This window comes from Sphingomonas sp. GC_Shp_3 (genome assembly GCF_026540945.1).
GTDB lineage: Bacteria > Pseudomonadota > Alphaproteobacteria > Sphingomonadales > Sphingomonadaceae > Sphingomonas.
On record NZ_JALNUT010000009.1, the window covers coordinates 115,343 to 160,842 of the forward strand.

The following is a 45,500-nucleotide window of genomic DNA, read 5'->3' on the forward strand; positions in this document are numbered from 1 at the left end:
GGACAGCGACGTACTGCTCGACGCCGTCCGGCTCCGCCTCGATCCCCGCGTCGGCGAGCGTTCGCGCTGCGGCTGCGTAGCTCTGGCTGTACCGCCAGGCGTCCTCGGCACGGCCGGAGCGGCTCCCGCCCGTGGGAAAGTGCCGGTCGAGCGTCTCCAGGAGCAACATGGTGCCCCGGCGTAACGACGCGACAGGCGCCGAGCCGAGCAGTGAGCGAAAGCGCTTCCGATCTAGCCCGGTCTCGATCAGGCTCACTAAGTCCAGCAAGATGAACCCGAACCGAGACACCGAATAAAGCGGCTCCTTGAACCGGAAGTAGAACAGCAGAGGATAGAAATGATGCGCCTCCTTCGTCGCGGTGAGCGAGCGGACGAGGTTGCCGAGCTCGGCGGCGGCATCGCTGTCGTCACCGCCCGGCATGAGCCGGGCAAGCGCCTCGGCCGCATCTCCGGTGCCGTTGGTCATAAGATCGATCGTCAGCGCCAGCGCATTGCGCTCGCGGAGCGCCGAGTAGACCTGGACGAGATAGCTCAGCACCAGAGACAGCACGGACGCTCCGATCAGCGAGTTGATCAGGAACAGGATGCGCGTGCCGCTGCTATGCGGGCCATAGTCGCCGCCGCCGACGATCGAGAGGCTGTTGCCGGCGAGCAGGAGAGCGGTCACGAAATCTGTCGAGGCACTCCCGGTGGACGGATGGATCGCGGTGCCAAGCTCGGGCTGGATGATGAGCGCCGCACCCATTGTCAGCCCCAACGCCCAGAAGCCGATCAGCAGGACGACGATCAGCGGGCCGGCAAAGGACAGGACCGTTCCGCGCCGCCTGCCGAACAGCCCCGCTGCCGCCTTCACGGCCGCCCAGACGAGCCGGTTCCAGCGCGGTGCCAAAAGGCCGGTGCCTGCCCGCGCGTAGAGCACGGTGAGGAAGATGTCGGTGAGGAAGAGCAGCATCAGCGCCGCCCCGACGATCTGTTCGAGGGTCATGGCTTGAACACCGCGCGCACGCAGCCATCCTCCTTGTGCTTGAACATGCGGTAGCCCGTCGGGCTGTCCTCGAGCGAGAAGCGGTTGGTCGCCAACGCGGCGGGCGTCAGCTCGCCGCGCTGCGCGTATTCCAGCAGGCGCGGCACATAGGCCTGGCCATGCTGCTGGGCCGTACGGACGGTGACGCCCTTGTTCATGAGCAGGCCGAGCGGGAACTTGTCCATCACGCCGTAGACGCCGAGGATCGAGAGGATACCGCCCTTGCGGACCGCCAGCATGGCCTGGCGGAGCGCGTCGCCGCGATCGGTTTCCAGATAGAGCGCCTGCTTGACGCGATCATAGGCGTGCTGGAGCCCGGTGCCGCCCGCCTCCATGTCGACCGCGTCGATGCACCCGTCCGGGCCGCGCCCGCCGGTCAGCTCCTTCAACGCCTCGACCACGTCGACCTGCGTGTAGTCGAGCGTGGTAGCGCCGAACGCCGCGGCTTGGGCGAGCCGCTCGGGGTAGCGGTCGATCGCGATGACGCGTTCGGCGCCGAGGATCATCGCCCCTTGCTGCGCCATGAGGCCAACGCCGCCGCAGCCCCAGACCGCCACCACGTCACCGCGCTGGATGTCGCAGAAGTCCGCGCCCATGAAGCCGGTCGGCGCGGCATCCGAGATGAACAGCGCGGCCTCGTCCGGCACGCCGTCGGGCACGACGAAGCAGTCTGTGTCGGCGAACGGCACCCGGACGTACTCGGCGTGCGCGCCGGCATAGCCACCGAAGGCGTGTGAGTAGGCGTAGATGCCGGCGGTGGGATAGCCCAGCAGCGGCTCCTGCAACTCCGGCTTGGGGTGCGTGGTGTCGCACAGCGAGAAGAGGTCGTGCTGACAGTACCAGCATTGGCCGCAGGAGATGAAGGAAGGAACGACGACGCGGTCGCCTTTCTTCACATTGGTCACCTCACGCCCGACATCGACGATCTCACCCATGAACTCGTGACCGAGCACGTCGCCGGCCTTCATGGTCGGGATCAGGCCGTCGATCAGGTGCAGGTCCGACCCGCAGGTGGTCGACAGCCGGACCTTCAGGATCACGTCCTTGGGGTTCAGGATCTCAGGGTCGGCGACCGTCTCGACGCGGAGGTCGTTCACGCCGTTCCAGCAGAGTGCGCGCATCGGGCCTGCTCCTAACTGTCGGTGCCGCCGTTGCGGGCGGCCGGCTGGGGATCGGTGGTCGGGATCTCGCCGGTGAGGGCCAGGGCGCGAAAACGGTAAAGCGCCTTCAGCACGATCTCACGCGGCACGATGTGGAAAAGCTTGCTAACGGCCTTGCCGAGCGCGCGCGCCGGTGGATCGAAGCGCACGTCCAGGTGCAGCTCGGTACCGCGATCGCCGGGCGCGGGCAGGAAGGTGAGGGAGCCCGCGTTCGCCACGTCGGCGCCGTCGAGCGTTGACCAGCGCAGCTCGTCCGGCCGGCTGTCGTCCGTCTTGGTCTGCCACCGATACTCCCCGCCCGCGGGGCCGTAGGCCAGCCATTCAGCCGAGCGTGCGTCCGACGCCGTCACCTCCGCGAAATGCGCCCAGATGCGTGACTGGGTATCCGGTCGGAGCCACAAGGCACGCAGATCTTCGGCGGGCCTGCCGATCGTGACCGCAGCGCGGGCCGCCGCGTCCAGCGTTGTCTCGGATGCATCAGCGTCCATAGGATTACCTCATCTGCTAGGGGGCCGGAGGCTGGCTGCCGTCACGCGACCTGGGCGGGCAACGCGTCTGCGACCGTCCCTTCGGCCCGGTAGTCCGGCGGGATCTGGAAGTCCTCGCGGGCCAACCCACGTGACACCTGCGCTCCACGTGGCAGGCCGCTGCGGTCGGAATAGTCCTTGTCGCTGCCGGGCGGGCGGCGGTGCGCCGCCTTCACGCCGGAGTAGGCCGCGATGTCGAGCAGGGTAATGCCCGCGACCAGCATCGTTGCGATCGCCGCATTGTGCCGCTTGGGATTGTCGCGGCGCAGCGCGGTCGCCAGCGTGCCGAGATCGAGCGCGTCGCCACCGATCCGCGCGGCAAGGCCGATCGGCTTGTCCACCGACAGGGTCGGCACGGCGCTCGCCAGTTCGCGCGCGCCATAGGCCCGGATCAGGCCTTCCTTGTCCTCGAGGCCGAGCGATCGTGCGATCCGGCCGGGCGCGACCAGCTCGGCGATGCCGAGCCCGATCGAAAACCAGCCGAGCGCGCGCGCCAGCCGATCGGCACCGGTGAGCGAGCTTGGGCCCTTGCGCTCGATGGTCGGATCGCCCTCGGAGCGAGCGATGTGCGTGAGGTTGGTGAGTGGCATGGGTAGCACCTCGATTGCGGGGGAGTGATCAGGGGCGGAGCATGACCTTGACGCAGCCGTCCGCCTTGTCGCGGAAGGTGCGGTACATGTCGGGCCCCTGCGACAGGTCGACCTTGTGGGTGATCACGAAGGAAGGATCGATCCTGCCGTCCTCGATCATGCGTAGCAGGTCGCCCGTCCAGCGCGGCACATGCGCCTGCGCCATACGGAAGGTCAGGCCCTTGTTCATCGCCTGGCCCATGGGGATCTTGTCGACCAGGCCGGTATAGACCCCGATGATCGAGATGACGCCAGCGGGCCGGCAGACATAGATCATCTCGCGCAGCACGTGCGGGCGATCATTCTCCATCATCACCATCTGTTTGGCGCGGTCGAGGATCGTGTCTGGCTGACCGGAGGAGACGTGGCTCTCGGCGCCGACCGCATCGATGCACTTGTGCGGCCCTTTGCCGCCGGTCAGCTCGTTTAGCCGCTCGACGACGCTTTCCTTCTCGAAGTTGATCGTGATCGCGCCGGCAGCCGCCGCCATCGACAGCCGCTCGGGAAGGTGGTCGATCGCGATCACCTGTTCGGCGCCGAGCAGGATGGCCGAGCGGATCGTCATCTGGCCGACCGGACCGCAGCCCCACACCGCGGCGGTGTCGCCCGGCTGGATGTCGGCCTGGACGGCGGCCTGCCAGCCGGTCGGCAGGATGTCGGACAGGAACAGCAGCTTCTCGTCGTCGATTCCGTCGGGCACCTTGACGTGCGTGGTGTCCGCAAAGGGGACGCGCAGATACTCGGCTTGCCCACCCGGATAGCCGCCGGTCAGATGGGTATAGCCGAACAGGCCGGCCGTCCGGTGTCCGAACGCCTTGTCGCCCAGCTCCCCCTTGCGATTGGTCTGCTGACAGACCGAGAAGTTGCCGCGGCGGCACTGGTCGCACTCGCCGCAGACGATGGTGAAGGGGATGACCACGCGGTCGCCCTTTTTGAGCTTGCCCTTGGCGGCGCTGCCGACCTCGACGACTTCGCCCATCGACTCATGGCCGAGGATATCGCCCGGCAGCATCGCGGGGATGAGGTTGTGGAACAGATGAAGGTCTGAGCCGCAGATCGCGCAGCTCGTCACCTTGATGATGGCATCGCGGGGATGCTCGATCTCGGGATCGGACACCGTATCGTACCGGACGTCTTCCTTGCCGTGCCAGACCAAAGCTTTCATGTGGGGCTCCTCGAGTTAGCGGCCCCTCCCTCGCAGCCCTTCTTCTTGGCCGGCATGCGGACGATCCCTACGGAACTATCCGAGGGTCTCTGTCGTTGCCGGTGCGCCGGCATTTGATTGGGAGGGCCGGCACGATGCCGGACGTCACGCCACCATCGGTGGGGTCGAACCACAACGGAGCTGCTTTCGCCGCGCTCGCTGCGGCCGTGGTGGAACAAGCGACGACGTTCGTCGGCATCTGTGACACGAAAATGCGCCCGTGTTTTCTCAACGCAGCCGGACGCGCGATGGTCGGTCTGTCCGTCGAGGCAGAAATTACCGACTACGCCATCCCGGACTTCTTCACTCCGAAGGACCGCGTGATCATCGAAAATGTCGGACTGCCAGCGATGCTGCGCGACGGACATTGGGAGGGCGAGCTGTGCTTTCGCCATTTCACCGACCCTGCTCGGGAGACCGATGTGCGCTGGTCGGCTTTCGTGGTGCGCGATGGCGGCGGCAAGCTGATCGGTGCAGCCACCTTCACTACCGACATTTCGAACCGGAAACAGGCGGAGCGCGCGCTGCGCGACCAGCAGCAGCTGCTGACCTCGTTGCTGGAGAACCTGCCGCTCGGTGTCGGCGTTTATGACCGGAGCGGGAATCTTATCCACTCAAACCAGCGGATGCGCGACTATGTTGGCCTGACCCGCCTTCCGTCCGCGGCGCCGGCATCGTCGCGGCGGTGGCATGCCTTCGATGCCAATGGCGCGCCAATCCAACCGAGTGACTTTCCTGGTGCCCGTGCACTGCGCGGCGAGTCGGTAATGCCGGGGATCGACTTCCTCTACGAGGGAGAACTCGGCGCCGAGCGCTGGATGCGCGTCAGCGCCGTTCCCTTTCGGCGCGAAGACGAGGATGCCGACGAGGCGATCGTCGTCGTCCAGGACGTGGACGACCTCAAGCGGGCCACCGAGCGGATCGAGGCGGCGGGGGCCGAGCTTGCCAGCCAATCGCGCTTCCTCGAAGCGACGCTCTCGTCGATCCCCGACTTCGTCTACGCCTTCGATGCGCAGCGGCGCTTCGTCTACGCCAATTCAGCGATGCTGGCCTTATTCGGCCTGTCGGCGGACAAGATGCTGGGCAAGACCTTCGCAGACCTCAACTACCCTGCGGACTTGGCGGACCGGCTGAACAGACACATTGACCTGATCCTCCGGGACGGGGTCACTGTCGAGGACGAAGTGTTCTTTCGCAGCCCGACAGGCCGGGCCGCCTACTTCGCTTTTCTTTGGGGGCCCGTCAGGGCGGATGACGGCGCTGTCGAGCTGGTCGTCGGGGTATCGCGCGATACGAGCGAGCGGCGCGCGTTCGAGGAGGCCCTGCGCACCAGCGAGGCGCGCCTGCGCGCCGCGAGCGAGCTGGTCGGCCTCGGCGTCTATTCGTGGGATCCTGTCACCGGAACGCTCGATTGGGACGAGCGCCTGCGGGCCATGTGGGGATTGGCGCCCAATGCTGCCGTCGACATGACCGTCTACGAGAGTGGCATTCATCCCGACGACGTGCCCCGAGTCCGAAGTGCCATCGACGCCTGCGTCGATCCGTCCGGCGACGGGCGGTACGATATCGAGTACCGGGTGATCGGGCACGACGACGGGGTCCTGCGGCACATCGCCACATCGGGTCGCACGACCTTCTCGAATGGCGAGGCGACTGGCTTCATCGGTGCCGCGATCGACGTCACCGAGCAGCGCCGCAACGAAGCGGCGGTCCGCGCGAGCGAAGCGCAGTTCCGCAGCTTCGCGGCACACAGCAGCAACCTGATCTGGATCGTCGATACGGCGGCTGAGAAGATCATCTACCGCAGCGCCGCCTTCGAGCGGATATGGGGCGTGCCCTGCGAAGAGGGATCTATAGAAGTCGCCGAGTGGATAGAGGATGTTCATCCCGACGACCGGCAGCAGGTCGCTCACGCCCTTGCCAGCGTTCGATCCGGGGAGGTCGTTCAGTTCGAATACCGCATCGTCCGGCCTGCTGACGGCGCCGTCCGCTGGCTCCGCGATACGAGCTTCCCGATCCCCGACGAGAATGCCGCGGTGACGCGGATCGGCGGGATCACCGAAGATCTGACCCAGGAGGACGTGCGGCAGGTCTACATCGTCAGTGCCAGGCCGGCAGAGGGACGGAAGTTGGCTTCGCTCGTCCGCGGGTTCGGCCACCGCGCCCGGACATTCGACAGCAGCAACACCTTTCTCGACATGGCACCGGTGCTTACGCCGGGATGCGTGCTAGTCGATCTCCGCAGCGAAAGAAATGAGGGGCTCGCGGTCCCACGCGAACTGAAGGCGCGCTCCGTCACGTTGCCGACGATCGTTCTGGACGCGCCCGGCGCCGACGTCACCGCGGCCGTCGCGGCGATGAAGGCTGGTGCGATCGACTATGTCGTCCTCAACGACGAGGCGTCGCTTGGCCCCAAGCTCGCGAGCGCCGTTGCGGAATGCGTCGGCACGGTGCGGCCGACCACGCGCGACGAGAATGCGGGTGCTCGCGTGGCGCGGCTCACTCCGCGCGAACGCGAAGTGTTGGTCGGCCTCGTCGAAGGTGGGACAAACAAGTCGATCGGTCAAAAACTCGGCATCAGTCCGCGAACGGTAGAACTGCACCGCGCGCAGGTGATGAATCGGTTGAACGCCAGCAACCTGACGGAGCTGCTGCAGATCGCACTGAGCGCGGGCATCGCGCCAACTGCTGGCGGGCGGCGGAGCCCGCGCAAGCCTACCTAGGGATCGTCCGTATGCAGGTTGGAATGAGTCGGCCTCACTAACGTCGCATCTTCAAAAGCGGCGGAACAAGTGATGCAGACCCAGACCTTGGTGCAATCCGCACAGCGACGGCCCGGACTCGGCCCGGTACCAACAGGTCTCTCCGCAGCTCAGCGTAGTGAGACGGAAGAGGCGTGCCAGGTCTACTTCGCTCGGACCGCGACTGTTGGTCCGGCGAGTGAGGACGACCGCCGCGCCTTTCGCGGATCGGTTGTCGAGAAAGTTGTGTTGGGGAACGGTAGCAACCTTTACGCTCCTTCAAGATCATCTCCCGACCTCCGATTGATCCTCAACGGTTGGGTATCCCGGGCTCAGGTCCTGCCAGACGGCAGCCGCCAGATCACGGACCTGCTGCTGCCTGGCGAGTTCGTCGAGCCGCCGACGTCAGCCGACCGCATCGGCCACGAGTTCCGTGCGTGCGGACGTGTCCAGATGGCGGTGATGCGAAGAGAGATCGTGACCGGGCGGGACTCACCCTCGCTTCGGCATCGCTGGGAGTCGGTGCGGGAGGAACAGGCCCGCCTCCTTCGCTCTCGGCTCGTCAGCCTGGGTCGCCGCGATGCCTTCGGTCGCCTCGCCCATCTGATGACAGAGTTTCATGCCCGACTGGGTCAGGTTGGTATGGCTCAGGACGGGACGTTCGCCTGCCCACTGACGCAGGAGCAACTCGCCGACGTCCTGGGGCTGACCTCGGTTCACGTAAACCGGGTGCTTCAGCGCCTACGCCGCGAAAGTTTAGTCGTCTTCAGTAGGGGGCAGGTCGTGCTCCCGAGCCTTGCTCGCCTGCATGCAGCGGGTCTGTACGAAGGAGCATATGATGCTGATCTCGCAGGCTGACGACTTCCAGTTGGATCGAGACTATCACCGAGTGCGGACGAAACAGGAGCTCGATCGAGCTCGGTTCGCCGAAAGCACCTGCGCACGAAGCGCTCATCTGGAACTTGCAAAGCTTCATGCTGAGCGCGTCCGCTCGGGTACAGGCCATTACCGCCCAGCTGGCGTTCAGGCGCCATGCAGCAGGCTATTGTGATCACCACATAGGACAGCGGCCCCAGGAAGAAGGCTGGCCGTGCAGTTCATTGGCAGAACGCAAGGCAGAGCCACGGCCGACGATAGCAGCTTGGCTGAACGAGCGACCGCTTCTGGGTACCGCAACTTGGCTGTCGAGCGTCTGGTTCTGGGTCGTTGCATCTAAGGACAGGGAAGGGCAGCTATTCCACGTCGACCGACCAACACCGGACCTTCCGCAGGCGCCCAATTGTGGACGTTTCAATCAACGATCCAATGGCCGGGCCTACCTTGACCCAGGCTCGGCTTTCGGTTCCCACAATTCGATCTTCGTCCCGTCCGGATCAACGATCCACGCGAACTTGCCGCTGGCATCGTTGTCGTCGCGCCTAAGAATGGGAACACCCTTGGTTTTCAGCTGATCGAGGAACGCCGCAAGATCGTCGACGGCGAAGTTCAGCATGAACTCGCGCTTTGAGGGCTCCATATAGTCGGATCCTTCCTTGAACGCGTTTAGGGTCAACGCGGGTGGGTGCTTTGGGGCGTTATACGGCAGCAATGCCCCACCCCACGCCTCAACCTTGATCCCAAGGACATCGCGGTACCATGTCATGAGGCCTTTCGGGTCTTTGCTTTTGAAGAAAATGCCACCGACGCCGGTGATCCTGCCGAGCGGTTCCGCCGAGATCGACATGGGCATCAACGCTGCCACGACGACGACAGCATGCAGTAATATGCGACTGAACGACACAGCATTGATCCCCCCTATGTTGGTCTTCGGATGCTATGATCGGACCGAACGTATCGCAACCGCTCCTACGCATCGATGATCGAACGCAGGAACGTTGAATGTCCGCTTTCCACCACCTCGAGCCGTTCCGCGGCCGTTCTCGAACGCCTGAAACCGGACGTTCTAGCAACATGAACGGGTGACCGGAGTTGGGAAGCCGAAAACGAGCCGCGAACGACCGCATGTGGGTCCTTCTGTCATTCCGCTGGTAAAGATCGAGGCGGCGAGCATTGTTCATTTTCGGGGTAGGTGGACCGCAAACAGCTAAGCAAGATAGCACCACTCGGCCACCATGCCGCCGGCGCCATCTGTTCCTGCGAACCACGCGCTCGCTCGACAGGCTGGAGCCGAGTGTTCGCGTGAGGTTATCGTCGACCTCCCGCCGGTAATTGCGCTTCTGCCCGGCGAGGTCGATCTAATTGTCAGCGCGCTCGGCGAGGCCCTGATCAATCTGTTTAGCGGAGAGGATAAGATCGCTGCCGAGCAGCATGGACACCAATTGCAGGATGAAAGAACATGAGCCGCCCGCTGCGCGCCTATGGATATGTCCGGGTCAGCAACGACGACGAGGACGGTAACAACGCGAGCATCGCGGCGCAGATCGGCGCGATCAGGGAGCGGGCGAGACGTGACGGCGTCGAAATGATCGAGATGTTCGAGGAGCTGAACGTCTCCGGTCGCAAGCTCCAGCGTCGCCAGTTCGATGCCATGCTGGCCGACGCGATCAGCCCGGAGCGACCGGTGGACATCATCTATGTCTACGCCTTGTCACGCTTCGCCAGGCGGCTGCTGACGCAAGTCACCAGCGAGTACAAACTCGAGCAGGCTGGCGTTCGCCTCATTTCTCTGACCGAGGAATTTGGCGATGACGCCAACGGTCGGCTCATGCGCAGCATGATCGGCGTCATGAACGAAAAGTACGCCCTCGACGCATCCATCTTCACGCGTCGGGATAGGCGCGGAAATGCGCAGGCAGGGTATTTCAACGGCGGACCGGTGCCTTTCGGCTATCAGGCTCGCACCGTGGCGGTCGAGGGGCGCAAAGAGCGCCGCAAGCTCTTCATCGTGGAGGAGGAAGCCGCTGTCGTGCGGCTGATCTACGGCTTGGCGCGGAATGGCCTGCACGGCACCCCGATGGGCACTCGGGCAATTGCCGAGCACCTGAATGCGCTGGGATACCGGAACCGCGGCCGCGAATTCTTTTACAGCAGCGTCGACGGCATTCTTACGCGTCAGCATTATGGTGGCAAATATCTTGATCGGACGGCCGACAGCAAAGGTCGGACGCCCTCGATTGAGGAAAGTATTGTCATACCATGTCCGGAAATCGTCTCGCCCCAGATCATCGCGGAGGTCGCAGCTCGGCGTGCCAGGGCCGCTCCCAAGGTAACGCCGCCGCGGGTCACCAACGGCCCGACGCTGCTGACCGGTATCTTGAGGTGCAACGCACTTGGCTGCGGAGCCGGCATGACGATCCGTACCGGCAAGTCCGGACAATACATCTACTATGCATGCAATGCGAAGCTGACCGGTGGTGCCGGGCGCTGTGAGACGCGCGCGATCCGCCAGGATGAACTCGACAGCATCGTCTTGTCGGTTCTGACAGATCGTATCCTCGAGCGTGATCGGCTCCTCAAATTGCTGCAGGCCGTGCTTGAGAAATCCGATTTGGCGGATGCGCAGCGACACGAGGATCTCAATCGTGTCAGGCGGGAGAAAGTCGCAGCGGAAACGCGCATACGAAGATTGCTGGAGATGCTTGAGGAAGGCCTGATGTCGCCCAGGGATCCGCTGTTCGCCGAGCGGCTCGCCCAGCACCGTCAAAACGTCGTACAACTGGAAGCCAGCGAGCGCAGCCTGAACCTTCAGCTCGAACGAGGACCGCAACGCATCAGCGAGGAGACTATCGTCAAATTTGGCAAGCTGATCTGCGAGCAACTGAAGGGAGGGAATTCGGCGCTGCGAAAAGCCTATGTCAAGCTGCTGATCGACAGCATCAGCGTGGACAACCATGCCATCCACATTCAAGGCAGCACAGCGGCGCTTGAAAGCGCGGTCATACGGTCCGGCGATGCCGCTATGACCATGGTGCCCGGTTTTAACCGGAAGTGGTGCGCCACGCAGTCCTGAGCGAACCGGTCTCGCGTCAAATTTCCCTGTTCTGCAGGGACAATACAGGGATCATCCTCTTTTCCGGTCGAGGATGCGGGACCTGGCGGGCAAAGAACCGCACATTTTCGACACTTGGATAAGCAAATACGCTAGGGTGGGAACAGGGATTAGCTCAGCTGATATCAGGAGAGCGTCGTGGCCAGGATTGTCAAAGCTGAGCTGTTGCAGCCGTTTCTTACAGTCGTCTCCTTTGCGCCGACCGCCTCGCATAACTTCGACGTGCCTGTCGGGTTGGTCGCGTGCGCGATAGGTTCGCTGACCGCCGGCGCGCGTGAGCTGCCATCCGATACTGAGAAGCAGCTTAGTGCTATCGCGGAAGCGTTCGCGGCCGACCGCTCGACCCAGGCCTATTGGGGCGACCCCGGACGCCACAAACAGCTCCTCAAGCTGCTGCGCGACGGCGAAGACGTCCAAGTCGTTCTGGAGGCGATGGCGCCGGAGTTCATGGTCGAGCTTACGACCTATCTTGAGCCCGGCGATGCGGCTTGGGTACTCGATCCGGTAGGCGAGCCCGCCGACATCATCGCCCGTGTGCGCCAGGCAGCCGGGGCCTGCGCCCGGCATTATCAGCCGGCGCCTGGGCGCAGGACCGACATCGCGCTTGAAGCAGCGGTACGCGCCTTGGTAGGCTTGATCGAGCCGACGCTCGGCCTCCGGCTCACGATAGCGCGCAATAAGAACAATGGCGGCCGAGGCCCGACGCCTAACTGCGCGGGTACCCGCGCGATCGACCTGTTGTTGCGGGGCATCGACTCTCAACACACCACCACGACGGCGATCATGAACATGATCGACACGGTCAGGTGCAAGCCGGAGCCGGCCGAGGGTCACCTCATGGAGCTGTTCAGGTCCAGCCCGATCCATGCGCTCGACGCCTCGCTGTTGCCTGGTCGCGAGGAAAGTATTCGCCGCATTCGGGCCGACCCCAATTTTGGTTTCGCATAAGCGCTGATTGGTCGTCAGTAGGGATGTTCCCTTCGCAGGAGCACCCGAATGACCGAGCTTACGAACCATCCTCGCATTGAGATGGTGCCGCGCACTTCGCTGCACCCAAACCCGAAGAACCCGCGAAAGCACAGCGACAAGCAGCTGCATCAGATCGGCGGATCAATAAAGCGCTTCGGCTTCGTGGTTCCAATCATTGCTGACGATGCCTCGCTCATCGTCGCCGGGGCGGGGCGCTGGGCCGCCGCCGGCCTAATCGGGTTGACCGAGGTGCCGGTGATCCGCGCCCGGTTCATGACCGAGGCCGACCGCCGTGCCTTTGCGCTCGCCGAGAACCGGCTGGGCGACCTGTCCGAATGGGACGACGCGCTGCTCAGCGCAGAGCTCGAGTTCCTGTATGAGCAGGACTACGATCTTGGGCTGACCGGGTTCAGCCTCGGTGACTTCGACGTCCAGCTCGGCGCCGAGCCGGCGACCGCACAAGAGCCGGTCGAGCTGCCGGATCCGACCGGGGTTGCTGTGAGCCGCCCCGGCGATCTGTGGAGCGTCGGCCCGCACCGCCTGTACTGCGGCAACGCGCGCGATCGCGCCAGCTACGAGGCGCTGCTCGGGGCCGACCGTGCGACGATGGTGTTCGCGGATCCGCCCTACAACGTGCCCATCGCCGGCAACGTGTCCGGGCTGGGACAGGTGCAGCACCGCGAGTTTGCTGAGGCCTCGGGCGAGATGACCAGCCCTGAGTTCACCAGCTTCCTGCGCACGGTGTTTCGTCACTGCGTCGGCTTCTCGGGGAATGGCTCGATCCACTACCACTGCATGGACTGGCGGCACGTCCGCGAGATGATGGACGCGAGCGACGGCGTCTACACGACGTTCAAGCAGCTGGCGGTATGGGTGAAGGACAACGCCGGCATGGGTACGTTCTACCGCTCGCAGCACGAGCTCGTCTTCATCTTCAAGTCGGGCAACGAACGCCACATCAACAGCTTTGGGCTCGGTGAGAAGGGGCGCTATCGCACCAACGTCTGGAGCTTTGCCGGCGCCAACACCTTCCGCAAGGGCCGCGCTCAGGATTTGGCGGACCACCCGACGGTGAAACCGGTCGCAATGGTAGCGGACGCGATCCTCGACTGCTCGCATCGCGGCGACCTGATCCTCGATCCGTTCAGCGGGTCAGGTACGACCTTGATCGCGGCGCATCGGACAAAACGGGTGGGCGCCGGACTCGAGCTCGACCCGCTCTATGTCGATACGGCGCTTCGCCGGCTGGGCGAGGCGACCGGCCACACGCCCGTGCTCGGCGACGGGCGCAGCTGGAATGAGGTCGCGACCGAGCGTCGCGCTGAGGAGGTGAGCCGTGGCTGATAATAAGATCGAGCGCGCCGACAGCGAGCCTAGTGAAGTTGGTGAGAACGAGGAGCGCGTTGGCTATCGTCGGCCGCCTCGGCAGCACCAGTTTAAGCCGGGGCGCTCCGGCAACCCGCGTGGCCGCCCCCAAGGCGCTAAGGGACTGAAGAGCGAGCTGCTTGCCGTGATTAACGAGCAGCTGACGATCACGGTCAACGGCAAGCCTAGGCGGATGCGCACGCTTCGGGTCGTCCTGAAGTCGCTCGCGGCTCAGGCCGCCAAGGGCAAGATCGCCGCTGCCGACAAGCTGCTGACGCTTGTGATCGATGCGTTCGGCTTTGAGGACGAGCGCACCACAGCCAGGGAGCTGAGCGACACCGACCGGTTGATCATCCAGCACATGCTGGGCCAGACCACCGGGACGGGAGGTGCGGGCGATGAGTGACCTGTCGCGTGCGGACGATCCGCACGCCGTGATCGTCGAGCTGATCCGGTCGGATTTCGTGTCGTTCCTGATTAGCGCTTTTCCGCACATTAGTGGGGGCGCGGATCTCGAGCCCAACTGGCATCTCGACGCGATCGCGCATGAGCTGACCCGCGTGCGTGACGGCAGCTGCCGGCGGCTGCTGGTGACGCTGCCGCCACGCAATCTCAAATCGATCATGATCTCGGTTGCCTGGGTCGCCTGGTGCCTGGGACGGGATCCGCGGCTCAACTTCGTGTGCGTCAGCTATTCGAGCGAGCTCGCCGCCAAGCATGCGCGCGACTGCCGCTCGATAATGCAGTCCGGCTGGTACAGGGAATTGTTCCCGCACACGATCATCGCCTCGACTCGCTCGGCCGTGCACGATTTCGAGACGACGCGCGGCGGAGGGCGGCTCGCGACGTCGGTGGGCGGCACCCTGACCGGCCGCGGTGGCGACATCATCGTCATCGACGATCCAATCAAGCCGGACGATGCGATGTCCGATACCGTTCGCGACGGCGTCAACGAGTGGTTCTACGCCACGCTCGCGTCGCGGCTGAACGACAAAAAGCGCGGCGCGATCATTACCGTCATGCAGCGGCTGCACCAATATGACCTCGCAGGGATGCTGCTGGAGAGCGGAGAATGGCACGAGCTGAGCCTGCCCGCGATCGCAACAGACGAGGTCACGGTTCCGCTCACGCGCCAGCGTAGCTACACGCGCCTCACCGGTGAGGCGCTCCACGCCGCACGGCACTCGACGGAGGAGCTGCTGCGGGAGAAGCGCAGTATCGGTTCCGCGCTGTTCCAGGCTCAGTACCAGCAGGACCCTGTGCCCGCCCGGGGCAACATGATTCGCGCCGAATGGCTCAAGAGCTATGACAGCGTGCCGGACTGGGGTCGGGTTGTGCAGAGCTGGGATACGGCATCGAAAAACGGCCTGCTCAACGATTGGTCGGTCTGTATTACCGCCCGTCTCGTCAAGAACGAGGTGTTCGTGCTCAATGTCTGGCGGCGCAAGGTCGAGTTCCCGGACCTGCGTCGCGCCGCGATCAGCCTGGCGCAGCACCATAGCGCCAACATTATGCTGATTGAGGATCAGGCGAGCGGGACGCAGCTCTACCAGACGTTGCTCAACGAGAGCCCGCGCGGCGTGCCGCAGCCAATCGCGCGCAAGCCCGAGGCCGACAAGAAGACCCGCCTCGCCGGCGTTAGCGCGATGATCGAGGGCGGGCAGCTGCTCCTGCCTACCGAAGCCAGCTGGCTTGCCGAATTCAAGCAGGAGCTGCTGGCCTTCCCGTCCGGCCGCCATGACGACCAAGTCGATGCATTGTCCCAGCTTCTGATCTGGGCCGGCCAGCGCCAGCGATGGGATGATCAGCCAATCGGCGGTGCACCGATCCTGTTTGTCGATGGCGAAATGTGGGACGGAAACAGCAGTGCGAGCAGTAGCTGGTCCGACGGCGAGTACGGCTTCGTCTAATTGGCGGTGAAATCTTCACGCAAGCATCGCCGGCTTGACTGCAAATGGGCGTTTCTGGCCAGTTCGCTGTCCGGGCCGAAAACCGACGGCCCGGTTCGGGGCGGCAGGCGTCCGCTCCGTCGATCGTGAACTGCCGAAGTTGGGTGGAAGCCGTCGTTCCTATCCCTGCTACTAATGTCGGGTATGCGCCTCCTGCGGCGACACAGTCGCAAATACGTGAAACGTCCACAATCGGCTTTCCGGTCGCGGCACAATCAAGTCGACTTCGAGCGCGAACGGAGCATTGGTGCTCCTAGATAACGCAGCCAACAGTCGGTTGCCGCCTCGATCAGTATGACTGGCGAGGCTCTGGGCGGTGGGAGCGACGCGATGTCGATCCTGCTTGCAAGGACCTTTTCATGATAAAACTTAGTGATACACAACGTGTGCTGCTGTCGCACGCCGCACAGCGACCGGATGCGAACGTGCTGCCGCTTCCGACATCGATTACCGCGCCCCGCGCTGCGCTCGAGAAGTCGATCGGCGCCCTCCTTTCGCGCGGCCTAATCGAAAAGGTTGTTGTCAGTGACGTGAGCCGGGCATGGTCTCAGGACGGAGAACAGCGATACGGGCTCCGCATCTGCGATGCCGGTCTGGTAGCAATCGGCGTCGTGGCCGCACCTGGAGCGGTTGACGAAGTGCGGGCCGAACTTTCGACCGCGAAGAAGTTCAGCAAGCTTGGGGCCGTGCTTGAGCTGCTCATGCGGGGCGAGGGGGCTACTCTCGATGACCTCGTAGTCGCGACCGGCTGGCTTCCGCACACGACGCGAGCCGTCCTGACCGGCTTGCGCAAGAAGGGCTATGCGATCGCAAAGGCTAAGCGTGACGGGATCACCTGCTATTCGATTTCGGTGGTGGCTTGATCATGGCGGAAACGGCTGAGCTGCTGACGACGCTCCTCACGCTGCCCGCATCGGATCTGCCGGCTGAGTGGCGCCGGGTGTATCGCTCCGAGCCGCCCCGGATCGCCGCCGAATTGTTGCGCCGAGGTATAGCGTACCGGCTGCAGGAACAGGCATTCGGCAAGATGGCTGCACCGGTTGCGCGTGCCCTGGCCAGTGGCGGCAAAGTTGCTGCCGTGGTCGCGCCTGGAACCCGGTATGTTCGTGAGTGGAACGGCCGCACGATCGATGTTCAGGCGACCGGTGACGGCATGCTGTGGGATGGCCGCCTGTATCGCTCACTTTCCGCAATCGCACGTGAAGTGACTGGCGTGGCGTGGTCAGGCCCGCGATTCTTTGGGGTCGGCATCCATGGATGAAAAGAAGGTTGTCCGCTGTGCGGTGTACACTCGCAAGAGTACCGATGAGGGGCTCGAGCAGGAGTTCAATAGCCTGGATGCCCAACGCGAAGCCGGATCAGCCTATATTCTTAGCCAGCGGCACGAAGGCTGGATTGAGGTTTTAGACCGCTATGATGATGGCGGCTACTCCGGCGGAAATATGGAGCGGCCCGGCCTCAAGCGGCTGCTTGCTGATATTGCCGCGGGCAAAGTCGACACCATCGTCGTGTACAAGGTCGACCGTCTGACGCGCGCATTGACGGATTTCGCCCGCATCGTCGAAGTGCTCGATACAAAGGGTGCGTCTTTTGTTTCGGTAACCCAGTCGCTGAACAGCACCACCAGCATGGGTCGTTTGACACTCAACGTACTGCTGAGCTTCGCGCAGTTTGAGCGCGAGGTGACCGGCGAGCGGATCCGAGACAAGATTGCGGCTTCGAAGCGCAAAGGCATGTTCATGGGCGGCCCGGTGCCGATCGGGTACGATGTCAAAGATCGCAAGCTGATCATCAATGAAGCGGAGGCCAGATCGGTTCGGCACATATTTACGCGGTACGCAGAGCTTGGGTCGGGGCGCGAGGTCATCGAAGAACTTCGCGCCGCTGGATACCGCACAAAACAGCGCCAGGTCGGAGGGCGCGTCGTCGGCGGTATCCCGTTCGAGCGCGGCGTGCTGTTTCATCTGCTCGCCAATCCGATCTACATTGGCAAGGTCGTGCATAAGGATGTCGAGCATGCCGGCGAGCACGAGCCGATCATCAACGAGGAGCTGTGGACGCGCGTGCAGCAGCATATCGCCGATAATCGCGTAAACCGTAGGCGGGCGCGTAATAGCCAAAGCACGAGCCTGCTCGCTGGGATCCTGCGCGATGGTCACGGCCGGCGGATGACGCCAAGCCATGCCGTTAAAAACGGGCGGCGCTACCGCTATTATGTCACCCACGCCTCGGAGCTTCGACCGGGCGCGCCACAGGCGTGGCGAATGCCGGCGCAGGATGTCGAGGCAGCAGTGATCGATCGGTTAGTCGCCTACTTTCGTGACTATCGCGAGATAGCAAATCTCGCGGGCGTGGGTAACGCTGCCGCCACAATCGCCTCGCTGGTTCAGCGCGCAAGCGATGCTGCTCAACGTCTCGGTGATCCAGCGAGGAGGGGAGCGGTTTTTGCAAAGTTGATAACTTCGATTGCGATGACGCGGGAGGAAATCACGATTGAGATCGATCGAATAGCGGTGGCGCGAATACTGGAAGCCAGCAGACCAGATGACCCCAATCCGATCCTTTTATCTGCCAGCGCTACCAAAGTCCGGGAGGGCAAGGCTACCAAGCTTGTGCTCGCCGAAGCCGGACATTCGGCACCTCAGCGTGATGCGAAGCTGGTCGCCTTGCTCGCCGAAGCGCGTTCGGCCCGTGATTTGATACTGGATTCACCAGATCGCTCGATCCGAGTAATCGCTGCGGACCAGCAACGCTGTCGCCACCGCATCGCCAAACTCGTCAGGCTTTCGTGGCTTTCGCCTGAGATCGCTACCGCGATCGTCGAAGGACGACAGCCAAAGCTGCTAACGGTAAAAAAGCTTCTTGATATTGATTGGCCGCTCGATTGGAACGCGCAGGCTTCGCTATTATCGCAATATGTTTGAGATCGGGGGCCAGACTGCAAGCTCGCCGAGCCTCGGCTTAGCCCGACCGCCGCAAACGACGAGGTCGTTTTGATCGGCCGCACTCTCGAAAGCGCAAGGCCGCAAAATACACGCCGTTTGCACGCATCGGTTCCCAGTATACGCCCAATTTGGTGACTCCGTTTGCTATTGAAGAACATTGCAGGAACGCAGCCGGCGGTTTAATCGTGCCGTATGATGAGCCGGATGGCATGCAGTTTAAATCGCGTCCGCGTGATTGATTTAGAGACGTCTGGACCGTCCTCACATAATGTGTGCGAGATCGGTTGGCAGGACGTCGTGCTGGGCGAGGACGGTCTCTGGTCGTTAAACGACGAGCGGGGGGCGGCCTTCGTCAATCCTGGAGCGCCGATCTCCATCGACACGATGGCGGTCCACCACATCGTTGATGCGGACGTCGAGGGTGCGCCGTTCTGGAAGGACGTAGCGCCGCCGATACTCCGGCCCACTCGCGGGGTGCTCGCGCTCGCTGCCCACCGTGCGACGTTCGAGCAGCGCTTTTGTACGCCGATACTATCTGGCGGGGCACGGTGGATCTGCACCTGGAAATGCGCACTACGGACCTGGCCGCATCTCGCCGGCTTCTCCAACCAGCGCCGCGCTATCAGCGCATGCCAATTGGCCTCGATCGGGCGATTGGGCTTCCCGCACATCGCGCGCTGCCTGACGCCTATGTCACCGCGCACCATCTCCGTGACATGCTGAACGCCTTTTCGCTCGAGCAGCTGCTTGCGTGGAGCGAGCAGCCGGGTTTGCTGCCACGCGTGCCGGCTGGTCCCCATCGCAAGCGTCCCTGGAACGAGCTGAGTGACGATGCGCTGTCTGCGTTCGCGCGCGACCGCGATGTTGATGTACGGTATAGCGCGTCCGAAGAGATGCGCCGCCGTCTTGGAATGGGCGAAGTGGCTGCCCAAGTTGCGGTGCAGCGGTCGCTACTCTGACGGAAGTGCGTGCCGCGATTCTAATGGCAACTTTAACAATCGCTACGAGCATCAAGTGGATGAGGCAGCGGCACCGTATCGGTATAGGCCTGCCGATTTTATGCCGCTCACGTAGGCTATGCCGCCGATCTCTTGCGGACTGGCTACAACTTCCATCGATAGACTTCGACCAAGCTCACGCCACGCGCGTAGCCCATCTGATGTCATGGTATGTCTTTCACGTTTTCATCTGTGTTAGACGGCGCATGCTGAGTTGATACAGTGGAGTTCAAGAAGATGGGATATGAGGGCGTCCGATCGACTGGGGGCGGTTGGCCGGAAGGTCTGACGGACTTGGAGTCCGTGCAGCGCCTGCGCTCCTTAGGCCTTCGGGCATGCGACGGCGTTCAGGATCTAGCAGAAGACACCCAGTACGAGGCGTTGCGCCGAGCGTTGCTCAACCGCGCCGATCTACCGCCCTTGGCGCCAGCCTTCATCGCCGCGCAGCCAAACCTACAGGCCTTTGTCCGTCATGTTTTGAGAGACGAAAGACCGCAGTGAGCGCCGCGACCCTGTGCGTGCCCAATTCTCGGCATTGTTCGCCCACATCGGCGATCCTCACGTCATCCCGTCTTCTGGACGGGTATTGGGCTAGTCTATCTTCGTGATCGTCTCGTCCAGCACCGCAACCCGGAGTCCGAACTTGCGCGCCACCAGGTGATTGCGTGCGACGCGTCCGCCGGGTTCCAGCACAAGCCACTGCTCGACCCGAACGTCGCCCTTGGTCCTGAAGCGGATGTGCAGTCGCCCGCGGTCGGTCGCGACCAGTACAGGCCCAGTGGCGTCGCTCAGCATGCTCGAATAACCACCGGATCTGTTAGGTTTCAGCGACCAGGTGCGCGTTCGCGGCTGTTTCCCCTCTTGATCGATCCGCTGAACAAGGCTCAGCGCTCCATCAGGGCCCAAGCGGCCAGTGCCGGTGACGTGCACGGTGCGCGGCTTGGACGCGATCACGCGCAGCACTCCTCTTCCTTCCGTGTGCCCGTCGAAGAAGGCCAGTGGCGCAAATCCTGGCGCGAGTGCGTCGACCTGCGGCGGGGCCGATGTGGCTACACAGCCCGCCAGCCCGACGATCAGGAGGGGAGCGAACTTGCGGAACATGTGCGACGGCTTTGAACCGCGAGGATGCCTGGATGCAATCCGGACATCTCCAATGGTAAGATGCTCCGGCATCAGATCGGCAGCCTCTCGGTCAGGTATGGATCCTCGGGCACCTGCTCTGGCACCGACAGCTTCGGCGCGGCGCGTGCCGCCGCCTTTGCCAACCACTCGGGTCCTCCGGGACGCTCGCGAATCGAACGGTCCGTCCGGGTCTGTACCATCCCGAAGATCGGGTTGTCGCGGTAGCCTGGCGCGGCATCGCCCCATGCCCAGGCGAGATTGCGGTAGGTCGAGGGATCGCGTCCATCGAGGCTCAGGCGATCGTTGAGGTAGCAGGCGGTCGCCCAGCCGGTGCGTGGATCGGGCGTCATGGCGATGATGCGCTTGGCCCAGTACATCCGCAGGTTGTTGTGCATCCAGCCGTCGATCAGATATTGCTTCTGGCAGGCGTTCCAGGTCTCGTCGCGTGTGGTGCCGTGCACCAGCGCGTCGAGCGTCTCGAGGTCCGATCTGGGATCGCCCTCATGAGCCTCGAGCTGCGCCTTCGCCCAGTTCGGGATGCGGGCGTAGCTCTCGGGTACCCGCATGGTTCGCGCTTTGTAGTGGAACCATTCGCGCCAGGTCAGCAGCTCGTCGGCGAACTTCTCGCGCCTGTCGGCAGCGACCTCGCCTGTGTCGATCGCCGCCATCACCTCCCGCGGTCCGATCACGCCGAAATGCAGATATGGGGACAGCGTGCTAGCGCCTTCCGGCCGGGCGGCGTTGTTCCGCGCAGCCGCATAGGCGGGCAGCACCTCGCGTTTGAGACGGTCGAGCCGCAGCAGCGCCTCGTAACGGGACCCGGGCAGCAGTTCGCTCGGTGGCAGCGCGTGATCGATGTCGAGGGATGCGATCAGCGCGTCGAGCTCGTCGTCCCCCATGTCGGCGAGCCGATCAGGATCGAAGGGGACGGGGCTGTCGTACGGCGGCGACGCGGTCTGCTCGTCATGAATCGCAGACCAAGCCGAACGCGCCTTTTCGTGCCGGCGTCGGAAGGCGGATGTCGTACCGACGCCCTGGTCGAGCGCCGCGGGTGGAACCAGGCAGGCGGCGTTCACAGCGAAGACGGCGACGCCGCTGCGTTTGGCGACGCGTTCCGATTGCCACTGCGCCACAAACGCGGGTTGGTCCTCCAGCATCAATGCAGCGGCGTCGGCTGCGAGCCGGTAGACGAGGCCAGGTTCGCGCTTGCCCGCCCGATCGACGAATTGAACGCAGGCAAGGCCCCGGTCACGACATCCGATCCCCAGATCGCGGCTGGCGCCGAGCACGAAGCGGTGCAGGCGGTCCGATGCGAACGGATAGTCCTCGCGCAGGCCGTGATAGACCAGCACTGGCAGGCCGAGCTCGTTGCCGAGCCGAACGGCTGCGTCGATTACTGGATTGTCCACCGCACGGAGTGCCTGCTGCAGCCAGCACAACACGTAGCGCGCGTCACCTCGAACGGGCACGTCGTTCATGCGCCGAACGCGCGGGGCCTCGCTCCAGCTGGCGAGGGGACTGGGAAGATCGGATTGCATCGCGACTGAACACCTGCGTGCTCGCCATGGTTGCGGCAATGGCTCGTCAAATGGACGATCTCGGTCCTGTCGGCAGAGCTCGGGTGCGACGCAAATCGATCGGAGACTGAATGGGGGCTCGGCGGTAAAACAGATCGGGAGGATGTCTCGGTACGGATCGGCGTCAGAACGAGAAGCATTCCTGTACAAGCGCGCAGTGCGGCTGCGCCTTTTCGCGCGGCGACGCGTTGCACGCTTTAACATAGCGGGGGCCGGGTCATGTCCACGACGCGTCAGCCAATCATCGGAAGCGAACGTCTTGCCCCCCGCAACATGACGCGGACGGGTCCCACCGCTGTCGATGAGGCGATCGCGGTCAGCGTGTACCTGCGACCAGAGGTGGGCGATCCGCCGGCTGCAGCGGACGGGACCTTCCATACACGCGCCACGCTACGGCAGACGCGGGAAGCGACGCAGGCCTCAAACCTCGTGGCGGTTCGGGCGTTTGCTGAGCAGGCTGGTCTGGAGGTCGTCGCAGAGGATGCCGCGAGGCGTCTGGTGAAGCTGCGTGGTACGGCTGCGGTGATCGAGGCGGCGTTCGGCACGAAGCTGCACCTCTACGAGCACGAAGGCGTCACCTACCGCGAACGTGAGGGTGCGCTCAGCGCACCCGCCGACGTCGCGGACCGCGTCCTTGCCGTGCTCGGTCTCGACACGACGCCCGTCGCCACTCCAAAGTTCGTGCCTCATCGCGGCGCAAATCCGCCAAGCGGTTTCCTGCCGACCGAGGTCGCCGCACTTTACGGCCTGGGCGACTGGCAGGCTGCGGGTCAGTGCATCGGCATCATCGAGCTAGGCGGCGGCTACACCGATGCCGACAACACGGCGGCGTTCGGCGCCATGGGGAGATCGATCCCGTCCATCGTCTCCATCGGGGTCGACGGCGCGTCGAACACACCGGGCGACGGAAGCGGTGCGGATGGCGAGGTCGCGCTCGACATCCAGGTCGCGGGGGGCGTAGCGCCAGGTGCCCGGCTCGCGGTGTACTTCGCTCCCAACACGAGCCAGGGCTTCGCCGACGCGATCAGCCAAGCCGTCCACGACACTGAGAATAAACCGTCGGTGCTCTCGATCAGCTGGGGCGGCCCCGAAAGCGGCTGGACTGGTCAGGCGATCGCCGCCATGTCGGCTGTGTTCGCCGACGCAGCGGCGCTTGGCGTTACGGTCACGGCGGCGTCAGGCGATGCTCTCGCCACCGACGGCCAGAGCGACGGCCAGGCGCACGTCGACTATCCGGCATCCGATCCGCTGGTGCTCGGCTGTGGGGGAACACGATTGTCCGCGACGGGCGGCAGACGTGGAGACGAGGTCGTCTGGAACAGCAACGGCGGCGGTACCGGCGGGGGCGTCAGCGCCCTGTTTGCAAAACCCGACTGTTAAAAGGACGTCGAGGTGCCGCGGCCGGGCAGGGCGGTGGGCGGCCGAGGCGTTCCGGACGTCTCAGGCGACGCCGATCCCGACAGTGGCTACCGGATCGTCACGGGCGGGCAGACCGGCCTGATCGGTGGCACCAGCGCCGTGGCGCCGCTCTGGGCCGGGATCGTGGCAGGGCTCAACGCGGGCCGCAGCACACCGATCGGTGCGATCCAGGCTGCGCTCTATGGATCGCCCGACACTGCAACGACGTGACTGATGGCAACAACAAAGTGTCTGGCGTCGGGTATGCGGCGGCAGTTGAGTGGGATGCCTGCACTGGGCTGGGGTCACCCAACGGCGAGCAATTGAAGACGCTGTTTTCGCAGAGCGGAGCGACGAAGCGCGGCGCGGACGCATTGGCGGCGCCTCTGTTTCGGGTGACCGGTCTCGATGGCAGCGCGGTGTTGATCGCGGCAGCCTCGATTTACCGGATCCAGCCTTCAGCGCGCGGCGGAGAACCGGATGCCACCAAGCTGGAGTATGACGCCGGCTACTTGTTTACGCATGAAACGATCGAAAAGCTGCTCGCCCGGATCGGGGATGCCGCCAGCTTCGTACGGCTCACAACCCGCAGCGGCACGCCCGTTTACATCAACACAGGCGCGATCGCGTCGGTTCGACCAGCGCTGCCGCAGAACGCGCCGGGTACGGAGATAGTTGTCGCCGGTCAGTACCAGCACGTCATGGAGACGGTGGAGCAGGTTCAGGTATTGCTCGGCTAGCGCATCACCAGGAAGGGGCGGGCATGACCCATATCATCGTAGTCTTTTCACTGGTCCTAAGCGCAGCCAACTGGCTTGTGTTCCTGGCTGCCGCTGTACTGGAAAACTTGCCGGCGATCCGTCTCGCGCTCGAGCCGCGGTCAGGCCGCGTGCCGAGTGAGACCGTGGGAGCTGCGGGAAGGAGCCTGCAGGCGGACAAGGTGATCGACGCCACTGGGACGTTGGCGACGTCGCTGCGCCGCGCCGGTCCGGCTGCCTCGGCGGCGGCAATGTCGCTGGCCTGCCTGCTCGTGGCACTGACGGCGGGCGCTCTCGACAAGCTCTGAGCGGCCTAATTTGAAACTCGATTGATTTGGTAAGGCCTCGCCACTCTGCCAGTGAAGCCCGGCCGTCCCGGCGGGGAACATCGGGCCTAGAAGGTCGGCTTATCACACGGTGTAATTGCGCCGGGGAACCTTCGCTACTTTCGCGCGCCCACCCCATGAATGTCTGTGAATGCGGTCGTGGATCGTCTTCGCCGGAATCGGCCGGGGCGCGGGCATAGGCATTACGCGTGTGACCGACGCGCTTGCAACGAATTCTCAACAACATCTCGCTACAGATACGCAACGATGAGGCGGGTGGCGATGATGTGTCGGGCGGCTGAGCGGACCCTGAAGACGATGGTTCTCGCCGTTTCGTTCTTTCTGCTGGCCAGCGCCAGCATCAAGCTGACCCGCTTCACGGGCGGAGCCGCCTTTCTCTGGCCTGCCACCGCGCCGCTCTTCGCGTTCCTAGCCGTGAGACCCGTCCGCACCTGGCTCTGGCCTATGCTGGCAACGGGCGCGGCGTCCTGGGCTGCGTCTTCGATCTTCGGCATCGGCCCGCTTGCAGGCATCTCCCTCTCCATCGCGATCGTCGCAGAGGGCGCGCTCGGCGCACTGATCCTGCGCGGAACCGGCGATGATCAGACGTTGTTGGACGAGCTGCGATCCCTGGCCGTCTTCGTGTTGGCTGCAGGCCTGATTGCACCCGCGTTGTCGGGTCTGCTCGGCGCGGGCGTGATTGCGTTGCACACTCATCAGGCGTTCTGGCCGAACTGGCAGGCGTGGTTCGCGGCTCACGGGCTTGGCACCATCAGCGTGGCGCCGCTGCTGCTGCTGGTCCTGCGCGGAGAAGGGGCGGATTGGTACCGCGCGACCTCCCCGCGACACAAGCTCGAGGCTCTCGTCCTTCTGGCGATTGTGATGGTCACGGTGTTCTGCGTCTTCGGTCAGGAGCGCTACCCGCTTCTCTTCCTGCCGATACTGCCGCTGATCATCGCGACGTTCCGTCTCGGCCGTCTCGGAGCGACAAGCTCGGTTCTGATCCTGACGGTCGTCGGCGGTCTGCTAACACTGCATGGCCACGGGCCCATAGCGCTGATGCACAATACCGTTGGGGCGCGAGCGCAGTTCTTCCAGCTCTACCTGGCGGTGGCCGTCGTGGCGGTTCTCCCGGCAGCCACCGAGCTACGTCGTCGGGAGGCGCTCGCCAAGCGCCTGCGGCAGAGCGAAGCCAGTTATCGTTTGCTGACCGAGAACCTCGGCGACACGCTTATTCACACGAATCTTGATGGCGACGTCCTGTACTGCTCGCCCGCGATACTGTCGTTGACGGGGTTCTGTGCGGAGGAAGTCATCGGGCGGAACTCGCAAGACTTCGTGCTCGCCGATGACTTCGCGATGTTCAGCACGTCACGGGATGCCGCGATCTCTGAGCCTGAGACGACGATCGCGTTGGAATACCGCGCGAGGGTTCGGGAAGACCGGGTTATCTGGTGTGAGACCCGCATACGCAGCTATACGGACGAGGGAGGCGCGCCGGCCGGTTTGATCCTGGTAGTGCGCGACGTTACCGCCAGGAAGGCTGCGGAGGCCGAGCTCGTGCAAGAGGCGATCACGGACGAGCTGACCGGCATCCCCAACAGAAAGGCGTTTTTCAGTCGACTCGACTACTTGCAGAGCGAAGTCGTGGCAGGGCAGGGGATCGGGTGCGTAGCGGTCTTCGACGTCGACTTCTTTAAGGCGGTGAACGACACGCACGGACATGCGACCGGCGACCGGGTTCTCAAGGCGGTGGTGGGCGCGGCCAAGCGCACGACCCGGAGCGGCGACATGGTCGCGCGGATTGGCGGCGAGGAGTTTGCGATCGTCCTCTGGGGCGCGGCCTTGGATACGGCCGTGCAGACGTGCGAGCGCGTGCGGCGAGCCATAGAGGCCTGTGTCGTCGATGCATTCTCCGGCCAGAAGGTTCGGGTGACCGCGAGCTTCGGTGTCGCGGCGATCTCGCCCGACGCGGACAGCGGTTCGGTATACCGTGCGGCTGACGAGGCCCTGTACGAGGCCAAGTCCGCCGGGCGGAACAGACTGCGCCTCGCTGCCTGACGAGATCGCCGCCGCTTACATCTCCTGCGGCGACGCCGGTCGGCTAGGCCGGTCGGCTAGGCCGGACTCGCAAGACGAGCTAACCGGAGCGTCGAATCTTCGAACAAAACGAGACGCTGCATGGAACCTGCCGACGCCAAGGATCTCATCGACAAGGCCATCGAACGGGCCGAGGAGGCGCAAGGGCGGCATGACGCGGCGGAGCGCACATCGGAGAAGCGCTTCCGTGACCGGGTCTCGATCCTCGTTGGCATCTTCGCGGTGCTACTGGCGGTCATCCATGTCGCGGCTGCGGGACACGCGCGCACGAGCGTCCTGCGAACTATCGCTGCGTCCGACGACTTCGCCTACATGCAGGCCAAGATCATCCGAGAGACGGTGCTGAAGAGTGCGGCCACAGCCCCCGGTGTCGCGGCCGCCGACCGCTACGCCATGCTTGCGGAGGCCCACCGTCTCCGCGCGCCGGACTCCGCCGGCCACGGCATCGGCCAGCTGCAGCGTGCCGGTGAAATGCTGCGCGAAGAGGGTGCCAGCGCGTCCGAAATTGGCGAGCGGTTCGAATGGGGCGAGACCGCCCTCCAGGTCGCGATCGTTCTGCTGTCGATCGCTCTGGTGGCACGTTCAACGCCGATCGTCATTGGCGCGATCGCATTGGCCGGCACAGGCATCGTCATTGCCGCCGCGACCGCGCTTGGCGTGGGATGATCCGTATTGGCGCAGATGAGGGTCGTTGGCCCGTTAATGAGGGCGAATAAGACCACGTAGCTCGCAAGATCCGTTCCGGCCGACCTTCGACCCCCCAAGCGGCATTTGCCGATAGCCTCGACTGCCGGGCGGGGCTACGGTTGGTGTATGGTTGATGTTGAGCGGCTGGTCCCGTCTGGGCTTATTGAACAATGGGCGATGCATCTGCGGCGGCAACGATCGAGGGCGGCAGATGCGATCTGGCTGATTGACAACGGCTTCACCATTCACGACGGTCGTGACGGCACTCCCATGGACGACGCCACCACGCGCTATCGAGCAGAGTACGAACAGATCGTCTCGGAGGTCACGAGCCTCTTGGAACAATATGACGCCGTGAACCTGCGTCGACCCTGATCGAGCCAGCGGCTCGATCTGCAGGGACCTTGCAGACTATCGGCGACTCTCGGATCATGTCTACTCGAAGCGGTCACCGACATTCGCCCATGCCGTACTGTCGCCAGTAGCGATCCCAGCGGACGGCGGCGCCGGCAGCAATCGTGGCACAGGACAATGATCGTCCATCCGGCAGCGTGCACCGGGCAACCACCCGCTGATAGCTCCGCCCCATTGGCAGGCAGGTGAGCCACTTGCCAAGCACGAGGCGAGAGACGATCTGTTGAGACCGGGCTGCCGCACGGTCGTCACACGTGTAGTTCGCGCGGCGCCTATGAGGGCGGCGGCAAGGCTCGGCGCTGCTGAAGTCTGGCGCTTGGATGCCCGCGGCGCGGATCTTCTGGCCCGATCGGCACCACAGTGGTCCGTCGCCATCGTGCACGTGCGTGACGGTGCAGATGAAAGGCGCGGTGGTGTCGGCGGTGATCACGTCAGATCGCCATCCAATTGCTCTCCGCGTCATCGATTGCGGCCTAGGCGTCGCCGTCGGCCTGCTGGCTGCGAAGATGCGCGCGCACGGCCTCTGGGTCAGGGCATCGGTCTGTGGGACATCAAGGATCCTTCTATGATCCAGGTACAAAGTATCAATTGCCCGGTGGCCTCTTTTTTAATGCGGCTTGAGGATGCAGGTTCACTTACGAGCAGACCAGCGTGCCTATAGCCAGCTCGCTGTCGAGATAGATCTGGCTCTCGGTGTTATCCTGCGTTGCTGACGGCTGGTTCACATACGCCGTGAGGACACTCTGACTGCGGAACGGCGCAGCCCGCTGAGCGAGGATAGTGATGCGAAGCATCGGGCATCGTGATCGCGGGATGGTGCCGACGAATAGAGGCGTTTTCAGGGGAGTGATCAGCGACCGGCTACCTGGATCAAACTTTGGGGAAAACCGAACTGGCCGCCTTTGGAGAGCGGCTGAGGCTCAGCTGCCCTTAGTTCAGCTCCGGTGTCGCACCTTTGTTTAAAGTTATCGGCCTATAATGGGGAACGGGTCATCATGCCAGCGCCGTCGAATGCACGCACCACGCCGTCGGGGCTTCGATCCTGTCCACCAACGCACGAGGGAGTTCATTCAGCTTCCGCCGAACCGGTGGTGAAAACGTCGACACGACTACGATCGACATTGGCACTTTCGACTCTAAGGTTTGTTTGCTCGATCATCAGCTTAGACAAGTCGCAGGCGACCATATTAGGTGGACCGGCGTGTTGGTCATCCTTTATATTTCTCGACGAATGTACGCATCAGTTCGCGATAGTGCTCTGCTACTCCAACACCTTCACGATTGATGGGGCGGCGAACTTGCAGCGAACTGGCGGTTGAAACGCGTCGTTTCGTCAAATGCGGCGCGTACGGGCCCGCCTCTTCGGCGAGGCCGCAGTGTTTGAGCAGTCGAGACGTCCATAAAGCAGGTGCATCCACCAGTTCTGTGAAAGGGACGACAAGCAAGCGGTCCCCGAGAACCGTCTTCCAGAACAACAATAGTTGATCTTCGAGATTAAAGTGGTGGGCGATATCTGAGAAGCTATAGCTCCAAGCGACACCGTGGATGAAGAAGGTTCGGAAGCAGGACCAAGCGTTGTCGAGTGGATCGCGGCGCATCCAGACGAGTGGGGCATCAGGAAGCGCCGTGGCTATAAGGCCCAAAAAACGGCTGGCGTCGATTGTTTTGTCGACGATACGGCCGGCTGGGCCGAAGCGTTCTGACAGGAGATGGAGGTAAAGATTGCCCAACGTGTTTGTCTCGCCTCCGCTTGCAACGTAGCGTGCGAGGGCTTCGCCGGATGTACCCCCGGCAGCGACGGCGATTTGCTGAATAATGTTGAGTTCGCCGCCGTCGTGTACCTGACTGTGACTGGCCAAGATATGTTCCACAAGCGTGGTTCCCGAACGCGGTAATCCGGTAACAAAGATCGGGCGGCTCACGTTCGCTGGTTCGGATTTACGGCCACGATCAAAGGAATGGATGGTGAAGCCGGTCATTGCCAACCTCGCGTTCGTGGCGTTGGCGGCGCGGTTGTAAGGCGTCCCTAACTTGAGCAACCCAGCACCGCGTGCGTAGCTTGCAAATGCAGCGCCTGTATCGCCACGATCGGAATAGAGCTTGCCTACTGCATAGCAAAAGCGAGCTAGGTCTGCTTGGCCATGCTGCTCAGCCGCCGCCGCCTCTGTAAGCATCCGATCGCCAATGGGATCGTCGGCTATATTGCCTGCGTTAGCAAGCGACAACCAAGCCGGTCCCCATCCGGGGCGATAGTCGACGGACTTAAGTAGATATGCGCGACCCTCATCGAGACGTCCCAATGTTATTGCAGTATTACCCAGAACATAGGCTCGTCCGCCGCGGTCGGGTACGTCGTCCGGCAGCGCTTTTAATAAATTGTGCGCCTCATGCTGTCGATGGGCTTGGATAAGCAGGACCACTTTAGCATAGCGCGCCATTGGTTTGTTTTTAGATGCAGCGATAAACGCGTCGATTGCACGAAGTGCTAACGTCAGCTCACCGCTGACTTGCATTAGGTGAGAGATAGCTCGCCATTGCTCGCCAAGGGGCGCGCGTTCGTCGAGCAAGCGACCAACACAGCTATTTGTTTCAGCCCGGTCATGGCAGCTGAGCGCTGTTTTAAGACGGGCTAGCGTTGCGGTGAAATCGGCAGTTCGGGCAGCAGTCATAATCGTCCATCAAGCTCCTCTCCAAGCTTGGACAGCGGCTTGTCCGGTACACTGACACTCTCACACGTGCGGTACTCGCAGGCAAGATTTGTTCTTATTGTGCGTTGACAAGGTGCTCTCGTGCTAACATCATAGATTAACAAATCGTTCACATTCAAAATGTTTCCGCAGCTCAGGCTGTGACAGCACGAAGGGGGTCATCGTATGCGTTTCAGAGATTTGCTGCGCTGCGGCGCGGCGCTGCTAGTTTTAGGATCTACGCCAGTCGACGCGGCGACTATTAATCTCGTTGATCTTGGTGGCGTGTCAGGTTCCCAAGCAGAACAAGGTTTCAACATTGCGGCGGCATACTGGGGATCAGTGCTGACAAACAATGTTTTGGTGAATCTAGGTGTCGGCTTTTCTCCCTTAGCCACTGGCATTATCGGATCGACCGGCAGCACCCGCGCGGACTTCTCGGTGGCAAGCTGGGAAGCGGGCGTTAATGCAACCAAGAGCGGTTCAACGATCGATCGAAACGCCGTCCTTCCGACTTTAACGAATGGCGGCGCTAGTTTCATTACGAATGGAACTACAACAATCGATGGCGTGACTAATGACGATCTTACCAAGCTGGCTTTCGACAACGCGGGTACGAAAAGCAGCAATACACTATATTTGAACACTTCGGTTATCAAAGCGATCGGTGGAAGTACGGGACTCCCATCAACCACACGAGACGGCAACGTTACATTTAGCAGCAACTTCAATTTCGATTTTAATCCTACTGATGGCATCTCCGCCAATACATTTGACTTTATCGGTGTCGCGATCCACGAGATTGGGCATGCCTTGGGATTTGTCTCTGGAGTCGACTTCCTCGATGTCTACGGAGTGGGAGATGGTCCAGGCGCGGGAACCTTAGGCTATAGCCTTAACGATACATCTATCTACAGTGCACTGGATATGTTTCGATATAGCGCTGACCCAACTAATATTTTGCTAGGTAGCGAAACGTCACTAGACCTTTCGGTTGGCGGCGACAAATACTTTTCAATAGATGGAGGCAAAACGGCACTGTTTGGTAACGCGTTTTCTACAGGTAGATACAACGGTGACGGTCAGCAGGCGTCGCATTGGGAGGATACACCGGGATGCTTGGTCGGCAACGGCATTATGGATCCGACATTTTGTTTTGGACAAACTGGTAAGGTAACAGGCCTTGATCTCGCTGCATACGATGCAATGGGTTGGAACCTTAGCGTAGACGCGCTAAGTTATGGCACGACTTCCACGGCCGCAATTTATAATCAATTTGCTATCAGCCCGGTTCCTGAGCCTTCGACTTGGATTACGATGATTATTGGCTTCGCTTTCGTTGGTGGAGCGGCCCGTCGGCGGGGACAAAAAGCAGCCTTTGTAAGTTAATTTTGATCTGAGCATCGATCCTCGAGAAGGAATTGGTGGTTGCACGAATCCACCGTGCGGAAGTGGGTGCTCGCGGCACGATCAAGGTGAACGGGCGAGCGTAGCGCTTGGGTTGAGCGCTGCGGGAGGCGGGCAGAGGATCGGGGCTCCACGAGAAAGAGCCTTGCCATGAACATCCTCGCCGCTGTTGTTACCGTCAGCCAGCTGCGTCAGCGTCTCATCGACGAAATGGAGATACGGCGGTTCGGCGGAAATACGCAGTGCACCTTCCTTCGTGACGTCGGCTGGTTCGCTACGTGGCTGGGGCGGTCGCCCGACACAGCGACGGCGGAAGATCTGCGGCGTTTCGAAGTTGAGCAGCGCGACCTAGGCGTGACGGCGCAGACCATGAACAGCATCGTGGCGGCAATGCGCTTCTTCTTCACGCACGCGCTCGACCGTCCCGACCTGGCGCGCAAGCGGTGCTGTCAGTCTTATGCGAACTCGTCTTTGCAGGATGGAGCTACCGCTGCGGCATCGGTTCGCAGGCCACGACGAGCTGCCACTCAGCCAGGGCGGCCGAGCGGCATTCCTTGTAGTTCTGGCGATCAATGAGGTGGCGTTCCAGGTTGAAGTGGTTGTAGACGGAGGCGAACGACCGACTTGATAATTTTGGCGGAGCGTCGAACGCCCAACGCACAAAGCTGGACACTTTGCCGGCGATGCTACAGCCTTCAACGATGAGCGATCCGGCAGAGCATCAGAGTCGCATAGCTGCTGCGGTGAGCGTTGGCGCGCAAGCTAATCGTCTGGATGCGAGAGATGCGCCGGATCATCGCGGAGACAGGTCATGCGCCGTTCGCTTGGAAGATCGTGACGACCAACTGAAGCAGGGACTGGGGCCAATGAAGCTTCGCGTGGTACTTGATGTTGATGTCCCACTTCTTAGGACAGGGCATGACCTTAGTTCGGAGCTCACCTTCAAAGGTGATGCCGATCATGGCCGACCACGAAACGCTGGCGCGGCGGAGGTTGCGCAGCTACTTGCGATGCAGCTGTGCCTCACCAGCGGGATTGCCTTCGAGGGATTCGTGATCAACAATCCGCGTTTCGGTTTAGTAAAAGCCGCCGAGGTCGTGAGCGCGGAAGAACTGCCGATTTACGCCATGCCTTCGAACGACATCTGATGTGTAATCGCGCCCGCATGTCGCACGAGCCCGAGACGCTCTGGGGCTCCGCAACCAAGCTATTCGACGAGCGGCCGCGCGACAACCGCTTTGATCCGCGCGAGCTGCGCCCGGAATCACGTAACTACGTCATCCGCGAGTGGGACGGTGAACGTGCTTGGGACGTCATGCTGTGGGACGTGCTCGGAGGCGGCGCGGCGTGGCCAATGACGAACGTTCGCCAGCTCGGCCTAAAGCAATGGCGCGCGCTCGCGGCGAACCCAGAGAACCGCTGCATCATCCCGCTGATGGAGTTCTGCGAGTGGACGCCTGTGCCCGTCGATCTGGGCGACGGCAAGAAGCCGCTAAAGGGTGAGATGTGGTTCCAGGTGACGGATCAGCCGGTCTTCCCCGTCGCCGGCTTCTGGCAGCGGACAAAGGAGGGGAAAGGCTTCACGATGGTGACGTGCGATCCGAACGATCTGGTCGCGCCGATCCACCCCAAGGCGATGATCACGATCCTTGAGCCTGAGGACGTCGATACGTGGCTGCGTGGCAGCTATGACGAGGTGGTCGCGCTTCAGCGGCCCTATGCGGCCGAGAAGATGACGGTGCGCGGCCCGGTGTTCCCGACGAGAGGGGTCGGTGTCTGTGGTTAGGGCCGGTTCGCTTCCTCAACATCGGCACCCTGCTCGATGAGGCGCTGCGCGATCACACGGTACGGTAGGTGGCAACTGAGCCAAGGGTGACGCGGCTCGATCGTCGCCGCCTTCCAAAAGTTCGTCAGCAGTCGACCGTCGCTTACGAAGGGGCGAAGGACATGCAACGCCAAGCGAACCTCAATCGTACCGACCGCTTCTGTTGCCGACCGTGCTGCCGCTTCTCGCAAAATCTCAAGAGCCAGGTTTACGATCGCCTGCCTGTACGCGCGTTTTCGCGCTCGCTGCCTACCAAAGGGGATTGGCAGCAGATCGATCATGGGCGCGGCACAATGATGCGGGCATTTGATCGCCGATCGGGCGGCTCGCCAGTTGGTATTGCCGCCGTTCCTGCGCACCTCGTCGATAAGCGCTTCTAACTCCCAGACCTCGCTCGCTCTGCATCTGCGGCAAGTGACCCGCACCTGAGCTTCGATTTGATGCAGGTCGGAAAGAGACTTCGGATCACCGACCACGGCGCAAGGCTTAGGCGAAGGTTGGCAGCACCAGCTGCACGTCGCGATCCGCCGGAACCGCGCGGGCTTGCTGCGCGGCACCTACGGCCTGCCGGTAATGCACGGTCTCCAAGCGTTCTCCCACTTCAAAGCCGACCAGCGCCCACTCCTCACTCGGATAGCAGGCGTCGTAAATCGCGCGCGCAGCCGCACGCAGTTGCAGATCGTGCTTCATCACAAGCTCCATCGATGTCGAACCGCGGCACCGCCGACGGGCAGTTAGCTACGCGCATCCTCAGTTGATTCGCAAGAACATCTCAGGAACATCGATCGTATGCGATGCCTGGTCTTGTGACACGCAAGAGTCGCAGATGACCGACTATGAAGACGAACAGCCGGCGCAAACAGTATTATTCGGGCGATGGATGCTAACCCAGCGCGATCGGAATAATTGGGTTGACGGCATCGCTGATGCCGCCTGCGCTGATCCGACCTTTCCTAAAAACGGCGAACTCAAGGCTATCCGAGCGCATCTCCACAGCCAGCAGGCAGACGGGATGCCTTCGCTGCGATCGACGACGCGGAGAGCGAACGGATAGTGATCTGACGTGATGCCGGTCGTCATCACTGCGCCGTTCACCTGCGGTCGCGACACGCGGAATCTGAAGAGCGAATGGTTGCTCATATCTCTCCAACTCGCTTGCAAATCCAATCATCTAATATTGACTTGGCTGTCTCAAAATGGAACTTTTTAGCGATGGGGCGCACCACATTCAGCTCGATTTTCATCGCGTCACCGATCGCCTTTATTGGTTGCCCGGCATTAGCCAGTTTCTCACCACGTACTGTCGAGGCAACGTCTGTCTCTGTAAAGTTTGAAACTGACGGGCGCCTGCCTGGAATTCGCCAATCGTACGTCATAGTAGACGTTCCGACGTATATGCGGCCCGAGGTAACGGCGCCCTTCCAAAACATCATTCTTGCCGAAGGATCTTATCCATTCCAGAGCCAACGCGGCCTCACAAGCCGGAACTTGACTCTGCGAGGCAACGCCAATGCAGAGATAGCAAGCTTTACTAATCTGGAGAAATCCTCCGAACCTGGTGGCGATGTCATAGACGCTGTGATCGAGGATCATTCTCGCCGCGTCGAATTCTTGAGAAATCGTATAGAGACTTTACGTCTCGGGGGTGGCGATCCGCTGACGATCTCCGGCTTAAAAGTTCGGCTTAAGCGCGCTGAGGCGGCCCGCAGTGTGGCTTTAGCCAGACGAGCGATAGACGGACTTGCTGACACAGACTGTAAGACGCGGCGCAACGGAACCTGCGTCTTAGCAGTAGCTACGACGCACACTTCAGACGTACAGCGTCCGCGCAAGCCAGTGCAAAGGCATATCATGCTTTCAAAGCGTTTGAGGCCGTCAACAGCCTCACTTGGCAGCGCCGCCAACTTCCAGGCTCATAAGCCGGTGAGACGAACGGTAGGACATCAAGGTTCGACGGCCGACCTGCTTGCATCGGCTAAGCATTCGCTGGCCACCGCTCGCAGTCAGCTGACCGGGATGCCGACGCGATCACTTACCGCATATGATAGGAACGAAACTACTGTTGCCGGGCTCCTGCGCTGGCCAGGTAGTGAAGCATGGTCGCTTTCTGCTAAGCGCGCATAGAACCTCTGCGGTTGACGGCTAGGGCAACGCATCTTGCTCTGATTAGGTTTAAATGTTGAATCGAAGATACACGGTGCACGATAGTAAGCCGGTGTTACTGCACACCGACGACTGGGATCAATGGCTACACGGCAGCTGCGACGACGCGCTAACGTTTCAGGCGCGATGTTTCCCGGATCACTTGATTGCGATGGAGCGGACAAGCGAGCCTTGGGTGAGCGGAAGGCTACGGGGAGGCGCGGGGCCTGATCTGGATGTCTGAAGGTGGTGGAAAGCGGCTCGTCCGCTTTCAGGAAGCAGGCAGTGGTAAGCAGCCATTCGTCAGGAGGCGGGCAGGGGCTCAAAGATCGCCTCCCTCGTGGTAAGTTCACCGGCCGCTTTGAGGCGCGAAACGTCTCTTCTGCGATTGTAAAGGCGAACCTTTCGGGCGCTTTCGCTCTTTGAAGCCGCGCGGCTGCTATCTTGTCACCTATCGCGCCAAGGCCTGCCGCTGCGTCGGCTCTTGCGCGATAGAGCTTGCCGTTGATCGCCAGGCTGCCGGATGCTCGACCGTTTAGCCCTCACCGACCGTGCTAATCCAGTCTTGAAAAATTTCTGCTGTTCTTTTTAAGACATTCTTAACCAACGTGACCACGCGATCGCGAACATTGGTCCAGTTTTGCCTTGAATGAGAGCCATGTACTCCTTGCGCGCGGTCCTTCGGAGATACTGATCATTGGCAAGATCTTTGCTCTGTTCGATCGCGCTAAGAGGTGTTTCCGAATGATCACACGCGGAAGCTCGCTCGGTGCTAATTGTCGCAAACGCAGTACGATTGTTTTGAGGAACGGTGATCTTCTAAGAGCCCGTGTCGATCTCGTGCATTACGAGCCAAGCGCCTGATGAGCACCATAGCTGAGGCGGCATAGAGGAAGGCGGTTGCCGACAGGGCGCTTCGCTCAAAGTCTTTGGCGAGGCGGCGATTGCGATTGAGCTAGGCGAAGGTTCGCTCGACAGGTGCAAGCTCATCACGTAGCTTGCTGCATTTCCGCACCCCGGCATCAATATGCTCTCTTATTTGCGTTGTTATAGCTTGGGGCAGCCTCCCGGGTCAGTCGGGTGACGAGAACGACGCGATTTTGGCGTTCAAACCTGTAAATGGCTGGGGTGCGGCCCACCGATCCTTCTACTCTTTTGACACAAGACGGGTAATACGAGTACGCGGGCGAGCGCAATCATGTCGGCCATAAATGTCTAGTTAACGTCTTTGGCTGCACGGCGTGCGCAAAGGAGCGCCACATGCGAAATTGGCTTTGGAAATTTTACGACGCTGTTGTTGTTACGGTGCTTGCATTAATCGGCGCAGGTATAGTCTTCACACTCACAGCCGCCGTGGTACATCGCTGACTATTCTTCGGATTTACGCTCAGCAATATACAAAAGGGCTCCGGTTTCCCGGAGCCACTCGCAATTAAACGTTGCCGTTCTGCTTACGCGAACGCGACGTTCGTCGACTTGCGACGGTAGCGCATTGCGGCACCCATGCCGACGAAGCCGAGGATCATCATGCCCCACGTCGCGGTCTCAGGAACCGACGGCGTGAACGCGATGCTGCCACCGTACGAACCGTTGCCGCGCGAGATGCCCGATACCAAGATCGTGTTGGCGCCAGCCGAAAGCATAATGCCAGCGCCCGAGGCGATCTCTACGATGCCGTTGACCGACTTGCTGATTGTCGCCGCTGCGCCGTTAATCAGCACTGAGGTGAAGTCCAGGTCGGTAGGTCCGTGGAACTTTGCAGCAACTGTAGTCACCGAGCCACCACCGACGCCGTTGGTCGGCAGGAGGAAGTTGAACGTATCGGTGAAAGCGCCCTTGGATGTGATCGTATTGCCCAGGTTAGCCGAGATCGAGCCACGATAGCTCGCGTCGACGTTCGACGGAGTGACGCTGAAGCTCGCCTTCGGTGCAAGGGTGGACGTGCCGGTGATTACGCAGTTGCCTGGCTCGCAGGTCACGTTGGCGTAAGCGGCAGGGGCCCCAAGAACCGTCGCAGCAACGCCGGCCATCATCAAAACAGATTTACGCATACATACTTCCTCTCAGTTTAAACGATTTCGCCACCTCAGACGGGTAAAGTACGCGCGAGACGCATTTTCGTTACCTGCGCGTTAACGTTCCGTAGAAATCCTGAAAGGGGGATCTGCCCCATATTGAGCAGTTGCAGCATTTTAATCTATTTTAATCCCCGTTAGCCAGCCGATGCCAGCTAGGCATAACCTCTTAAGGTTACTAGGCCGGGGCACCCCTTGCTCCGGCCTAGGTTTGTTGATTCCGTATGGCACCGTCCCCGAGCTTCTGTAAGCCCGACAAGCGGAGCTGACCGACTGAACGCTCGTGAGCGCTACCCTCGTGTACCAGCGGCAAAGACGGTGATTAGCTCGCTGATATGAAAGTCGGATATGCCACGGGCGACGCGACGTGATCCACCCGAACCCTCCAGTAGAACAACCCCACGTGATCGGTTCCGTCCAACCGGTCGCACTTTTTCTCAAAAAGTTCGGTGATACCAAACACCTAACCTAAGTATGCGAGAAAAAAAACGAAGCTAGTCTTCGCAGATGCAGCATGAATGCATTTCGAGTCTAGGGACGAAAAATTGAGTTTGAAGCGGCAGTATTTGCGCCTCGCTCTGTTCTGAAGTTATAATTTACCGCTGACGCGACTGCGCCGCAGCATAATCCCGCTTGCGGATGCTGCAGCTGCTTCGATTGACCTTCTGACTGCGAGCCTCAATGTAATCTACGTTACGTTTTGTTTCATATTGGGGCGCACCGATGAAGTTCTCGCGCGAAGCTAGCACTCAAGAAAATCGTTTCAACGCAAGGTCAAAAACCCGCACTGCGCATCGTCGGCGTTCGCTAGGCTTCTGGAGCCTAGAACCTGTTGCACGTGCGAGCTTGAGCCATGAAACCGAAGTGGTGCGCGCGCTCGCCATAGCGGTCCCTATCTCATTGGCACTATGGTCGCCGTTGATTGCGGCCGCCGTTTACTTCGCCTGATACGGTCGCAGCGGGTGGCATTTGCTTCCTGATCGTCACGAGAGATCTATTTCGTCAATGTTGCGGTGGCGTACGCTGTCGTAGTTGGTCGAGACGGTCGATGATCTCAAGGTATCTCGCCACACCATCTCGGTCGTGATCTGCGGCGAGCTCAGTAATACGATCGATCACCCATTCGTGCGCGCTATCGCCGTGGATCCTCTCGATCGCCAGCGCCTCGGCCCATCGTTCTTCATCAGGTGTCATTCACTAGTTCCGCCTTCAGCAGCGCCACACCCCGGCCGTATCGCCTAATAGTAAGGCGCAACCGCTCGGCACCTAAGGGTGGATCAGTTTCGAGCGGCTGCGAGTGGTCGGCCCCCTGAAGCATTCTGCTGCGCTTCCAAACCGATATGACGATCTACGATAATCACGCCCAAGGCAATTGAGCAAGGTTCAGAGGAGTGCGTGTGTGACGCGGCCTCCTAGTTGACGCTAACGCCTGACTTTGCGTCATCCTCAGCTCTATGCTGCATATGGCTTCTCGATGCCGGCGACGGCAATACACCGGGCAGAAACCACGCCGTGATCGCGTGCATAACGACCGGTCCGTCTACATCCGCAAGCGATCGGATGCCCAGCGCCGTGGTGTCTGCTCCCTTGAGTTTCTGGCATGGTGCACCCCGGCAAGCATACCGCCCCGCAACTGCTAGCAAATAATGCAGAGTTACCGCGGTATAACCCCGCGACGGAATACACACCCTCAGTCGGGGCGGTCCGCTTCTAAGTGATTGTTTTCACTGTAGTCGCTGGAGCGGCCGAAGGGATACGAACCCTCGACCCCAACCTTGGCAAGGTTCCCAGCGGTTCGTTGCGTACTGGCCTATCGACTAGGCTGGCGCGACTTCCCTTCATTCGCCCGCAACATAGCCATCAGAACCCTATGTCTAGCCGCGCGCCGGCATACCGGAAGGAGACACGCGCCGACTGCGAGTTGGTGCCGGACGCGATCACACCGGTTGTGCCCGGCAATGCGCTGAAGCCCGAGATCGTGTTGCCTTGGAAAGCACAAGTTTTCGTATCGCGGCGTCCATTCCTTGATGCACCAGACTTCGGCGCTACCGCGCCTGCCTCGGCCTTCTTCAGGATGCCAATGATCCGCTCTTCCGGAAGTTGCTTCCGCTTTGTTCCGGTCGTCCCTTTGATGAGCCGGTCTTAGGCCCCACTGGATGAAGAAACGGGGGTCACGTCACGATGAATGAATGTCTGGAGTTGGGGAGGCGAAAAGGCCACGGGATTGCCGGCTTCTCGGTCGTTGCGCCGAGGGGCAGGGAAAGACAGCTATCCCGCAGTCGCTGACCAATACCGGACCTACTGCGGTCGGCCACTTGCCGCTGAAGGGCATCGGGTGCGATAATCCCAAAAATGCGACGATCGTTCTTAATTATTGCAGGGGTGGCGGCGTTAGCGGGTGCAGGCGGTTGTCAGCGCAACGAAGCGGCCGTTTGCAGGACATCGCCACCGGAGAGCTCGGAGGACTATCAGCGCTGGGCTGATGCCGTCTCCGCTGCGCGATGCAAGTTTATGCATCTTGAGCCTACTCCGGCAGAGCGCCAAGGACCGCTTCGGACGTCAGCTAATCGCCACGCCGGCTGAGTAGCCGCCGTTCCGGCTCCCACCACCTTAAGCCGTTTCGCGGTCGCTTTCGAACGCCTTATGGCAGACTTTCAAGCGACATGAACAGGCGACTGGAGTTGGAAAGCCGAAAACGCATCCCCAACGGCCGGGATTGGGTCTTCGCGTGTGGGTACCGATTACGCGCGGTTTTGAGGGAAAGTGACTTGCTCTGATACTCGAGCTGAACGGTGCTAACGCTTGCCGCCGCGACGCATCGGCATCGCATCGATCAATTCTTCAAGCGCGGCGGCAGAGAGGGGTTGTGTTCCGCGCAGCTTGCTGCCACCATCCTTACCGATAAGGGTAACCGCAAAACCGGCGATCGGTAATCTGTAGCGCTGCCGTAGCGTAGCCGCCGAATTGCTTGCTCCCACTACGTCGTTCCCTATGACTTCGACGATCTTAATGTCGCGCTCTTCCGCGCCCGCCCCCCATCGAGCGATGATGCGACGTTGTTCGTTGAGCGAAGGATTGTTCGCATCAGGCGCGCTGACCAGCAATACACGCTTTTCCCACTTCATCAAAGAGAGGCTTGCGGGGCCTGCGGCCATCAGCGACATGGTCATGAGCAGCTTTAACGTGATCATCCATAGAGAACGCGTGGCGTTGCTCGACGTTTCGTCCGGGCAAGATCGCGCGAGGATCAACAATCTCCCGAAGCGAGCGGGATCGCGTCAGGCGGTAAGTGAATAAAGAATCATCATCGCCTGTCGCGTTTAGCTCAGGTGAACGGGTGTCCGCTTTACCGAAGCTGTCGCTCTGTCGCGGACGTCCTGGTATTGGTCACCTCCGCGGCACAACAGAGACTACCAACCCGACATTGGCCTACGCTTTGCAGATCGTTACCCCAGACATCGCCGCCCACAACCATGGAACCGGCGCAATTCGCCCACTTCGCGCTTTTCTCGTGCCAATTGTAGGGGTAGCCAACGGGGCGGGTCGTCGACACGATACCCGAAAGCAGGGGGGGGATCGAAGATGACCAAGGGTTGGAGTGTCTTGCTGCTGGCCGCGATCGCGATGCCGTGCTTCGCCAACGCAACGGCCGATCCTCTGGCGCCAACCGGGCGCTGGTCCGCCAACACGGCCGGGCGCGCGGCGACGCCGCCGATGGGCTGGAACAGCTACAACGCGTTTGAATTTGCGATTGATGAGGACAAGATCCTCTACACCGCTCAGAAGCTGGTCGATAGCGGGCTCGCTGCCAAAGGCTATCGCTACATCAACCTCGATGAAGGGTGGGTGCTCAAGCGGCGCGTGTCCGATGGGCACATGATCCTGCGCGCGGACAAGTTCCCCTCGGCGAAGGTCGGCGGCGACACGCCGACGTTCCGCCCGCTCACCGATCGCCTGCACGCGATGGGGCTGAAGGCGGGGATCTATTCGGAACTCGGTCGCAACACCTGCGGTGAAGCTTTCGGTACGAGCGATGTCGATCTGCCCAAGGGCAACGTGCTCGAACGCGAGGTCGGGCTGTACGGCCATCTCGATCAGGACATGGCGCTCTATTTCAAGGATTGGGGCTTCGATTACGTCAAGGTCGATGGCTGCGGCCTGCGCGACTATGGCCCCGATACCGAGCGCGTGAAATCGGGCAAGTTCCGCGCGCTGCCGCCGATCATGGATTCGAACGAGGTCACGCGCACCGACATTCCCGCGATCCAGGCGATGTTCCGCCAGATCAACGCAGCGCTGGTGCGCGATAATCCCGACGGCGACTATATCCTGTCGCTGTGCATCTGGGGCGCCGCCAACGTGCGCGAATGGGGCAAGGATTACGGTGGCGTATCGCGCACCAGCGACGACATCGCACCGGCGTGGGGGCGTCTGCTCGTCAACTACGACAGCGCGGTCACGCGCACGCTCTACGGGCATCCGGGATCGTGGAACGACCCGGACATGCTCTTCATCGGCACCGGCGATTTCGATTCGCATCATCTGACCGAGGCGCGCTCGCATTTCGCCTTATGGGCCATGCTCAGCGCGCCGCTCATTATGGGTGCGGACCTGCGCAAGACGCCGCAATCGCTGATGGACATCTTCGGCAACGCCGACATCATCGCGCTCGATCAGGATCCAGCGGGCAATCAGGCGGTGCTCGCCTATGACACCAGCGACCTGCACATCCTCGTCAAGACGCTGGCGTCGGGCGACAAGGCGGTGGCGATCTTCAATCGCGGTTCGGCCCCGCTCGATGTCAGTTTGCGCAGCTCGCACCTGAAATTCTCGGACGCCGCACCGATCGAGCTAACCGATCTGTGGAGCAAGCAGAAGACCAGCTTCACCGGGCGCACCAAGCTGCATGTCGACCCGCGCGAGACGCTGATCTTCCGCGCCCACGGCACGCGCGCGCTTCAGGACGGTTCTTACCTGTCCGAACAGCCCGGCAGCGTGAACCCGGCGGTCGATGGCCTGACGAGCCCGGCGGTCGATCCGACCATCTTCCGCACCGTCGCCGGCTGGGCAGGGACCGGCGGTTCGGGCGACCGTCCGAGCTACGCCGGCTGGGGCGGCGCGCGTCCGGACAGCACGCCTTATGGAAAGGTGCTGGAGATGGCGGGAAAGCAATATGACGCGGGCATCGGCATTCTCGCCAACAGCCGGATGGAGGTTCGCAACACGACGGCGCGGCGCTTTGTCGCGACTGTCGGCATCGATGACAGCGCAACCGATAAGACCCACCCCGCGACTTTTGCGGTTTATGGCGACGGCAAACTGCTCGCCACCAGCCCGGCGATGGCGTGGGGTACGCCAGCACGACCGCTGTCGGTGTCGGTCGCAGGCGTCAAGATGATTGAGCTGGTGGCGCGCGCCCCCGGCGGCGACAATGCGCGGTTGCCCGTCACCTGGGGTGGGGCGGCGCTGATGGCGCGCTGAGCGGTCGTTTACGACCAGAGATTGCACACCGCAACGGTATGAAAGGGGGCCGGGATGAGGAAGATTTTGGGGGCGATCGCCATCGCAGCGGCAACGGCAGCAACGCCGGCGATGCCGCAGCAGACAAAGGCCGCGCCGATCCGAGTGACGATCACGGCGGACGGCATCGGCCCGCGCATCGATCACAACATCTTCGGCCAGTTCGCCGAGAATTTGGGCACCGGCATCTATGGCGGCGTCTGGGTAGGCGAAGGCTCGCCCATCCCCAACGTGCGCGGGATCCGCACCGATGTCGTCACTGCTTTGAAGGCGCTTCAGGTGCCGAGCGTACGTTGGCCTGGCGGATGCTTCGCCGACGAATATCATTGGCGGAACGGCATCGGCCCGCACGCCAAGCGCGGCGTCACTGTCAACGGCAGTTGGGGCAACGCGCTGGAAAAGAACGACTTTGGTACCGACGAGTTCTTCGACTTTATCCACCAGATCGGGTCGCAGGCCTACATCTCGGTCAACATGGGGTCGGGCAGCGTCAAGGAAGCCGCCGACTGGATGGCGTATATGACCGCCGATGCGGGCACGACCGCAGGCGCGGAACGCGCCGCCAACGGCCACCCCGCACCCTATGAGGTCAAGTTCCTCGGCCTCGGCAATGAAAGCTGGAGCTGCGGCGGGGCCTATCGGTCGGAGTATTATGTCGACGAGATGAAGCGGTACGCACGTTTCGCGCGCAATCTCAACCTCAAGCAGCAGGGCACTGACAATCCGGCGGGCGGTTCGGTGGCGGGCACGAACCCGATGCAGCGCATCGCGGTCGGTCCGGGTGGCGCCAGCACCGACTATTCCGAAACGGTGATGCGGGCGTGGAAGGCGCACGACTGGAGCTGGGGCATCGAGGGGCTGTCGATGCACAATTACACCTGGGTCAGTTGGCCGCCCTCCTACGCCAGCACCGGCTTTGGCGAGCGCGAATATGCAACGCTCGTCAAGGATACGCTGAAGATGGAGGACATGATCCGCACCCAGTCGGCCGTGATGGACAAATATGATCCCGACAAGAAGGTCTCGCTCGTCATCGACGAATGGGGCGTGTGGCTGGCCAAGCTTCCCGGCAGCCGCGACGGCTTCCTCAATCAGCAGAATTCGATCCGTGACGCGATCATCGCCTCGATCAACCTCGACACTTTCGCGCGCCATGCCGATCGCGTGCGGATGACCGCGATCGCGCAGATGGTGAACGTGCTTCAGGCGATGATCCTGACTGACGGGCCGAAGATGGTGCTGACGCCGACCTATCACCTGTTCAAAATGTACGTGCCGTTCCAGGATGCGACGCGCCTGCCGATCACCTTCGACGCGGGCACCTACCGCTTCGGCGACGTCAGCGTGCCGCGCATCGATGCAATCGCTGCGCGGGGAAAGGACGGCAAACTGTGGATCGCGCTCACCAATGTCGATCCCAACGCGCCGGCGCAGATCGATGCGCAGATCACAGGCGTTCGCGCGCAGACCGCATCGGGCACGGTGCTGACCGCCGACCGGGTCGACGCGATTAACACTTACGTCAAGCCGGACACGGTAGTGCCCCGGCCGATCAGCGCGCGCGTGCAAAGCGGGCGGATTGCGCTGACGTTGCCGGCGAAATCGGTCACGGTGCTGTCGGTTGCGCTGTAGTGCGCTGCCGGCAAAGCCGGTCGCAAATCCCGGTAAGTCCCGCCTGTGCTGCCGGCGAATGGAAATGACCGGTATGTCCTATTCGGCCTGTCAACACGCTGCCGACCGCCGATTATAGCAATATGAATAAGTGTCCGAAGCTGGGCGCGCAAAAAGGGCAATGGATGTCGTATTGTGGGTCTTTCGAGGCGGTACCGCCTACCGCACTACCTTCGTGGCGCGCCTGCCGCCCATCCATGCTAGAAACGGGCGGCACCTAAAACCTGACGTGCGCCAGCAATATCACTTCGGGAAATGAATCCCACAAAGCTTATTGCCATCGGGGTCGCGG

Annotated in this window: 40 protein-coding genes and 2 pseudogenes (1 of these 42 cut by a window edge); 27 read left to right on the forward strand and 15 right to left on the reverse strand. The window is 61.9% G+C overall.

What is annotated here, in order from left to right; genetic code table 11:
• The 5 genes in view from OXR00_RS15775 to OXR00_RS15795 are tightly spaced (at most 41 nt apart) and all read right to left on the reverse strand, a layout consistent with a single transcriptional unit that may run on beyond the window.
• A protein-coding gene (locus tag OXR00_RS15775) for an ion channel (protein ID WP_267389233.1) crosses the window boundary here: on the reverse strand, nt 1-985 show its 5' portion. The gene continues 95 nt to the left of window position 1, outside the view; the window shows 985 of its 1,080 coding nt (coding positions 1-985); the start codon lies at nt 983-985; its stop codon lies beyond the left edge, outside the window.
• A complete protein-coding gene (locus tag OXR00_RS15780) occupies nt 982-2,145 on the reverse strand; it encodes a zinc-dependent alcohol dehydrogenase (RefSeq protein WP_267389234.1) in 1,164 nt (387 codons plus the stop codon). Before OXR00_RS15780 ends, OXR00_RS15775 begins: the two co-directional genes overlap by 4 nt.
• An 11-nt stretch (nt 2,146-2,156) precedes the next feature.
• On the reverse strand, nt 2,157-2,672 hold the full coding sequence (locus OXR00_RS15785; protein ID WP_267389235.1) for a hypothetical protein: 516 nt from the start codon (nt 2,670-2,672) through the stop codon (nt 2,157-2,159).
• A 41-nt stretch (nt 2,673-2,713) separates the two neighbouring features.
• Nucleotides 2,714-3,301, reverse strand: a complete 588-nt coding sequence (locus tag OXR00_RS15790) for a hypothetical protein (RefSeq protein WP_267389236.1) — start codon at nt 3,299-3,301, stop codon at nt 2,714-2,716.
• Between the two features lie 28 nt (nt 3,302-3,329).
• Nucleotides 3,330-4,505, reverse strand: coding sequence for a zinc-dependent alcohol dehydrogenase (locus OXR00_RS15795; protein ID WP_267389237.1), 1,176 nt, complete (start codon nt 4,503-4,505; stop codon nt 3,330-3,332).
• A gap of 134 nt (nt 4,506-4,639) precedes the next feature.
• On the opposite strand from OXR00_RS15795, the gene OXR00_RS15800 reads away from it, so the two are divergent.
• Nucleotides 4,640-7,267, forward strand: a complete 2,628-nt coding sequence (locus OXR00_RS15800; RefSeq protein WP_267389238.1) for a PAS domain S-box protein — start codon at nt 4,640-4,642, stop codon at nt 7,265-7,267.
• Between the two features lie 321 nt (nt 7,268-7,588).
• Complete coding sequence (locus OXR00_RS15805) at nt 7,589-8,143, forward strand: Crp/Fnr family transcriptional regulator (RefSeq protein WP_267389239.1); 555 nt, start codon at nt 7,589-7,591, stop codon at nt 8,141-8,143.
• Nucleotides 8,144-8,600: 457 nt separating this feature from the next.
• Here OXR00_RS15805 and OXR00_RS15810 read toward each other — a convergent pair whose 3' ends face one another.
• Nucleotides 8,601-9,065: a VOC family protein gene (locus tag OXR00_RS15810; RefSeq protein WP_267389240.1), complete on the reverse strand. Its 465-nt coding sequence runs from the start codon at nt 9,063-9,065 to the stop codon at nt 8,601-8,603.
• A 555-nt stretch (nt 9,066-9,620) separates the two neighbouring features.
• On the opposite strand from OXR00_RS15810, the gene OXR00_RS15815 reads away from it, so the two are divergent.
• The 9 genes and pseudogenes from OXR00_RS15815 (at nt 9,621) to OXR00_RS15855 (ending at nt 19,460) form a co-directional block, all read left to right on the forward strand.
• Nucleotides 9,621-11,234 (forward strand): recombinase family protein, encoded by a 1,614-nt coding sequence (locus OXR00_RS15815; RefSeq protein WP_267389241.1) that lies wholly within the window; start codon nt 9,621-9,623, stop codon nt 11,232-11,234.
• A gap of 177 nt (nt 11,235-11,411) precedes the next feature.
• Nucleotides 11,412-12,221: a hypothetical protein gene (locus OXR00_RS15820; protein WP_267389242.1), complete on the forward strand. Its 810-nt coding sequence runs from the start codon at nt 11,412-11,414 to the stop codon at nt 12,219-12,221.
• Nucleotides 12,222-12,269: 48 nt separating this feature from the next.
• The gene (locus OXR00_RS15825; protein ID WP_267389243.1) at nt 12,270-13,586 is read left to right on the forward strand and encodes a DNA methyltransferase; all 1,317 of its coding nucleotides are present in this window, start codon (nt 12,270-12,272) and stop codon (nt 13,584-13,586) included.
• On the forward strand, nt 13,579-14,013 hold the full coding sequence (locus OXR00_RS15830; protein WP_267389244.1) for a DUF5681 domain-containing protein: 435 nt from the start codon (nt 13,579-13,581) through the stop codon (nt 14,011-14,013). The genes OXR00_RS15825 and OXR00_RS15830 overlap by 8 nt, the downstream gene beginning before the upstream one ends.
• On the forward strand, nt 14,006-15,517 hold the full coding sequence (gene terL, locus OXR00_RS15835) for a phage terminase large subunit (RefSeq protein WP_267389245.1): 1,512 nt from the start codon (nt 14,006-14,008) through the stop codon (nt 15,515-15,517). The genes OXR00_RS15830 and terL overlap by 8 nt, the downstream gene beginning before the upstream one ends.
• A 425-nt stretch (nt 15,518-15,942) precedes the next feature.
• Entirely contained in the window at nt 15,943-16,419 is a 477-nt protein-coding gene (locus OXR00_RS15840) for a DUF3489 domain-containing protein (RefSeq protein ID WP_267389246.1), read from the forward strand.
• A 2-nt stretch (nt 16,420-16,421) separates the two neighbouring features.
• Nucleotides 16,422-16,817: a DUF2924 domain-containing protein gene (locus OXR00_RS15845; protein ID WP_267389247.1), complete on the forward strand. Its 396-nt coding sequence runs from the start codon at nt 16,422-16,424 to the stop codon at nt 16,815-16,817.
• The gene (locus OXR00_RS15850; RefSeq protein ID WP_267389248.1) at nt 16,810-18,480 is read left to right on the forward strand and encodes a recombinase family protein; all 1,671 of its coding nucleotides are present in this window, start codon (nt 16,810-16,812) and stop codon (nt 18,478-18,480) included. The genes OXR00_RS15845 and OXR00_RS15850 overlap by 8 nt, the downstream gene beginning before the upstream one ends.
• 216 nt (nt 18,481-18,696) lie before the next feature.
• A pseudogene (locus tag OXR00_RS15855) lies at nt 18,697-19,460 on the forward strand (DNA polymerase III subunit epsilon).
• A 630-nt stretch (nt 19,461-20,090) separates the two neighbouring features.
• Here the strand turns inward: OXR00_RS15855 and OXR00_RS15860 are convergent.
• Nucleotides 20,091-20,600, reverse strand: coding sequence for a DUF3833 family protein (locus OXR00_RS15860; protein WP_267389249.1), 510 nt, complete (start codon nt 20,598-20,600; stop codon nt 20,091-20,093).
• Nucleotides 20,601-20,671: 71 nt separating this feature from the next.
• Nucleotides 20,672-22,099, reverse strand: a complete 1,428-nt coding sequence (locus OXR00_RS15865; RefSeq protein WP_267389250.1) for a deoxyribodipyrimidine photo-lyase — start codon at nt 22,097-22,099, stop codon at nt 20,672-20,674.
• Nucleotides 22,100-22,417: 318 nt separating this feature from the next.
• On the opposite strand from OXR00_RS15865, the gene OXR00_RS15870 reads away from it, so the two are divergent.
• The 7 genes from OXR00_RS15870 (at nt 22,418) to OXR00_RS15900 (ending at nt 27,842) form a co-directional block, all read left to right on the forward strand.
• Complete coding sequence (locus tag OXR00_RS15870; protein ID WP_267389251.1) at nt 22,418-23,578, forward strand: S53 family peptidase; 1,161 nt, start codon at nt 22,418-22,420, stop codon at nt 23,576-23,578.
• Between the two features lie 12 nt (nt 23,579-23,590).
• Complete coding sequence (locus tag OXR00_RS15875; RefSeq protein ID WP_267389253.1) at nt 23,591-23,827, forward strand: hypothetical protein; 237 nt, start codon at nt 23,591-23,593, stop codon at nt 23,825-23,827.
• A gap of 92 nt (nt 23,828-23,919) precedes the next feature.
• Complete coding sequence (locus OXR00_RS15880) at nt 23,920-24,336, forward strand: hypothetical protein (protein WP_267389254.1); 417 nt, start codon at nt 23,920-23,922, stop codon at nt 24,334-24,336.
• Nucleotides 24,337-24,359: 23 nt separating this feature from the next.
• Nucleotides 24,360-24,662: a hypothetical protein gene (locus tag OXR00_RS15885; protein WP_267389255.1), complete on the forward strand. Its 303-nt coding sequence runs from the start codon at nt 24,360-24,362 to the stop codon at nt 24,660-24,662.
• Nucleotides 24,663-24,998: 336 nt separating this feature from the next.
• A complete protein-coding gene (locus tag OXR00_RS15890) occupies nt 24,999-26,741 on the forward strand; it encodes a sensor domain-containing diguanylate cyclase (RefSeq protein ID WP_267389256.1) in 1,743 nt (580 codons plus the stop codon).
• Between the two features lie 120 nt (nt 26,742-26,861).
• On the forward strand, nt 26,862-27,446 hold the full coding sequence (locus tag OXR00_RS15895; protein WP_267389257.1) for a DUF4337 family protein: 585 nt from the start codon (nt 26,862-26,864) through the stop codon (nt 27,444-27,446).
• Nucleotides 27,447-27,593: 147 nt separating this feature from the next.
• Nucleotides 27,594-27,842 carry a hypothetical protein gene (locus OXR00_RS15900; protein ID WP_267389258.1) on the forward strand — a complete coding sequence of 83 codons (249 nt, stop codon included), beginning with the start codon at nt 27,594-27,596 and terminating at the stop codon, nt 27,840-27,842.
• Nucleotides 27,843-27,915: 73 nt separating this feature from the next.
• Here the strand turns inward: OXR00_RS15900 and OXR00_RS15905 are convergent, their stop codons facing one another.
• Together OXR00_RS15905 and OXR00_RS15910 are read right to left on the reverse strand one after the other, a co-directional pair.
• The gene (locus OXR00_RS15905) at nt 27,916-28,311 is read right to left on the reverse strand and encodes a hypothetical protein (protein WP_267389259.1); all 396 of its coding nucleotides are present in this window, start codon (nt 28,309-28,311) and stop codon (nt 27,916-27,918) included.
• Nucleotides 28,312-29,089: 778 nt separating this feature from the next.
• Nucleotides 29,090-30,550, reverse strand: a complete 1,461-nt coding sequence (locus OXR00_RS15910; RefSeq protein WP_267389261.1) for a sulfotransferase — start codon at nt 30,548-30,550, stop codon at nt 29,090-29,092.
• A 204-nt stretch (nt 30,551-30,754) separates the two neighbouring features.
• Here OXR00_RS15910 and OXR00_RS15915 point away from each other — a divergent pair, with 204 nt between their 5' ends.
• The 5 genes from OXR00_RS15915 to OXR00_RS15935 all read left to right on the forward strand — a co-directional run bounded on the left by OXR00_RS15915 (nt 30,755) and on the right by OXR00_RS15935 (nt 34,180).
• A complete protein-coding gene (locus OXR00_RS15915) occupies nt 30,755-31,957 on the forward strand; it encodes an NF038122 family metalloprotease (protein WP_267389262.1) in 1,203 nt (400 codons plus the stop codon).
• 168 nt (nt 31,958-32,125) lie between these two features.
• On the forward strand, nt 32,126-32,551 hold the full coding sequence (locus tag OXR00_RS15920) for a phage integrase N-terminal SAM-like domain-containing protein (protein ID WP_267389263.1): 426 nt from the start codon (nt 32,126-32,128) through the stop codon (nt 32,549-32,551).
• 125 nt (nt 32,552-32,676) lie between these two features.
• The gene (locus OXR00_RS15925) at nt 32,677-33,123 is read left to right on the forward strand and encodes a hypothetical protein (protein ID WP_267389265.1); all 447 of its coding nucleotides are present in this window, start codon (nt 32,677-32,679) and stop codon (nt 33,121-33,123) included.
• A complete protein-coding gene (locus OXR00_RS15930) occupies nt 33,123-33,761 on the forward strand; it encodes an SOS response-associated peptidase family protein (protein WP_267389267.1) in 639 nt (212 codons plus the stop codon). The genes OXR00_RS15925 and OXR00_RS15930 overlap by 1 nt, the downstream gene beginning before the upstream one ends.
• Before the next feature lie 86 nt (nt 33,762-33,847).
• Nucleotides 33,848-34,180 carry a hypothetical protein gene (locus OXR00_RS15935; RefSeq protein ID WP_267389268.1) on the forward strand — a complete coding sequence of 111 codons (333 nt, stop codon included), beginning with the start codon at nt 33,848-33,850 and terminating at the stop codon, nt 34,178-34,180.
• 106 nt (nt 34,181-34,286) lie between these two features.
• Here OXR00_RS15935 and OXR00_RS15940 read toward each other — a convergent pair whose 3' ends face one another.
• Complete coding sequence (locus tag OXR00_RS15940) at nt 34,287-34,490, reverse strand: hypothetical protein (RefSeq protein ID WP_267389269.1); 204 nt, start codon at nt 34,488-34,490, stop codon at nt 34,287-34,289.
• Nucleotides 34,491-34,626: 136 nt separating this feature from the next.
• Here OXR00_RS15940 and OXR00_RS15945 point away from each other — a divergent pair, with 136 nt between their 5' ends.
• On the forward strand, nt 34,627-34,854 hold the full coding sequence (locus tag OXR00_RS15945) for a hypothetical protein (RefSeq protein ID WP_267389271.1): 228 nt from the start codon (nt 34,627-34,629) through the stop codon (nt 34,852-34,854).
• A gap of 74 nt (nt 34,855-34,928) precedes the next feature.
• A complete protein-coding gene (locus OXR00_RS15950) occupies nt 34,929-35,924 on the forward strand; it encodes a hypothetical protein (protein ID WP_267389272.1) in 996 nt (331 codons plus the stop codon).
• Nucleotides 35,925-36,792: 868 nt separating this feature from the next.
• Here the strand turns inward: OXR00_RS15950 and OXR00_RS15955 are convergent.
• The 4 genes and pseudogenes from OXR00_RS15955 to OXR00_RS15970 all read right to left on the reverse strand — a co-directional run.
• Nucleotides 36,793-36,918, reverse strand: a pseudogene (locus OXR00_RS15955) (IS5/IS1182 family transposase); the annotation flags it as partial.
• 475 nt (nt 36,919-37,393) lie between these two features.
• On the reverse strand, nt 37,394-37,975 hold the full coding sequence (locus tag OXR00_RS15960) for an FxDxF family PEP-CTERM protein (protein ID WP_267389279.1): 582 nt from the start codon (nt 37,973-37,975) through the stop codon (nt 37,394-37,396).
• Nucleotides 37,976-39,019: 1,044 nt separating this feature from the next.
• Nucleotides 39,020-39,211: a hypothetical protein gene (locus tag OXR00_RS15965; RefSeq protein WP_267389273.1), complete on the reverse strand. Its 192-nt coding sequence runs from the start codon at nt 39,209-39,211 to the stop codon at nt 39,020-39,022.
• 1,601 nt (nt 39,212-40,812) lie between these two features.
• Nucleotides 40,813-41,268: a DUF4174 domain-containing protein gene (locus tag OXR00_RS15970; protein ID WP_267389274.1), complete on the reverse strand. Its 456-nt coding sequence runs from the start codon at nt 41,266-41,268 to the stop codon at nt 40,813-40,815.
• Between the two features lie 331 nt (nt 41,269-41,599).
• On the opposite strand from OXR00_RS15970, the gene OXR00_RS15975 reads away from it, so the two are divergent.
• Both OXR00_RS15975 and OXR00_RS15980 read left to right on the forward strand, forming a co-directional pair.
• On the forward strand, nt 41,600-43,498 hold the full coding sequence (locus OXR00_RS15975; RefSeq protein WP_267389275.1) for an NPCBM/NEW2 domain-containing protein: 1,899 nt from the start codon (nt 41,600-41,602) through the stop codon (nt 43,496-43,498).
• A 54-nt stretch (nt 43,499-43,552) separates the two neighbouring features.
• Entirely contained in the window at nt 43,553-45,169 is a 1,617-nt protein-coding gene (locus OXR00_RS15980) for an alpha-L-arabinofuranosidase C-terminal domain-containing protein (protein WP_267389276.1), read from the forward strand.
• Nucleotides 45,170-45,500 lie beyond the last annotated feature (331 nt).

What these genes read in the sequence shown, in the direction of transcription:
- OXR00_RS15860 (WP_267389249.1), bottom strand. Translation starts at nt 20,600, where the DNA reads ATGTTCCGCAAGTTCGCTCCCCTCCTGATCGTCGGGCTGGCGGGCTGT.
- OXR00_RS15940 (WP_267389269.1), bottom strand. Translation starts at nt 34,490, where the DNA reads ATGAAGCACGATCTGCAACTGCGTGCGGCTGCGCGCGCGATTTACGAC.
- OXR00_RS15800 (WP_267389238.1), top strand. Translation starts at nt 4,640, where the DNA reads ATGCCGGACGTCACGCCACCATCGGTGGGGTCGAACCACAACGGAGCT.
- OXR00_RS15845 (WP_267389247.1), top strand. Translation starts at nt 16,422, where the DNA reads ATGGCGGAAACGGCTGAGCTGCTGACGACGCTCCTCACGCTGCCCGCA.
- OXR00_RS15825 (WP_267389243.1), top strand. Translation starts at nt 12,270, where the DNA reads ATGACCGAGCTTACGAACCATCCTCGCATTGAGATGGTGCCGCGCACT.
- OXR00_RS15930 (WP_267389267.1), top strand. Translation starts at nt 33,123, where the DNA reads ATGTGTAATCGCGCCCGCATGTCGCACGAGCCCGAGACGCTCTGGGGC.
- OXR00_RS15780 (WP_267389234.1), bottom strand. Translation starts at nt 2,145, where the DNA reads ATGCGCGCACTCTGCTGGAACGGCGTGAACGACCTCCGCGTCGAGACG.
- OXR00_RS15915 (WP_267389262.1), top strand. Translation starts at nt 30,755, where the DNA reads ATGCGTTTCAGAGATTTGCTGCGCTGCGGCGCGGCGCTGCTAGTTTTA.
- terL (WP_267389245.1), top strand. Translation starts at nt 14,006, where the DNA reads ATGAGTGACCTGTCGCGTGCGGACGATCCGCACGCCGTGATCGTCGAG.
- OXR00_RS15865 (WP_267389250.1), bottom strand. Translation starts at nt 22,099, where the DNA reads ATGAACGACGTGCCCGTTCGAGGTGACGCGCGCTACGTGTTGTGCTGG.
- OXR00_RS15925 (WP_267389265.1), top strand. Translation starts at nt 32,677, where the DNA reads ATGAGCGATCCGGCAGAGCATCAGAGTCGCATAGCTGCTGCGGTGAGC.
- OXR00_RS15950 (WP_267389272.1), top strand. Translation starts at nt 34,929, where the DNA reads ATGGTTGCTCATATCTCTCCAACTCGCTTGCAAATCCAATCATCTAAT.
- OXR00_RS15785 (WP_267389235.1), bottom strand. Translation starts at nt 2,672, where the DNA reads ATGGACGCTGATGCATCCGAGACAACGCTGGACGCGGCGGCCCGCGCT.
- OXR00_RS15795 (WP_267389237.1), bottom strand. Translation starts at nt 4,505, where the DNA reads ATGAAAGCTTTGGTCTGGCACGGCAAGGAAGACGTCCGGTACGATACG.
- OXR00_RS15815 (WP_267389241.1), top strand. Translation starts at nt 9,621, where the DNA reads ATGAGCCGCCCGCTGCGCGCCTATGGATATGTCCGGGTCAGCAACGAC.
- OXR00_RS15960 (WP_267389279.1), bottom strand. Translation starts at nt 37,975, where the DNA reads ATGATGGCCGGCGTTGCTGCGACGGTTCTTGGGGCCCCTGCCGCTTAC.
- OXR00_RS15890 (WP_267389256.1), top strand. Translation starts at nt 24,999, where the DNA reads ATGGTTCTCGCCGTTTCGTTCTTTCTGCTGGCCAGCGCCAGCATCAAG.
- OXR00_RS15870 (WP_267389251.1), top strand. Translation starts at nt 22,418, where the DNA reads ATGTCCACGACGCGTCAGCCAATCATCGGAAGCGAACGTCTTGCCCCC.
- OXR00_RS15975 (WP_267389275.1), top strand. Translation starts at nt 41,600, where the DNA reads ATGACCAAGGGTTGGAGTGTCTTGCTGCTGGCCGCGATCGCGATGCCG.
- OXR00_RS15790 (WP_267389236.1), bottom strand. Translation starts at nt 3,301, where the DNA reads ATGCCACTCACCAACCTCACGCACATCGCTCGCTCCGAGGGCGATCCG.
- OXR00_RS15965 (WP_267389273.1), bottom strand. Translation starts at nt 39,211, where the DNA reads ATGACACCTGATGAAGAACGATGGGCCGAGGCGCTGGCGATCGAGAGG.
- OXR00_RS15850 (WP_267389248.1), top strand. Translation starts at nt 16,810, where the DNA reads ATGGATGAAAAGAAGGTTGTCCGCTGTGCGGTGTACACTCGCAAGAGT.
- OXR00_RS15910 (WP_267389261.1), bottom strand. Translation starts at nt 30,550, where the DNA reads ATGACTGCTGCCCGAACTGCCGATTTCACCGCAACGCTAGCCCGTCTT.
- OXR00_RS15920 (WP_267389263.1), top strand. Translation starts at nt 32,126, where the DNA reads ATGAACATCCTCGCCGCTGTTGTTACCGTCAGCCAGCTGCGTCAGCGT.
- OXR00_RS15885 (WP_267389255.1), top strand. Translation starts at nt 24,360, where the DNA reads ATGACCCATATCATCGTAGTCTTTTCACTGGTCCTAAGCGCAGCCAAC.
- OXR00_RS15900 (WP_267389258.1), top strand. Translation starts at nt 27,594, where the DNA reads ATGGTTGATGTTGAGCGGCTGGTCCCGTCTGGGCTTATTGAACAATGG.
- OXR00_RS15945 (WP_267389271.1), top strand. Translation starts at nt 34,627, where the DNA reads ATGACCGACTATGAAGACGAACAGCCGGCGCAAACAGTATTATTCGGG.
- OXR00_RS15895 (WP_267389257.1), top strand. Translation starts at nt 26,862, where the DNA reads ATGGAACCTGCCGACGCCAAGGATCTCATCGACAAGGCCATCGAACGG.
- OXR00_RS15980 (WP_267389276.1), top strand. Translation starts at nt 43,553, where the DNA reads ATGAGGAAGATTTTGGGGGCGATCGCCATCGCAGCGGCAACGGCAGCA.